Source organism: Actinomadura meridiana, assembly GCF_039537545.1.
Lineage (GTDB): Bacteria > Actinomycetota > Actinomycetes > Streptosporangiales > Streptosporangiaceae > Spirillospora > Spirillospora meridiana.
In genome coordinates this window covers 56,730-110,857 of record NZ_BAABAS010000021.1, presented here as the reverse complement: position 1 = coordinate 110,857, position 54,128 = coordinate 56,730, and the positions used below count along the sequence as shown (strand labels likewise).

At 68.7% G+C, this 54,128-nt stretch carries 61 protein-coding genes and 2 pseudogenes (2 of these 63 cut by a window edge); 30 read left to right on the top strand and 33 right to left on the bottom strand.

From position 1 onward, the window contains the following. Positions 1 to 848 carry the 5' end (the start) of a CRISPR-associated helicase Cas3' gene (gene cas3, locus ABD808_RS30345; protein WP_344903905.1) on the bottom strand. Its footprint begins 2,086 nt before the window's first position, so only the first 848 of its 2,934 coding nucleotides appear in the window; the start codon lies at positions 846 to 848; its stop codon lies beyond the left edge, outside the window. 294 nt (positions 849 to 1,142) lie between these two features. Here cas3 and ABD808_RS30340 point away from each other — a divergent pair, with 294 nt between their 5' ends. Continuing rightward, on the top strand, positions 1,143 to 1,589 hold the full coding sequence (locus tag ABD808_RS30340) for a peptidase inhibitor family I36 protein (protein WP_344903903.1): 447 nt from the start codon (positions 1,143 to 1,145) through the stop codon (positions 1,587 to 1,589). 44 nt (positions 1,590 to 1,633) lie between these two features. Here ABD808_RS30340 and ABD808_RS30335 read toward each other — a convergent pair whose 3' ends face one another. Next, entirely contained in the window at positions 1,634 to 2,608 is a 975-nt protein-coding gene (locus ABD808_RS30335) for a LysR family transcriptional regulator (RefSeq protein ID WP_344903900.1), read from the bottom strand. Between the two features lie 393 nt (positions 2,609 to 3,001). Here ABD808_RS30335 and ABD808_RS30330 point away from each other — a divergent pair, with 393 nt between their 5' ends. Both ABD808_RS30330 and ABD808_RS30325 read left to right on the top strand, forming a co-directional pair. Then, positions 3,002 to 6,571, top strand: a complete 3,570-nt coding sequence (locus ABD808_RS30330) for a M28 family peptidase (RefSeq protein WP_344903897.1) — start codon at positions 3,002 to 3,004, stop codon at positions 6,569 to 6,571. Positions 6,572 to 6,748: 177 nt separating this feature from the next. Further along, complete coding sequence (locus ABD808_RS30325) at positions 6,749 to 8,038, top strand: trypsin-like serine peptidase (RefSeq protein WP_344903893.1); 1,290 nt, start codon at positions 6,749 to 6,751, stop codon at positions 8,036 to 8,038. A gap of 172 nt (positions 8,039 to 8,210) precedes the next feature. On the opposite strand, the gene ABD808_RS30320 is transcribed toward ABD808_RS30325, so the two are convergent. From ABD808_RS30320 to ABD808_RS30305, 4 genes are all read right to left on the bottom strand, one after another. Then, on the bottom strand, positions 8,211 to 8,648 hold the full coding sequence (locus tag ABD808_RS30320; protein WP_344903890.1) for a protein-tyrosine phosphatase family protein: 438 nt from the start codon (positions 8,646 to 8,648) through the stop codon (positions 8,211 to 8,213). A 60-nt stretch (positions 8,649 to 8,708) separates the two neighbouring features. Beyond that, positions 8,709 to 9,146, bottom strand: coding sequence for a hypothetical protein (locus ABD808_RS30315; RefSeq protein WP_344903887.1), 438 nt, complete (start codon positions 9,144 to 9,146; stop codon positions 8,709 to 8,711). A gap of 60 nt (positions 9,147 to 9,206) precedes the next feature. Then, entirely contained in the window at positions 9,207 to 9,662 is a 456-nt protein-coding gene (locus ABD808_RS30310; RefSeq protein WP_344903884.1) for a glycine-rich domain-containing protein, read from the bottom strand. Positions 9,663 to 9,982: 320 nt separating this feature from the next. Then, positions 9,983 to 10,258, bottom strand: a complete 276-nt coding sequence (locus tag ABD808_RS30305; RefSeq protein ID WP_344903881.1) for a hypothetical protein — start codon at positions 10,256 to 10,258, stop codon at positions 9,983 to 9,985. Between the two features lie 276 nt (positions 10,259 to 10,534). Here ABD808_RS30305 and ABD808_RS30300 point away from each other — a divergent pair, with 276 nt between their 5' ends. Continuing rightward, positions 10,535 to 11,773: an XRE family transcriptional regulator gene (locus ABD808_RS30300; RefSeq protein WP_344903879.1), complete on the top strand. Its 1,239-nt coding sequence runs from the start codon at positions 10,535 to 10,537 to the stop codon at positions 11,771 to 11,773. Positions 11,774 to 11,832: 59 nt separating this feature from the next. Here the strand turns inward: ABD808_RS30300 and ABD808_RS30295 are convergent, their stop codons facing one another. The 6 genes from ABD808_RS30295 to ABD808_RS30270 all read right to left on the bottom strand — a co-directional run bounded on the left by ABD808_RS30295 (position 11,833) and on the right by ABD808_RS30270 (position 18,622). Next, positions 11,833 to 14,349, bottom strand: coding sequence for an ATP-dependent Clp protease ATP-binding subunit (locus ABD808_RS30295; protein ID WP_344903877.1), 2,517 nt, complete (start codon positions 14,347 to 14,349; stop codon positions 11,833 to 11,835). Positions 14,350 to 14,449: 100 nt separating this feature from the next. Further along, complete coding sequence (locus ABD808_RS30290; RefSeq protein WP_344903875.1) at positions 14,450 to 14,989, bottom strand: potassium channel family protein; 540 nt, start codon at positions 14,987 to 14,989, stop codon at positions 14,450 to 14,452. Positions 14,990 to 15,096: 107 nt separating this feature from the next. After that, a complete protein-coding gene (gene gdhA / locus ABD808_RS30285) occupies positions 15,097 to 16,473 on the bottom strand; it encodes an NADP-specific glutamate dehydrogenase (protein ID WP_344903873.1) in 1,377 nt (458 codons plus the stop codon). A 152-nt stretch (positions 16,474 to 16,625) separates the two neighbouring features. Continuing rightward, positions 16,626 to 17,273, bottom strand: a complete 648-nt coding sequence (locus ABD808_RS30280; protein ID WP_344903871.1) for a DUF4360 domain-containing protein — start codon at positions 17,271 to 17,273, stop codon at positions 16,626 to 16,628. A gap of 14 nt (positions 17,274 to 17,287) precedes the next feature. Then, complete coding sequence (locus tag ABD808_RS30275) at positions 17,288 to 17,944, bottom strand: DUF4360 domain-containing protein (protein WP_344903868.1); 657 nt, start codon at positions 17,942 to 17,944, stop codon at positions 17,288 to 17,290. Between the two features lie 321 nt (positions 17,945 to 18,265). After that, positions 18,266 to 18,622 (bottom strand): DUF488 domain-containing protein, encoded by a 357-nt coding sequence (locus ABD808_RS30270; RefSeq protein WP_344903865.1) that lies wholly within the window; start codon positions 18,620 to 18,622, stop codon positions 18,266 to 18,268. A gap of 61 nt (positions 18,623 to 18,683) precedes the next feature. Between ABD808_RS30270 and ABD808_RS30265 the strand changes: the two genes are divergently transcribed. Next, positions 18,684 to 19,880, top strand: a complete 1,197-nt coding sequence (locus ABD808_RS30265) for an MFS transporter (RefSeq protein WP_344903862.1) — start codon at positions 18,684 to 18,686, stop codon at positions 19,878 to 19,880. Here ABD808_RS30265 and ABD808_RS30260 read toward each other — a convergent pair. Then, a complete protein-coding gene (locus tag ABD808_RS30260) occupies positions 19,849 to 20,112 on the bottom strand; it encodes a hypothetical protein (RefSeq protein WP_344903859.1) in 264 nt (87 codons plus the stop codon). The genes ABD808_RS30265 and ABD808_RS30260 overlap by 32 nt on opposite strands. A gap of 193 nt (positions 20,113 to 20,305) precedes the next feature. Between ABD808_RS30260 and ABD808_RS30255 the strand changes: the two genes are divergently transcribed. Further along, positions 20,306 to 20,485 (top strand): hypothetical protein, encoded by a 180-nt coding sequence (locus ABD808_RS30255; protein WP_344903856.1) that lies wholly within the window; start codon positions 20,306 to 20,308, stop codon positions 20,483 to 20,485. 157 nt (positions 20,486 to 20,642) lie between these two features. Here ABD808_RS30255 and ABD808_RS30250 read toward each other — a convergent pair whose 3' ends face one another. Together ABD808_RS30250 and ABD808_RS30245 are read right to left on the bottom strand one after the other, a co-directional pair. Then, positions 20,643 to 21,440: a hypothetical protein gene (locus tag ABD808_RS30250; RefSeq protein WP_344903853.1), complete on the bottom strand. Its 798-nt coding sequence runs from the start codon at positions 21,438 to 21,440 to the stop codon at positions 20,643 to 20,645. Positions 21,441 to 21,449: 9 nt separating this feature from the next. Further along, positions 21,450 to 21,698 carry a hypothetical protein gene (locus tag ABD808_RS30245; RefSeq protein ID WP_344903850.1) on the bottom strand — a complete coding sequence of 83 codons (249 nt, stop codon included), beginning with the start codon at positions 21,696 to 21,698 and terminating at the stop codon, positions 21,450 to 21,452. A gap of 685 nt (positions 21,699 to 22,383) precedes the next feature. Here ABD808_RS30245 and ABD808_RS30240 point away from each other — a divergent pair. Beyond that, entirely contained in the window at positions 22,384 to 22,629 is a 246-nt protein-coding gene (locus ABD808_RS30240; protein WP_344903847.1) for a hypothetical protein, read from the top strand. On the opposite strand, the gene ABD808_RS30235 is transcribed toward ABD808_RS30240, so the two are convergent. From ABD808_RS30235 to ABD808_RS30215, 5 genes are all read right to left on the bottom strand, one after another. Then, on the bottom strand, positions 22,613 to 23,056 hold the full coding sequence (locus tag ABD808_RS30235) for an ATP-binding protein (protein ID WP_344903844.1): 444 nt from the start codon (positions 23,054 to 23,056) through the stop codon (positions 22,613 to 22,615). The genes ABD808_RS30240 and ABD808_RS30235 overlap by 17 nt on opposite strands. A gap of 243 nt (positions 23,057 to 23,299) precedes the next feature. Continuing rightward, positions 23,300 to 24,028 (bottom strand): hypothetical protein, encoded by a 729-nt coding sequence (locus ABD808_RS30230; protein WP_344903841.1) that lies wholly within the window; start codon positions 24,026 to 24,028, stop codon positions 23,300 to 23,302. 21 nt (positions 24,029 to 24,049) lie between these two features. Continuing rightward, positions 24,050 to 24,454: a PadR family transcriptional regulator gene (locus ABD808_RS30225; RefSeq protein ID WP_344903838.1), complete on the bottom strand. Its 405-nt coding sequence runs from the start codon at positions 24,452 to 24,454 to the stop codon at positions 24,050 to 24,052. 270 nt (positions 24,455 to 24,724) lie between these two features. Continuing rightward, positions 24,725 to 25,381 (bottom strand): response regulator transcription factor, encoded by a 657-nt coding sequence (locus ABD808_RS30220; RefSeq protein WP_344903835.1) that lies wholly within the window; start codon positions 25,379 to 25,381, stop codon positions 24,725 to 24,727. Further along, complete coding sequence (locus tag ABD808_RS30215; protein WP_344903832.1) at positions 25,369 to 26,703, bottom strand: sensor histidine kinase; 1,335 nt, start codon at positions 26,701 to 26,703, stop codon at positions 25,369 to 25,371. The genes ABD808_RS30220 and ABD808_RS30215 overlap by 13 nt, the downstream gene beginning before the upstream one ends. A 368-nt stretch (positions 26,704 to 27,071) precedes the next feature. Between ABD808_RS30215 and ABD808_RS30210 the strand changes: the two genes are divergently transcribed. The 7 genes from ABD808_RS30210 to ABD808_RS30180 all read left to right on the top strand — a co-directional run bounded on the left by ABD808_RS30210 (position 27,072) and on the right by ABD808_RS30180 (position 32,483). Then, positions 27,072 to 27,656, top strand: coding sequence for a hypothetical protein (locus ABD808_RS30210; RefSeq protein WP_344903829.1), 585 nt, complete (start codon positions 27,072 to 27,074; stop codon positions 27,654 to 27,656). A gap of 105 nt (positions 27,657 to 27,761) precedes the next feature. Next, entirely contained in the window at positions 27,762 to 28,331 is a 570-nt protein-coding gene (locus ABD808_RS30205; RefSeq protein ID WP_344903826.1) for a hypothetical protein, read from the top strand. A gap of 93 nt (positions 28,332 to 28,424) precedes the next feature. Then, the gene (locus ABD808_RS30200; protein ID WP_344903823.1) at positions 28,425 to 29,846 is read left to right on the top strand and encodes a sensor histidine kinase; all 1,422 of its coding nucleotides are present in this window, start codon (positions 28,425 to 28,427) and stop codon (positions 29,844 to 29,846) included. A gap of 63 nt (positions 29,847 to 29,909) precedes the next feature. After that, complete coding sequence (locus ABD808_RS30195) at positions 29,910 to 30,797, top strand: arylamine N-acetyltransferase family protein (protein WP_344903820.1); 888 nt, start codon at positions 29,910 to 29,912, stop codon at positions 30,795 to 30,797. Between the two features lie 50 nt (positions 30,798 to 30,847). Continuing rightward, positions 30,848 to 31,396, top strand: coding sequence for a hemerythrin domain-containing protein (locus tag ABD808_RS30190; protein ID WP_344903817.1), 549 nt, complete (start codon positions 30,848 to 30,850; stop codon positions 31,394 to 31,396). Further along, the gene (locus ABD808_RS30185; RefSeq protein ID WP_344903814.1) at positions 31,396 to 31,584 is read left to right on the top strand and encodes a hypothetical protein; all 189 of its coding nucleotides are present in this window, start codon (positions 31,396 to 31,398) and stop codon (positions 31,582 to 31,584) included. Before ABD808_RS30190 ends, ABD808_RS30185 begins: the two co-directional genes overlap by 1 nt. Before the next feature lie 65 nt (positions 31,585 to 31,649). Further along, a complete protein-coding gene (locus ABD808_RS30180) occupies positions 31,650 to 32,483 on the top strand; it encodes a phosphoribosylaminoimidazolesuccinocarboxamide synthase (protein ID WP_344903811.1) in 834 nt (277 codons plus the stop codon). A gap of 22 nt (positions 32,484 to 32,505) precedes the next feature. Here ABD808_RS30180 and ABD808_RS30175 read toward each other — a convergent pair whose 3' ends face one another. Then, positions 32,506 to 32,799, bottom strand: coding sequence for an ATP-binding protein (locus tag ABD808_RS30175; protein ID WP_344903808.1), 294 nt, complete (start codon positions 32,797 to 32,799; stop codon positions 32,506 to 32,508). 16 nt (positions 32,800 to 32,815) lie between these two features. Between ABD808_RS30175 and ABD808_RS38685 the strand changes: the two are divergent. From ABD808_RS38685 to ABD808_RS30165, 3 genes and pseudogenes are all read left to right on the top strand, one after another. Further along, positions 32,816 to 32,971 (top strand): annotated as a pseudogene (locus ABD808_RS38685) (Scr1 family TA system antitoxin-like transcriptional regulator); the annotation flags it as partial. Continuing rightward, positions 32,962 to 33,147: a DUF397 domain-containing protein gene (locus tag ABD808_RS30170; protein ID WP_344903805.1), complete on the top strand. Its 186-nt coding sequence runs from the start codon at positions 32,962 to 32,964 to the stop codon at positions 33,145 to 33,147. The pseudogene ABD808_RS38685 and the gene ABD808_RS30170, both read left to right, overlap by 10 nt. A 4-nt stretch (positions 33,148 to 33,151) precedes the next feature. Next, entirely contained in the window at positions 33,152 to 33,349 is a 198-nt protein-coding gene (locus tag ABD808_RS30165; protein ID WP_344903802.1) for a DUF397 domain-containing protein, read from the top strand. A gap of 8 nt (positions 33,350 to 33,357) precedes the next feature. Here the strand turns inward: ABD808_RS30165 and ABD808_RS30160 are convergent, their stop codons facing one another. The 5 genes from ABD808_RS30160 to ABD808_RS30140 all read right to left on the bottom strand — a co-directional run bounded on the left by ABD808_RS30160 (position 33,358) and on the right by ABD808_RS30140 (position 40,685). Further along, the gene (locus tag ABD808_RS30160) at positions 33,358 to 36,297 is read right to left on the bottom strand and encodes a tetratricopeptide repeat protein (RefSeq protein ID WP_344903800.1); all 2,940 of its coding nucleotides are present in this window, start codon (positions 36,295 to 36,297) and stop codon (positions 33,358 to 33,360) included. A 95-nt stretch (positions 36,298 to 36,392) separates the two neighbouring features. Then, positions 36,393 to 38,339, bottom strand: coding sequence for a WD40 repeat domain-containing serine/threonine protein kinase (locus tag ABD808_RS30155; RefSeq protein WP_344903797.1), 1,947 nt, complete (start codon positions 38,337 to 38,339; stop codon positions 36,393 to 36,395). Positions 38,340 to 38,520: 181 nt separating this feature from the next. Further along, a complete protein-coding gene (gene trxA, locus ABD808_RS30150) occupies positions 38,521 to 38,799 on the bottom strand; it encodes a thioredoxin (RefSeq protein WP_344903793.1) in 279 nt (92 codons plus the stop codon). Next, complete coding sequence (locus ABD808_RS30145) at positions 38,714 to 39,211, bottom strand: MerR family transcriptional regulator (RefSeq protein WP_344903790.1); 498 nt, start codon at positions 39,209 to 39,211, stop codon at positions 38,714 to 38,716. The genes trxA and ABD808_RS30145 overlap by 86 nt, the downstream gene beginning before the upstream one ends. Positions 39,212 to 39,314: 103 nt before the next feature. After that, a complete protein-coding gene (locus tag ABD808_RS30140) occupies positions 39,315 to 40,685 on the bottom strand; it encodes a glycosyl hydrolase family 18 protein (RefSeq protein WP_344903787.1) in 1,371 nt (456 codons plus the stop codon). 296 nt (positions 40,686 to 40,981) lie between these two features. Between ABD808_RS30140 and ABD808_RS30135 the strand changes: the two genes are divergently transcribed. The 3 genes from ABD808_RS30135 (at position 40,982) to ABD808_RS30125 (ending at position 42,865) form a co-directional block, all read left to right on the top strand. Continuing rightward, positions 40,982 to 41,335 (top strand): winged helix-turn-helix transcriptional regulator, encoded by a 354-nt coding sequence (locus ABD808_RS30135; RefSeq protein ID WP_344903784.1) that lies wholly within the window; start codon positions 40,982 to 40,984, stop codon positions 41,333 to 41,335. Positions 41,336 to 41,469: 134 nt separating this feature from the next. Then, on the top strand, positions 41,470 to 42,651 hold the full coding sequence (locus tag ABD808_RS30130) for an MFS transporter (protein WP_344903781.1): 1,182 nt from the start codon (positions 41,470 to 41,472) through the stop codon (positions 42,649 to 42,651). A 58-nt stretch (positions 42,652 to 42,709) separates the two neighbouring features. After that, positions 42,710 to 42,865, top strand: a complete 156-nt coding sequence (locus tag ABD808_RS30125) for a hypothetical protein (protein WP_344903778.1) — start codon at positions 42,710 to 42,712, stop codon at positions 42,863 to 42,865. A gap of 31 nt (positions 42,866 to 42,896) precedes the next feature. Here the strand turns inward: ABD808_RS30125 and ABD808_RS30120 are convergent, their stop codons facing one another. Beyond that, positions 42,897 to 43,055, bottom strand: coding sequence for a hypothetical protein (locus ABD808_RS30120; protein WP_344903775.1), 159 nt, complete (start codon positions 43,053 to 43,055; stop codon positions 42,897 to 42,899). Here ABD808_RS30120 and ABD808_RS30115 point away from each other — a divergent pair. Further along, positions 43,035 to 43,514, top strand: coding sequence for an RNA ligase family protein (locus ABD808_RS30115; RefSeq protein WP_344903772.1), 480 nt, complete (start codon positions 43,035 to 43,037; stop codon positions 43,512 to 43,514). The two genes, ABD808_RS30120 and ABD808_RS30115, sit on opposite strands and share 21 nt — an antisense overlap. Positions 43,515 to 43,709: 195 nt before the next feature. Here the strand turns inward: ABD808_RS30115 and ABD808_RS30110 are convergent, their stop codons facing one another. Then, entirely contained in the window at positions 43,710 to 44,177 is a 468-nt protein-coding gene (locus ABD808_RS30110; protein ID WP_344903769.1) for a hypothetical protein, read from the bottom strand. A 214-nt stretch (positions 44,178 to 44,391) separates the two neighbouring features. Then, entirely contained in the window at positions 44,392 to 45,366 is a 975-nt protein-coding gene (locus tag ABD808_RS30105) for a helix-turn-helix transcriptional regulator (RefSeq protein WP_344903766.1), read from the bottom strand. A gap of 95 nt (positions 45,367 to 45,461) precedes the next feature. Here ABD808_RS30105 and ABD808_RS30100 point away from each other — a divergent pair, with 95 nt between their 5' ends. Together ABD808_RS30100 and ABD808_RS30095 are read left to right on the top strand one after the other, a co-directional pair. Next, positions 45,462 to 45,857, top strand: coding sequence for a RidA family protein (locus ABD808_RS30100; protein ID WP_344903763.1), 396 nt, complete (start codon positions 45,462 to 45,464; stop codon positions 45,855 to 45,857). Beyond that, positions 45,857 to 46,342: a DUF488 domain-containing protein gene (locus ABD808_RS30095; RefSeq protein WP_344903760.1), complete on the top strand. Its 486-nt coding sequence runs from the start codon at positions 45,857 to 45,859 to the stop codon at positions 46,340 to 46,342. The genes ABD808_RS30100 and ABD808_RS30095 overlap by 1 nt, the downstream gene beginning before the upstream one ends. Here ABD808_RS30095 and ABD808_RS30090 read toward each other — a convergent pair. Next, positions 46,330 to 46,581: a hypothetical protein gene (locus ABD808_RS30090; RefSeq protein ID WP_344903757.1), complete on the bottom strand. Its 252-nt coding sequence runs from the start codon at positions 46,579 to 46,581 to the stop codon at positions 46,330 to 46,332. The two genes, ABD808_RS30095 and ABD808_RS30090, sit on opposite strands and share 13 nt — an antisense overlap. 831 nt (positions 46,582 to 47,412) lie before the next feature. Here ABD808_RS30090 and ABD808_RS30085 point away from each other — a divergent pair. Continuing rightward, positions 47,413 to 48,048, top strand: coding sequence for an ATP-binding protein (locus ABD808_RS30085; RefSeq protein ID WP_344903754.1), 636 nt, complete (start codon positions 47,413 to 47,415; stop codon positions 48,046 to 48,048). Positions 48,049 to 48,086: 38 nt separating this feature from the next. Further along, a complete protein-coding gene (locus ABD808_RS30080; protein WP_344903751.1) occupies positions 48,087 to 48,755 on the top strand; it encodes a pentapeptide repeat-containing protein in 669 nt (222 codons plus the stop codon). Here the strand turns inward: ABD808_RS30080 and ABD808_RS30075 are convergent. After that, positions 48,739 to 50,205, bottom strand: coding sequence for an MDR family MFS transporter (locus tag ABD808_RS30075; RefSeq protein ID WP_344903748.1), 1,467 nt, complete (start codon positions 50,203 to 50,205; stop codon positions 48,739 to 48,741). The genes ABD808_RS30080 and ABD808_RS30075 overlap by 17 nt on opposite strands. An 86-nt stretch (positions 50,206 to 50,291) precedes the next feature. Here ABD808_RS30075 and ABD808_RS30070 point away from each other — a divergent pair, with 86 nt between their 5' ends. After that, the gene (locus ABD808_RS30070) at positions 50,292 to 50,882 is read left to right on the top strand and encodes a TetR/AcrR family transcriptional regulator (protein WP_344903745.1); all 591 of its coding nucleotides are present in this window, start codon (positions 50,292 to 50,294) and stop codon (positions 50,880 to 50,882) included. On the opposite strand, the gene ABD808_RS30065 is transcribed toward ABD808_RS30070, so the two are convergent. Together ABD808_RS30065 and ABD808_RS30060 are read right to left on the bottom strand one after the other, a co-directional pair. Further along, positions 50,856 to 51,485 carry a TetR/AcrR family transcriptional regulator gene (locus ABD808_RS30065; RefSeq protein WP_344903742.1) on the bottom strand — a complete coding sequence of 210 codons (630 nt, stop codon included), beginning with the start codon at positions 51,483 to 51,485 and terminating at the stop codon, positions 50,856 to 50,858. The genes ABD808_RS30070 and ABD808_RS30065 overlap by 27 nt on opposite strands. A gap of 17 nt (positions 51,486 to 51,502) precedes the next feature. Further along, the gene (locus ABD808_RS30060; protein ID WP_344903739.1) at positions 51,503 to 52,237 is read right to left on the bottom strand and encodes an SDR family oxidoreductase; all 735 of its coding nucleotides are present in this window, start codon (positions 52,235 to 52,237) and stop codon (positions 51,503 to 51,505) included. Positions 52,238 to 52,371: 134 nt separating this feature from the next. Between ABD808_RS30060 and ABD808_RS30055 the strand changes: the two genes are divergently transcribed. The 4 genes and pseudogenes from ABD808_RS30055 to ABD808_RS30040 form a co-directional block, all read left to right on the top strand. Further along, the gene (locus ABD808_RS30055; protein WP_344903736.1) at positions 52,372 to 52,638 is read left to right on the top strand and encodes a hypothetical protein; all 267 of its coding nucleotides are present in this window, start codon (positions 52,372 to 52,374) and stop codon (positions 52,636 to 52,638) included. Beyond that, positions 52,596 to 52,835 (top strand): annotated as a pseudogene (locus ABD808_RS30050) (Fe-Mn family superoxide dismutase); the annotation flags it as partial. The gene ABD808_RS30055 and the pseudogene ABD808_RS30050, both read left to right, overlap by 43 nt. Before the next feature lie 117 nt (positions 52,836 to 52,952). Next, positions 52,953 to 53,813, top strand: coding sequence for an ATP-dependent sacrificial sulfur transferase LarE (gene larE / locus ABD808_RS30045; RefSeq protein ID WP_344903733.1), 861 nt, complete (start codon positions 52,953 to 52,955; stop codon positions 53,811 to 53,813). Next, positions 53,810 to 54,128: the 5' end (the start) of an AIR carboxylase family protein gene (locus ABD808_RS30040; RefSeq protein ID WP_344903730.1), read on the top strand. It continues 347 nt past the right edge of the window; 319 of the gene's 666 nt are visible here — the first part of the coding sequence; its start codon is at positions 53,810 to 53,812; the stop codon falls past the right edge of the window. Before larE ends, ABD808_RS30040 begins: the two co-directional genes overlap by 4 nt.

The following is a 54,128-nucleotide window of genomic DNA, read 5'->3' as shown; positions in this document are numbered from 1 at the left end:
TCGCCGACCTTCGGCCGATCCTTGAGCCGCCCCTTGACGAAGAAGTCCTGGCTGACAAGCCAGTCCGCTAGGACCACCAGCCCGCACACCAACCCGGCAACGTCAGCGCTCATACGCTTCGCAGGTGGCCCCGGCTTACCGAGAACAGAATGGAGCGCACCGAAGATAGCGCGGCGCTGCTGCTCCCACTTACCACGTCCCAGCGACGGGACGTACACCAGCGGATCACACACGTCCTGCTTCAACTGGAAGAACCGGCCGTGATGCCCACCCAGAAGCTGAGCGACCATGAACGCCTCGTCACGCACGCCCCGCGCAAGATAGCCGACCTCCCGCAAAGCCAGCCCGAGCCACAGATGCACCGCTTGGTCGTGACTGATCCGCTCCCCGGGAACGTCCATGTACCCCGTTAACCCGGAGAAGGCGTCATCCGCCTGAGACTGGAACGTGAAGGTGACCTTGCCGACGTCGTGAAGCGCCGCCCAGAACATCAAAATCCGCCGGGCCTGCTCGTCACCGACACCGAGCCCAGCAGCGATGTGTCGTCGTCCGCCGGGACTGACGTAGAGGTCCCACAACACACCCATAGCCGCAGCCGCGTCCAGAAGATGACACACCACCGGATAGGGCCCAGGCAGACCACGATGCTTGCCCCACAGCGCCAGATCGACACCAGGCCCCTCGGACGAATTCCCCGTCATGATCTCGTTCCCCAGGTAGTCCGTGACCCACGATGAACCGACCGTAACGACGAGGACTGACAATCTGGCACGACCACCCGAGAGTAGGCTCAACCCATGCGACGGCAGTCGGCGACGGAACTCTACGACGCCAAGCAAAAACTCCATGCGCACTTGTGAACCAGCAGGTCACAAAGTGTGCTCCCCACGCCCGTGGGGGTGGTCCGCCGAGCACGGCCACGACGGTCATTCCCGCCGCGTGCTCCCCACGCCCGTGGGGGTGGTCCGCTGGCGCCGTGCCTCGTGGGTCGCTTCATGCTGCATAGCGAACGCCTCTCCGTGTCGGACGAGCCGCCCTGCTTCGGCCGTACGGGCAGGCCAGGGTCTTGTTTCTTGGCGTTGGGGAAGCGCGCCCGGGGCCGGGTAGCGCCTTGACTCGCCGACGCTACTCTCCGTGTAAGGATGATTGCTCAACGTCATGGTGGCGTTGAGGAATGGAGAGCGATGGTTGTGGCGAAGTCTCGTCTGCTTGTTGCGGGGGTTCTGGCCGTGGGGGGCGCTGTGGTGGGGCCGGGGGTGTCCGCGCAGGCCGTGGCGTTGCCGCCTGGGGTTGTGCAGCTTCGTGATTCGGAGGTGTGTCCGATGAATTCGCTGTGCCTCTATCGGGACTACGGGCGGCGGGGGCCCGCCTACGCGGTTGGGGCCGGGTACTCCGTCTCGCTCAAGGATCTGCCGGTGGGGGCGGGGACCGCCGCCAACAACGTGTCCTCGTGGGTGAACAACACCAACTCCATGGCCGTGCTCGTTGATGAGCAGGCCGCGCAGGCTCGGGGGCTCGGGGCTCATGTGTCGTTGGAGGAGCCAGCGGCGAGCAACGACACCGTCGATCTGATCCAGTGGGCCGTCTGATCCGTGACGTCCGGCCGGGCCCGAGGGGTCCGGCCGGACGGGTTTCAGGTGGTGGGAATGTCTAGGGTTTGGGGGCGGGCGTCGGGGTTTTCGGAGAGCCAGGGGAGGATTGTGGTGTTGCGGTCGACTATGGGTTTGTAGAGGTCGTGGTAGGTGCGGTGGAGGGTGTCTATTTCGCTGGTGGGCATGGTGGTGGTGCGCCAGCGGAGGACGCGGTAGGAGTCGGTGTCGCGGCCGCTTAGGGCTACGACGGTTATGCCCTCGGACGGGACCCAGGTCGGGGAGGCCAGGGCTATGGCGAAGCCCGCGGCCACGAAGCCGACCATGCTGTTGAAGTCGACCTCCGCGTAGCGGAAGCGGGGGGTGAAACCGGCGGATTCGCAGGCGGTGCGGAGCATGGCCGTGCCGCCGTCGTCGCCGCCCTGTGGGGGGATCCAGGTTTCGCCTGCCAGGTCTGTGAGGCTTATGCGGCTTCGGGAGGCCAGGGGGTGGGCTGAAGCCAGGGCTATGCCGCAGGGTTCGATCGTGATTATGCGTTCGGTGGTGCCGGGCGGGCAGGGCGGGGCGTGGTGGTCAGCTACTCGGCCCATGAAGACTACGTCTACGTGGTCGTTTGCCAGGAGGTGCGTTAGGACGGCGCCGGAGTAGTCGAGGCTGGTGCTGACGGTTCGGTGTGGGAGGGCGGTTTCCAGGCTGCGGAGCCATTCGCCCAGGAGGATGTGCGGGTGCGTGCCTAGGCGGATGCCGCTGGTGGTTCCGTTTCCGGGGACGGTGGCGAGCAGGTCGTCCATGTCGGCGAGGACGCCGCGGGCGCGGGCCAGGACATAGCGTCCGAGCGACGTCGGTGTTATGCCCTGCGGGCCGCGGACGAAGAGGGGTCCGCCGAACGCCTTCTCGATGCGGCGGAGCTGGTTGCTGAGCGTGGGCTGGGAAACTCCCAGGCTGGCGGCGGCGCGCGTGATGCTGCCGGTCTCGGCCAGCTGGCACAACACTCGTAAATGCCGCAGTTCCACCTGCATAGCCGTGAAGCTATGCCCAAGTGGCAGGGCCCGCAAGCGAATCGCAGATGTCACCCTCATTTTCGCAAGGCACGACAAACCGTCCATCCGCCCAGCGCCCCGCCCCCTGAAATCTCCTGCCCCCCTGCCCGTTCGCTCCCTGCCCCCTACTGAGTGTCGGGCTGCCCCAAGCAGGCGTGCCCCCGCCGCGGTGTACATCGTCGTGCCCTGCGGCCGCCCCGTCCCCCCGCGGGGCGGTTCCACCCCCCTCAGTGGAGGCATGCGGAAGTGAAACGCAAACCCCTCTTGGTGACCCTTTTGGTCACCGCGCTCGTGGCGAGCGGTCTTGTACCGCTCGTTCTCAGAGCGGCGCCCAGCGCGCGCGGGTCCAGTCCGGATCCGAAGACCGCCGCTGTGGTCTCGGCGGAAAGGCTGGTAGCCGGACGGGTCTCCGAGCTGTACCCCAGCAAGGGCGACAAGTACGTCCGGACCCAGGTCGTGGGCACACCGTTCAACCTGAACTACGTCGCCTACGAGCGGACGTACCGTGACCTGCCGGTCGTCGGTGGAGACTTCGTGGTCGCCACGGACGACCAGGGTCACGTGCGCACGCTGTCGGTGGCGCAGAAGCAGGCCATCAAGGTCGGCGTCACGCCGAAGGTCAGTGCGGCCGCTGCCGCGAAGGCCTCGCGCAAGGCGCTGACAAAGCCGGACGGCAAGAAGCTGAAGCCCCGTCTGGTGGTGCACGCGCTGCCCAAGCCGCGACTGGCTTGGGAGACGACCGTTTCGGGGCGTGACGGCAAGCAGCCGAGCCTGAAGAAGGTCTATGTCGATGCGTTGACCGGCAAGCGGTTCGACGAGAAGGAACTCGTCCTCGCGGGCACCGGCAACGGTATCTGGGAAGGGTCCAACCTTCAGATCGGAACGACCCAATCCGGTGGCCAGTACACGATGCAGGACCCGCAGCGGCCCGGCATCCAGTGCGCCAACTACAGCGGCAGGCAGGTCTACTCCGGGCCGGACGACGTGTGGGGCAGCACGTCCGCGACAGACCGGGAAGCTGGCTGCGTCGACGTCATGTACGCCGCCGCGGGCGAGTGGGATCTGCTGAAGTCGTTCGGACGCACCGGTCTGAGCAACGGCAGGTGGGTCTCGGCGTACGTCGGGCTGAACGACGTCAACGCCTACTGGATCAACGGCGAGACGCAGTTCGGGTACAACACCCGCAACCAGTGGATCACCGCGACCGACGTCGTGGCGCACGAGTTCGGCCACGCACTGGACAACTTCACCCCCGGTGGAATGTCCGGCGGCGGGACGCAGGAGTTCGTCGGCGACGTGTGGGGGGCCTCGACCGAGGCGTTCCTCAACAATCCGGCGGACACCCCCGACTACACCGTCGGTGAGGAGATCAACCTGACCGGCTCCGGGCCGATCCGCTCCATGTACCAGCCGTCGAACGTGTCGGGTCACCCGAACTGCTACTCGTCGTCGGTGCCGAACATGGAGGTGCACGCGGCGGCCGGGCCGGGGAACCACTGGTTCTACCTGCTCGCCGAGGGCAGCAACCCGGGCGGCGGCAAGCCGTCCAGCCCGATCTGCTCGGGCGGTCCCTCCTCGGTGACGGGGATCGGCGTCATGAACGCGGCGAAGATCTTCTACAACGCGATGATGCTGAAGACGTCCAGCACCAGCTACGCCCGGTACCGGGTGCTGACGCTCCAGTCCGCGAAGAACCTGGACCCGTCATGCAACTGGTACAAGACGGTGAAGGACGCCTGGAGCGCGGTGTCGATGCCGGCGCAGTCCGGTGAGCCGACCTGCACACCGACCGGCAACGACTTCTCCATGTCGGTGTCGCCGTCGACGGGTTCGGTGAAGGCGGGCGCTTCGGTGCAGGCGACGGTCTCGACGACCGTTTCGGGTGGTTCCTCGGAGCCGGTCGACCTGTCCGCGTCGGTGTCCCCGTCCAACAGTGGGCTGAGCGCCAGCTTCAACCCGGCGCGGGTCCAGTCGGGCAACACCTCGACCCTCACGGTCACGGCGAACGACACGGCGAAGACCGGGGCGTTCACGGTGACTGTGACCGGGAAGGGCGCGACGAAGACCCACACCGCGACCTACACGGTCAACGTCGATGGCAACGGCAACCCCGGTGGTAACGAACCACCAGACGTCAACGTCGAGAACGTCAAGGCGCACCTCCAGCAGCTTCAGAGCATCGCGCAGCAGAACGGCGGTACCCGTTACGCCACGGGTGGCGGTTACACCGCGTCGGTCTCCTACTTGGAGCAGAAGCTGAAGGACGCCGGGTTCACCGTGACCCGGCAGGCGTGCACGTCGGGCTGCACGGCGGGTTCGGGTCCCAACCTGATCGCCGACTGGCCGGGCGGTGACGCGGGCAGCGTCTACATGTTCGGCGCCCACCTCGACAGCGTCCGGGCCGGGCCCGGCATCAACGACAACGGCAGCGGCTCGGCCGCGCTGCTGGAGACCGCGCTCACGCTCGCGCAGAAGAAGCCCACGATGACGAACCACGTCCGGTTCGGGTGGTGGACGGACGAAGAGGCGGGCCTGCACGGCTCCCAGTTCTACGTCAACAACCTGTCCCAGACCGAGCGGTCGAAGATCAAGGGCTACTTCAACTTCGACATGGTCGGCTCGCCGAACGCGGGCTACTTCATCGACGGCGTCAACTCGCAGCTGTCGACCAACCTGAAGGGATACTTCGACTCCATCGGCATCGCGCCGGACGAGATGAGCGAGTGCTGTAGCGACGACGGTCCGTTCCGGAACGCCGGGATCAGCACGTCGTTCCTGTCCACCGGCGCCTCGGCGATCATGACGTCGACGCAGGCGCAGAAGTGGGGCGGCCAGGCCGGAGTGGCCTACGACCGCTGCTACCACTCGTCCTGCGACAGCTACCCGAGCAACATCAACACGACGGCCCTGGACCGCAGCACGGACGCCATCGCGTACGCGCTGTGGAAGACCTCCGTCGGGCAGTCGACGCCCACGGACGACTTCTCCATCACCGCCAACCCGGCGAACGGGAGCGTCCAACCCGGGCAGTCGGCCACGGCGACCATCGGGACGAATGTGACCGCGGGCGCCGCCCAGTCCGTCGACCTGACGGCGACGGTGACGCCTGGTGGGCCGAAGGTCACCTTCTCTCCCGCGTCCGTCCAGGCCGGGAGCACGTCCACGATGACGGTCGCCACGACGGCCGACACCGCGCCCGGCGACTACGCCGTGACGGTCACCGGTTCCGGGAAGTCCGCCACGCACACCGCGAACTACGTTCTGCGGGTGCAAGGCTCCGGTACCGACGACTTCTCGGTGTCGGTGGACCCGAACAACGGGACCGTCGAGGCCGGCAAGTCGGCGCAGGCCACCGTCCGCACCGCCCTCACCCAGGGGACGGCGCAGCAGGTGGCCCTGTCGGCGACGGTGTCACCGGGTGGCGTGACCGCCACCATCAACCCGGGTGAGGTGAAGACGGGCGGCTCGGCCACCCTGACGCTGGCCACCACCGGCAGCACGCCCGAGGGCAGCTACACGGTGACGGTCACCGGCAAGGGCTCGGTCAGCCGGACGGCGACCTACACCCTGTCGGTCACCAAGACCGACGACGGCCACACGGCCAGCAGCGACACCCCCTACCCGATCCGCGACTACACCTGGACGGTCAGCCCGATCCAGGTCTCCATCGAGGGTCAGGCGGCCAGCTCCGTCTCGGTGTCGGTCGACGCGCAGCACACCTGCTCGGAGGACGTGCAGGTCTGGCTCGTCGCACCGTCCGGGCAGCAGTTCGTCATCAAGCCGAAGGGAGTCGGCCAGTACCAGTGCACGCCGTGGAACGGCCCGCGGACGTTCCAGGTCCCGGGTGTCTACTCCTCGGCGGCAGGCAACTGGTCGCTGTACATGTACGACTACGGCCCCGGTGACATCGGGACCCTCAACGGATGGAGCATCACTCTCTAACCGGTCACTCTGACGTGCCCGGCCCGGCCCCGCTCCCAGGGGGTCGGGCCGGACGCACCCCGTTCGTCCCCGCCCCCGCCTTTTCCCGACTTCCGCTCCCCGCTCCCCCAGCTCCCCCGCCATTTCCGTCCCCCCGCCCATTGCAAGCGCAGCTCAACCCCCCAGAGGTGGTGCGCAATGTCCAGACGGTCACGCATCCTGTCGGCGGCTATCCCGCTGGCCGTCGCCCTGATCCTGCCCGCCGCGACGGCGTCGGCGGCTCCGGCACGGCCCGAGCCGCGGACCCACGCCAAGGCACAGGCCGAAACGCAGGCCAAGGCCCAGGCGCAGGCCCGTCCCGATGCTGATTCCCGTCCTAAGCCCGATGTGGCTGGTGAGCGCCAGGCCGAGAACGCCGCGCTCCGGTACGCCGCTGACAGCCGAACCTCCCGGCTGACGATCAGCGAGCCCGGTTCCAGCTACATCAAGGTGCACTTCGCGTCCGTGAGGCTGCTCCCCAGCGACCGCGTCACGGTCGCCAGTCCTTCCGGACGCGAAGTGCACACCTACTACGGCGATCCCACGGTCGCCAAGCATTCCGGCGACTCTCTTTACACCGTCCATGGCGGGACGGGTTTCGCCTCCATGTCGATCGACGGAGACACCGCCGTCGTCACGCTGCACTCGTCCGCGAAGCGAAGCGATGCCGCCGCCCTTACCCGGCAGGGTTATGGGGCTCGGATCGACTACTACTTCCGTGGTTTCAGTAAGGCCGAGTACGCGGCCGCCAATCCGCGCGCGTTCAGCGTGTGCGGAACCGACGCTCGACGTGACGTCACCTGCTACAAGGAAAGCCATCCGACTGAGTACGCCAAGTCCCGCGCGGTCGCCCGGCAGCTTCTGAACGGTCTCGGGCACTGCACCGCCTGGCGGGTCGGCGACACCAACCGCATGCTCACCAACCAGCACTGCGTGGAGAACGCGACCGACCTGCGCGGTAGCGAGTTCCAGTTCGACTATGAGTGCGCTACCTGCGGAGGCAACAACCCGAGGCCGGGTACGAAGGTCAGTGGGGCCGAGCTGCTCAAGTTGAGCCCGCTGGCCGATCTGGACTACGCGCTGGTCTCGGTGAACAACTTCGAGAGCATCCAGCAGTACGGGACGCTCTACCTGGAGACCCGCGAACCCACCGCCAACGAGCGCATCTACATCCCCGGACACGGCGACGCCCAGCCGAAGCGCCTCTCCCTCTACGAGGAGGGCGACACCTACTGCAAGATCAGTGTGGCGTCGTCCGGGGTGAACACCGGATATCTGTGCGACACGTCCGGAGGAAGCTCGGGGTCGCCGGTGCTGGCCGCGTCCTCACACAAGGTCATCGCCCTGCACCATCTCGGCGGCTGCCCCAACTGGGGAACCCGGATCAGCCTCGTCTACAAGGAGATCTCCGGCCTGATCGACAACGACCCGGGCACCGCGCGGGTCTGAGTCGCGATCGTCCTCCGTCCGGGACGGCTCTCCTCCCGTGGGTCCCGGACGGGGGCGCGGTCCGGCGACTCTCGGCGGGGAGGACCGCCGGACCCCTCCGGTGCCGCACCGGCCGTGACCCCTGGCCCACGCGCCGGTGCGGTACCGCGACGGCCGTTTCAGCGAAGGCCGTTCAGCGGGGGAAGGCGGTTACCCAGCGGCGTTGCCACGGTGTTTCCACGGCCCGGGGGTGGTGGTGCTCGCGCGTCCACGCGACGGCGTCGGACGGATCCACCCCGGACAGCACGGCCAGACACGCGATGACGGTTCCGGTGCGGCCAACCCCGCCGCCGCAGGCGACCTCGACGGCGGCGCCGGAACGGGCGCGGGAATGCAGGTCGCGGATGAGGTGGACGGCCTCGTCCCGGTCGCGGGGCAGCAGGAAGTCGGGCCAGTCGATCCAGGCGAAGTCCCAGCTCAGCACAGGTTCGTGACGGCGGCGAAGGCGGCCTGATCCCAGGTAGAGGCCGAAGTCGGGGGCGGCCCCCTCCGGCGTCGGACGGCGCAGCCCCCGCCCCCGGACCGAGGTGCCGTCCGGTAGCTCGATCGCGCCGGTGAGCATGACCGTCATCGCGTCGCCTCCCGGCGTCGGGCTCGGTGGTTGGCCAGGTGGGCAGATTTTCCGGCGTGCTCAGTGGCAGTGCTCGGACGTCCCTATGATGCCCCACGACACCATAGACGGGCCTTTGACCCACAGGCCCTTCGCCAGGTCGTTGCCGCTCCGCAGGTCGTGGAGCGCCATGCGTTCCTGGCTCTCGTCGGTGATCCAGTCCGGGACGGGTGTGAGTGCCTCTGCTCGGGCCCGCGTCCACTCCTGCATGGACCAGGCCGCCGCCTCCTCTGGGGTCGAACAGGTCAGGCGGATCAGCCGCGGGTTCTTCCGCAGCCACCCCCGCACCATCGACGGGGTGATGTCGGCTTGGTCGTCGTGACGAAGCTTGTCGTCTCCCCAATCCTTGCCGTTACCGCGCCAGGAGTAGCAGTGCCAGTGCAGGCCCTTCTCCCTCCACACGGTCGGCTCTTTGGCGTACATGGCTTCATAGTCGAAGGGAGGCACGGTGACGGTCATGCGCGCATCTTTCCACGGGATGGGCCCCGTCCGAAGCCGGACGGGGCCCACAGATCCGGATCAGGATGGGACCTTGTTGTCGCACCCACCGCAAGCGTTCTCGCAGTTGGTGGCCTCGATCATCGCCCACAGTTCTTCGTCGATCTCGTACCCGAGGTCGCGGAGTGCGGCGGCCGACGCGCGGACGTTCGCGCCACCATCGGTGGCACCGTCGGCAGGGGTGTGGTGAAGGTAGTGCCCGGCGAGCCGGTCGCACAGCGCGATGTAGTCGGCGGTGTGCAGGATCAGCATGTGCCATGTCACATCGATCACCCTGGGTGGGTAGATCGTCGTTCCCCGGTGAGTCGCGATCGCGTGGAGCATCGTGAGGGACTGTGTCAGGGACCGCTCCGCCATTTCGGCAGGCATGGAGTGTTCGACGGCGGCGCGGGAGGCAACGCGGTCGAACAGTTCGGGCGAGATCAGTTCTCGCAACGCGGGGACGGGTGGCGCCGTCCGATCGGTCGTGACGGTCATCTGTACCTCCTGGCGCGCAGAGGGGGGCGCCGCAGCTTGGGCGCGCGCCGTCAACCCAGGCTGCGGAGTCTCAGTGCCGATTCAGAGAGGGGTTTCCTCCGGAGCGGGGGGATGGTGGAGTTGTGTCCGTCGTCGACATACCCGGCGGGCCACTGGGTCTAGCCGGAATGGGCGAGGTGGCGCGACGGGCGGGAGTTGATCTATTGGGGGCACCCACCCGCCGCGCCTGCGTACAGCCGTGCGACATCGGTCGCTGCCGGTCATACGCTCAGGGGTGGACGTGGCGGACCTGCCAGAAACAGCGCCATGCCCACGTTTGGTCATTGGTCGCCTTCGCCCGCCTCGCGAAGCGCAGCGCGCAACTGGTCAGGGGTGTCGGCGTCGAAGTCGCTCGGCACCGGCTTGAAACGCCGTCCGAAGTCGTCGCGTTGGACGTCCCGCATCGCCCACCAGCGGCGCTTGTCAGTATGGATGAACGACCAGCCGGGGAATTCGTCGCGCAGGGCGGCCTTGATCTCCTGCGAGCCGGAGAGCCGCTCCAGTTCTCGCCCGGCGGACTGCTGGCCGGCGCTGTGGCAGGCATCCGCCGGGCTCACTGTGCGCACCTCCCACCTTTCTCGCGGAGGCCGGTGGCCGCCTCGGCGTCGAGGTAGGTCTCCATCCGGGTAGGAGCGTGCATCGTGGGCTCCCTTGCTCGTGGCGTTTAGGTCACGGTCAGTCAAGTCCCGTGTGAGCGGACGCTTGTAGGCGGATACTGCGGAATGAAGCCGGAGCCTTCGATCTCTGGCCGAGCGGATGGGGTGCACCGTGATCGACGAAGAGGACCGTCCCATCTGGGCGATCCGACTGAAACGTGAACGAGAGTCCCGTGGATGGTCCAAACCGAGGACGGCCCACGCCTTATGGGAAGCCTCTGGGGTGCGTTACCCAGTAAGACGCAGGTGTGTTCCCTAGCGCGCCAGATCCGCTCGTACGAAAAGGGCGGCCATTTCCCGCGTGACTGGGCAGATGCGTATGCGGAGGCGTTCGGGAAGTCTCCGGCCGAACTGTTCCACACGATCGGGGCAAATGTCGACAATGTGGGTATCGTGGAAGGCGAAGCCACTTCCAACTTCGGAGATGATGAGGTGAAACGACGCGCGGCACTGCAACTCATCACCGCCCTCACAGCGGGGGCCGCGATCCCACCTGGCAGCCTGGAGCACGCGCTTTCCGGCATCGACGCCGCACTCGGCAACCCTCTCGACCTCGATGAATGGGACCGCACCGTCCACGAGTACGGGCAACGGTTCGGTACCACTCCACCAGGGACCTTCACCGCAGCCCTGACCGCCGACATCGTGGCCGTCGGGGACCTGCTGAACCGGCGCCTTCCCGACAGTGATCGGGCTGGGCTGCTCCGTGTCGCGGCCGGACTGTCCGGCCTCCTGGCGATCGACCTGGGAGACACCGGAGACTGGCGTGCCGCCCGCATCACGTGGGCCACCGCGCGCCGCGCCGCCGATGGTTCTGGCGACCAAGCCCTGCGCGTGTGGGTCCGAGGTCGCGCCGCTCAGGACGCCTTCTGGGCCGGACGTCCGGTATCCGTCACCGACGACCTCGCAGGCGAGGCTCTCGCGATCAACGGTGGCGCGCTGTTCCCGGGCGCCGCATGCGCCTTGGCCGCACGCGCCTATGCGGCCGCGGATCAGGGCGACACCGCCACGGCGGACGATGCTCTCTCCGAGTTGGAGGCGCTGTGCGAGGGGTTGCCTTCGGCCGTTGGGCGCTCGGTGCTGGGATTCCGTGAGCCGCAACTACGCTGGGCCGAATCGTACGTCCGCACCTGCACCCAAGATGTCCGAGCGGCTACCGCGGTTGGCCGGGCGCTCGCGCTGTACCCGTCTCAGTCGCGCGGCGCGGTGGGGAACCTGAAGCTCATGCAGGCATCCGTGCTAGTAGAGCAACGCGAGGTCAACGTGGGCTTGGAGCAGGCGATCACGGCGTTCCACGCTTCACCCGCGACCACGTTCCGATCGTCACTGGCCGGTCGGATACTGCGGACGCTGCCAGGCGAGGCGAGGGCGCTACCGGCCGCTCGGGAACTCCGTGCGATCACGGCAGGTGTGTGACCCGAGCACGTGATCCGGTACCCCGCGAGCCGTGGCGCCTGTCCTGTTTCCGAGCGGGATCACGCGAACTCGGGTGTGCTGGGACGAAACTCGAGGCCGCCGTTCAGCGCGGACACCTCCACGCGGCTACCGTGCCGCAGTTCGCCGGACAGCAGCAGGTCGGAGAGCGGGTCGTCCACCTCCCGCTGGATCGTGCGGCGCAGCGGCCGCGCCCCGAACTCGGGCTGGTAGCCGCGCTCGGCGATCCAGTCGACCGCCTCGGTGGTGAAGGTGACGTCCACGTCCTGCGCGTGCAGGCGGCGGCGCGTCTCGTCCAGCAGCAGGTCGGTGATCTGGCGGAGCTGATCCGCCGCCAGCCGCTGGAACACGATGATCTCGTCGATCCGGTTGAGGAACTCGGGCCGGAACGACTCGCGCAGCCGCCGCATGATCCGGTCGCTGAGCGCGGAGTTCTCGCCCTCCCCCGGCGTCCCGAAACCGACCTCGGTCCGGCCGGTGATCAGCTCGGAGCCGAGGTTGCTCGTCATGATCACGACGGTGTTGCGGAAGTCGACGGTGCGGCCCTGCGCGTCGGTGAGGCGTCCGTCGTCCAGGAGCTGGAGCAGGACGTTGAAGACGTCCTGGTGCGCCTTCTCGATCTCGTCCAGCAGGATCACCGAGTACGGACGGCGCCGGACCGCGTCGGTGAGTTGCCCCGCCTCCTCGTATCCGACGTATCCGGGCGGCGCGCCCATCAGCCGGCTCACCGTGTGCCGCTCCTGGAACTCGCTCATGTCGAACCTGATCAGCCGGTCGCGGCTGCCGAACAGCGCCTCCGCGAGCGCCTTGGCCAGCTCGGTCTTCCCGACGCCGGTCGGGCCGAGGAACAGGAACCCGCCGATCGGACGGTCCGGGTCGCCGAGCCCCGCGCGGGATCGCCGGACGGCCCGCGCCACCGCCGCCACCGCGTCCTCCTGCCCGATCACGCGCCCGTGCAACTGCTCTTCGAGACGGGTCAGCCGTTCCCGTTCGGCTTGCGTGAGCTGCGTGACGGGGACGCCGGAGATCCGCGAGACGACCTCCGCGATGTCCTCCGTGGTGACCTCGGGAACCGTGGTCGGGCCGTCGTCCTCGCGGGTCTCCGCGAGATCCCGTTCCAGGCCGCCGATCTCGTCGCGCAGCCGGGACGCCTTCTCGTAGTCCTCGTCCGCGACGGCCTGGTCCTTCTCCCTGTGCCGCCGGTCGAGCCGACGCTCCAACTCACGGCGGCCGCCGTCGCGCGTCCCGAAGCGGAGCCTGACCCGCGCGCCCGCCTGGTCGATCAGGTCGATCGCCTTGTCGGGCAGGAACCGGTCGGTCAGGTAGCGGCTCGACAGGTCCACGGCCGCGATCAGCGCCTCGTCGGTGAACCGCACCTGGTGGTGCGCCTCGTAGCGGTCCCGCAGGCCGCGCAGGATCTCGATGCTGTCGTCCGTGCTCGGCTCCGGCACCAGGATCGGCTGGAAACGGCGTTCCAGCGCGGCGTCCTTCTCGATGTTGCGGCGGTACTCGTCGATGGTCGTCGCGCCGACGACGTGCAGTTCCCCGCGTGACAGCGGCGGTTTCAGCATGTTTCCCGCCGTCACCGAGCCTTCCGCGCCGCCCGCGCCGACGATCGTGTGGATCTCGTCGATGAACACCACCAGCTCGTCGCTGTGCTCGCGGATCTCGTCGACGACCTTCTTCATCCGTTCCTCGAAGTCGCCCCGGTAGCGCGTTCCGGCGACGACACCGCCGAGGTCGAGCTGGACGATCCGTTTCCCGCGCAGCGTCTCCGGCACGTCGTCGTCCACGATCCGCTGCGCGAGCCCCTCGGCGATCGCGGTCTTCCCGACCCCCGGGTCGCCGATCAGCACCGGATTGTTCTTGGTGCGCCGCGACAGCACCTCGATGGTCTCCTCGATGACGTCCTCGCGGCCGATGACCGGGTCGATCCGGCCCTCCCTGGCGAGGGCGGTCAGGTCGCGGCCGAACTCGTCCAGCGTCGGCGTCCCGGACGGCTGCCCGCCACCCGGACCACCGCCGGGCGGCTGCTGCCCGCCACCGCCCGCCGCCTGCTGCAACGAGTCCGGCGTGACGTGCTCGTGGTCGAGGATCCGGCCCGCGATGGACTCGCGGTCCAGCGCCAGCGCGAACAGCAGATGCTCGGGCCCGATATAGGACGATCCGAGCGCGCGCGACACCTGGTGCGAGTCGAGCAGCGCCCGCTTCGCCGACGGCGTCAGCTCCGGCGGGGTGTCCCGCGGATCGCCCCGGTGCGCGTGCTCCTCGATCTCACCCCTGATCTTGTCGGGGTCGGCGCCCGCGCGGGCCATCCACTGGCGCGTCCCCTGCTGCCGCGTCGCCGCCCACAGCAGATGGTCGGTGTCCAGGTCGACGCTGCCCCACTGCGCGGCCTGCGCGGCGGCGTCCCGCACCAGCTCCCGCGCGGGCTCGCTCATCAGCCGCGCGATGCTGATCCGCTCCACCGGACGACGCTGCGCCCGCGCCCCGAAGAACCGGGCGAGCATCTCTTCGAACGGGTCCATGCCGCCGGATCCGTGCCAATCCGAGGTCATCTTCGATCCTCCTGCCCCCGTTGAAGACACCGTGATGGCAATGGTCTGGGACGTGCCCGTGGGACGACTGGGAAAACCCGGCGCCGCCCCACCTCAGAGCTCAGGGGTTCTGGTCGCCGCCGCGGGGCCGATGCTCGACGCCGCGGCGCATGGCCCCCACCAACACCTTCACGACGAGGCCCAGGACGAGCAGGTCGGCGATCATCTGCGTCGTCGTCAGGACCCGGGCGGGCTGGGACAGCGGGACGATGTCGCCGAAGCCGACCGACGCGAAGACCGTCACGGTGAAGTACAGGGCGTCGACATGCGTCAACGGCTCGGAGAACCCGCCCGGGGAGTCGTTGGCGAGCAGGCAGTAGGCCGTCGCGAACAGCAGCAGGAAGAACGGGACGGCCGTCGCCAGCGCCTCGATGGTGCGCAGCATCGGGAGCGGCGACCGACTGATCGCGCGGGCCTGCCATCCGACGAACACGCCCAGCGCCGCCAGGGCCGCGACCAGGGTCAGGGCGGACGTAGTGGTGAACGACCTGTTCAGCGGTGCCGCGAAGTACGCGGCCAGCATGCACGCCGAGGTCAGGGCCGTGCGCGCGGTGATCCAGAGCGCATGCCTCCGGCGCACCGGACGCGGGCGGGTGTCCACGCCCCGGTCATGCCCACCGACCCGCCCCTCAGTCGGCAGCCAGCCCGACAGCCACCCGGCGCTGGCCCGCTCGCCCCGTCTGCCACCCGCCGGGCGGGGGTGGTGTGTCAGATCAGGCCCTGGGCCATCATGGCGTCGGCGACCCGCTCGAAACCGGCGATGTTGGCGCCGACCACGTAGTCGCCCGGGGCGCCGCGGCGTTCGGCGGTCTCGTAGCAGGTGTCGTGGATGTTCGACATGATCGCGGCGAGCTCCTCCTCGACGCGGGCGAACGTCCAGGACGCGCGGCCCGCGTTCTGCCGCATCTCCAGCGCGCTGACCGCGACGCCGCCCGCGTTGGCGGCCTTGCCGGGGCCGAACGCGACACCCGCCTGCTGGAACAGGTGGACGGCGTCGGGCGTCGCGGGCATGTTCGCGCCCTCCGAGACGGCCTTGACGCCGTTGCGGATGAGGAGCGCCGCCGCGTCGGCGTCCAACTCGTTCTGCGTCGCGGACGGCAGCGCGATGTCGGCGGGAACGTCCCAGACGCGCCCACCGGGGACGAACCTGGCCGAGGCGCCGCGCAGGTGGGCGTAGTCGGACACCCGGCCCCGGTCGACCTCCTTGACGTGCTTGAGGAGATCGAGGTCGATGCCCTTCTCGTCCACGACATAGCCGCCCGAGTCGGACACGGTGATCACGTTCGCGCCGAGCTGCTGCGCCTTCTCGATCGTGTAGATCGCGACGTTGCCGGAGCCGGACACGACGATCTGCTGGCCGTCCAGGTCCTCGCCGCGGCGCCGGAGCATCTCGGCGGTGAACAGCACGTTCCCGTAGCCGGTGGCCTCCGTCCGGCCCGCGGAGCCGCCCCACAGCTGGCCCTTGCCGGTGAGGACGCCCGCCTCCCACCGGTTGGTGACGCGCCGGTACTGGCCGAACAGGTAGCCGATCTCGCGGGCGCCGACGCCGATGTCACCGGCCGGGACGTCGGTGTGCTCGCCGACGTGCCGGTACAGCTCCGTCATGAACGACTGGCAGAACCGCATGACCTCCTCGTCGGAGCGGCCGTGCGGGTCGAAGTCGCTGCCGCCCTTGCCGCCGCCGATGCCGAGGCCCGTCAGCGCGTTCTTGAAGATCTGCTCGAAGCCCAGGAACTTCACGATGCCGAGGTTGACGCTGGGATGGAAACGCAGGCCGCCCTTGTACGGGCCGAGCGCGCCGTTGAACTCGACGCGGAACCCGCGGTTGACGTGGACCCGTCCCTCGTCGTCCTGCCACGGCACCCGGAACATGATCTGCCGCTCGGGCTCGATCAGCCGCTCGACCAGCCGGGCCGAGGCGAGGCCGGGTCGCGCGGCCAGCACCGGGCCGAGGGACTCCAGTACCTCGTGGACGGCCTGGTGGAACTCGGCCTCGCCGGGGTCTCGCCGCAGGACCCGCTCGTAGGACTCTTCCAGGACGGCCAGAATCTCGGGCGGGGCCGGTAGGCGGGGGGCCAACGGCATGGTGAAGATCCCTTCCTCGAAGACCCCTCCACTCTAAAACGTCTTCCTGACCGCCTTTGACCGGCCCGGGTACGGTGGCGAGCCAAGATCTGCAAAAGGGGACCGGACCGCCCCCTCCCTGGGTGAAGGGGCGGTCCGGCGAGGTGGGGACGTCAGACTTCGGAGCACTTCTTCCACGCGAAGTGGTAGGTCGTCTGGACGCCACCGTCGGTGGAGTCGAAGGCCATGAAGCTCGTGTCCTTCGAGCTGCCCTTGTAGACACGGAGCTCGGTGTTGATGTTGAAGTTGCGGTCCTCGCCGCACGGCTTCCAGACCAGTTCGGTCATCTCCGTGCGGTCGGAGAACTGCCAGTTGTCGGAGTACGAGCCGTCCACCGTGTGGCTCACCGGGGTGGTCTGAGCCTGGCCCTGGTGGTAGTAGCTCGCCCGCTCCAGTCCGGAGGCGCCGTCGGCCAGGTACGCGAAGCCGCGGTAGTCGGCACCGGCGATCGCGTACGTGAAGCCCTGGGGCACGTGCACACGGAGCGCCAGCTGGCAGTTCTTGCGGAAGTCGACGGGGCTGGACTTGCCGCCGGCCTGCGCGAGGTAGTCACTGTAGGTCACGGTGAAGGCGGTGTTGTCACTCGCCGTCGCGACCGCCGCCGTGCCCGGCTTGCAGCCGGAGCCGTTGACGGTGAGGACGTCGACGAGGACGTGGTCGTCCGGGGGCGGGTCGCTGGCCTCGGCTGATGCGACCGGCGCGGAGAGCGCCAGCGCAAGGGCGGGGAGAACGGCCGCTGCTGCGGTCAGTCCTTTGCGCATCGTTCCTTCTCCTTTTACCACGGGGGGCATTCCATCCACTCGAAGTGGTAGATGGTCTTGATGCTTCCGTCGGTGGAGTCCATCGACATGAAGCTCGTTTGCGACGGGTCCTTCCCCTTACCCATCACGCGCAGCTCGGTGTTGACGTTGAAGTTGCGCTCCTCGCCACAGGGCTTCCAGACGAGCTGCCCGACGTCGTTGGTGTCGGTGAACTGGAAGTTGTCGACGTACTCGCCCTTGATGGTGTGCTGCTTGGCCGCGGTCTGCGACTGGCCCTGGAAGTAGTAGCTGGCCTTCTGCACACCGGTGACGCCGGGCTGGAGGTAGGCGAACCCTCGGTAGTCGGTGGACGAGATCGCGTAGGTGAAGCCCTGGGGGACATGCACCTTCATGCTGATCTGGCAGTTCTTGCGGAGGTCGGTCGGCGTCGAGTCGCCGCCGGTCTGCACGAGGTAGTCACTGTAGGTGACCGTGAACGCCTCCTTGTCCTCGGAGACGGCCACCGCGGCCGTGTCCTTCGGGCAGCCGGAGCCGTTGATGGTGGCGATTTCGATTGTCACGCCGTCCGGGCCGGGGACGAGGTACGAACCGGGGGCCGCGATGGCCGGTGTCGCCGTTGCCGCGGCCAGCGCCATTGCTGCCGCTGCGGAAAAAACGATCCCTTTACGCATGCGATTCCTCCTTGCTGGAGCCTGCGCAAAGGGAGCGTAAAGCCCGCTGATCAGAGCGGTCAATCACCAACTTTCAACACGCGAAAAGATGGGTTTGACCTCGGCACCCCCAGCTTGATCAGCAAGAATGGATTGTCCAACGGCCCGCGTACCGAAAGGACCGTTCCATCAAGACTTCAAACAGAAATAAAGGAGCCATTCAGATGAGATAGAAACCGGCCTGTGACCCCGTCGGACACGCCTTGGACGGGCGCCCGCATCGTTCCAGGCGCCCACACCTTTCACGCGGCGGCACCGTTCCACACGCCGCGTTGTCGGAGGCTAGCCGCCGTCCCGCAGCAGGGACGCGAGGACCGCCGCCTGGCTGATGTCGATGTCCATGGTGGCCGTGAGCAGGGTGACCGTCCCCTCCCCGGCCAGGTCCCGCAGATGCCGCAGGGCCGCCGCGCGGTCGGGCTCGTCGAGTTCGGCCTCGTACCGCCTGGTGAACTCGTCGAACCGCTCGGGGCTGTGCCCGTACCACTTGCGGAGTTCGGTGGACGGGGCGACGTCCTTCTCCCACTCGTCCAGGCGGGCCTTCTCCTTGGACAGGCCCCTCGGCCACACGCGGTCGACCAGGATCCGCTTACCGTCACCGGACGTCACCGGCTCGTACACTCTGCGCAGCCTTACCTCCATGTCCCTTCTATACCCGACCAGACGGCCTGGAACGTCGGTGGCGCCCGCTACGGTCCGACCTGTGTCGGCCACGGAGAAGGGACGGGCTCCGCTGTGGCGGCTGAGCCCGGCGCAGCGCCTGCTCGAAGGCGGCGCGTTGCTGAACTCGCTCGCCTTCTTCGCGGCCATGCCGTTCGCGCCCCTGTACCTGAGCGAGCGCACCGGCCTCGGCAAGCCCGCCGTCGGCGCGGTCGTCGGCGGCGTCGCGCTCACCGCCGCGTTCGGCGGCCTGCTCGGCGGCATGATCGTCGACCGGCTGGGCGCCGTCCCGCTCATGCGGGTGGGGCTGGTGCTCCATGTCGTCGTGTACGCGCTGCTGGCCACGACCGGCGCCGCCGCCGCGATCGTCGTCCTGTTCCTGCTGCTGGGCGTGGCACGGCTGCTGGTGGAGCCGGGCGCGAAGAAGCTGCTGTCCCAGGTGGCCGACGACGAGGGCCGCGTGTTCCGCGTGCGCTATATGACGTTGTGCGCGGGGGCGATCGCCGGGCCCGCGATCGGCGGGGTGCTCTACCACGTCGGCGCGGTGGCGTTCTTCGCGGTGCCCGCCGCCTTCTACGCGGCCTATTTGGTACTGGTCGTGTGGCGCGACGCCGACCTGGTCGCCCTCGGAACGTTCTCCGGGCAGGACGACGTCTCGTCCCGTGGCTCGGTCGCGGCGACGTTACGCGACCGGCGGCTGCTCACCGTCGTCACCGGCGGGATCGTGGTCTTCTTCGTCTTCTCCCAGATGGAGTCCATGATCCCGCTCTATATGAAGGGCCGGTACGGCGATCGCACAGAGGAGTACTTCGCCGCGCTGTTCATCACCAACGCGGTCCTCGCGCTGGCCTTCCAACTGCCCATCGACCGGGTGTCCGGCAGGCTCGGCCGCAACGTCATGACCGTCGTCGGCGCCGCGAACTTCACTGTGGCGTTCGGGTGTTTCTGGGCGAGCCCGTCCGGCCTGGGCTGGCTGTACGTCGGGATCGTGTTCTGGACGATCGGCGAGGGCATCCTGCTGCCGATGCCCGACATGGTCGTCCACGAGATCGCGGACGACGCGAACAGGGGCGCCTACTTCGGGCTGTCGGAGGTGCGGCAGCTCGGGTTCTTCCTCGGGCCCTTCGCCGGAGGCTTCCTGCTGGACGCCGGGACCATGCCGTACTTCGTCGTCATGGCGACGGCCATCTTTCTCTGTGTGCCCCTGCTCATCCGTCGTCCGGCCCCCGCCGCGGTCTGAGCCGCGGCGCGGTGCGGTCGGCGAACTCGGTGGCGGCCGTGCGGCGGGCGAACTCCCCGGCGAGGGCGCGGCCGAGGACGTCGTCGTCCGGACGGTGCCGTTCGAGGTAGTGCAGCGCCTCGGCGAGTTCCCCGGCGGTCAGCCGGCGCACCGGCTTCGCCGCCCAGCCCGGGAGCGCGGGGCCCGGACGTCCGGCGCCCGCGCCCGGCGCGGCTCGCGGTTCGGTAGTCATGGGTCACACCCCTTCCCTTCTCGGTTTCCGGACCGTGCGGCGTTTCTGGACTGTGCGGCGTTTCTGGACTGTGCGGCGTTTCTGGACTGTGCGGCGTTTCTGGACCGTGTGGCGTTTCTGGACCGTGTGGCGTTTCCGGGACGTGCGGCGTGGCGGCCGGGGGCCCGTTCGCCGTCTCGAATAGGATCGCGGCGTGCATTGGTGGAGCCAGCAGGCCTGTGACGCCGCCGCGGAGGCGCAGGCCGCCGATCCCTCGCCGGGGAATCTGATGGCGGCCGCCCAGGTACAGGCGCTGATCTCGCTGGCCGAGGCGCTGCACCGCGTCGCGTCCCTCCTGGAGGAACGGGACGACGCCGAGACCGCCCTGCGCTGACCGTCCCGCGCTGCCGCCCTGCGCTGACTGCCCCGCGCTGACTGCCCCGCGCTGGCCGTCCGCCGCGAACCGGCACGTCCGGAACCGATCGCCGACCCGTCCGGGGACAGCGAAATACCGGTGCGCCCGGCCGGGCGCACCGGTATCTCACCGGGTCTCAGACATCGCCGAAGGGTTTGCGCTCCGACCTGCCGTTCGTGCTCGCGGCCAGGCGGGACGCCTTCGCGATGGGCGGACGCACCGGGGCGGTCTCCATCGCGTACTCGGGTTCGACCGCCGGGGCGGCCGGTTCCTCGGGCGCGGGAGGCGTCGGCTCGGCGCGCGGCCGGTCGCGCAGCCGCCGGGCCGCCTGCCGGAGGGCGCGCTCACCGACCAGCCGGGTCAGTTCGAGCCCCCAGCAGTCCAGCTTGTCGGCGTCGGTGAGGTCGTCGCGGTCGCTGAGCTCGGCGGCGAGCCCGCCGAGCCGCTGCGCTTCCGCCAGGTCGAACTCGCGCATCAGGTGGCAGCACAGTTCGGCGAGGGCGGCGTGGTCGCGTTCGAAGGACAGCCCCGCCAGGTCGTTGTGCGACAGCCTGCTGAGCGCCCGTTTGCGTTCCAGCTCGCTGTCGGCGATCCGGAGGACGCCGTTGAGCAGCACGATCGGGCCGGTGCCCATCGCCCTGCCGTGGGCGGGGGCGAACGACATGCGCAGCACGGCCGCGGCCCCGATCCCGGCGACGATCACCCGGATGACCAGCAGGCTGGACGTCGGCGTCGCCGGGGGCAGCCCGAACGTCCACCCGGAGGCGGTCACCGCGATCAGCGCGACGACCGACGCGCAGGCGTTGACGAAGACGTACAGGAGCCCCGCCGGGGACAGCAGCGCGGCGACGGGCTTGTCGCGGTACCGCGCGACCAGTTCGGCGAGGCCGATCGAGCCGCCGACCACGGCGGCGAGGAACATCTCGACGGTCATGGCCCTCCTCTACGCGCTGCGGGCGGTCAGTCGGCCGAACGGGGACTGCTCGGGACTCTCGCGCGGCGCCGGTACCGCGGCGGGACGCCGCCGCGCCTCCAGCTCGGCGCGCTCGACCTCCAGGAAGACCAGGAGCCACTCCCCGGGGCCCGCCGCCAGCCCGTAGTGGGTGCGCAGCGACTGTTCGCGCGCGCGGAGAAAGGCCAGCAGCCATCCGATGGGTCCGGACGCCCCGCCGGTTCGGATTCGTGAATACATGGGGGAGACCATTGCGCAGCCGCGCCCGGAAGTCGACTTCCGCCGGGTCAAGTTTCCGCACGCTACTCGTGGACGGGGTCGTTTTCGGCGCGCTCGCCCTTACGTCCGGAACGTCCGATCCATTGGCTGATCTTCTTGCCATTGGCACGACGCGGGAATTCCTTGACGAATAATTGCGGAATCCTCGCCATGAAGTCGTGCTGTGAAGCTGTGCCGTGAAGCCTCGCCATGGGGGCCGCGAACGGGCGGAGGGGTCACTTCGACGAAGTGACCCCTCTCCCCCCGTGCCGCCGAGTCGGTCCGGACGCGCACACAGGACCCACCGCTCCCCCCGAAGCGGTTCGCACCGGCCGACCGGCGGACGAGTAGAAAGTAGCGAGCCGCGGCCGCACGAATCGAGAGTTCAAACCGTCGCGTCGCCGAACGGGCGACTGTGTGCGACGAACGGAACACACCTCGTGTTGGTGCCGTCGTGTCGTCCTCCTGCTCGCGGACCGGCGCCGAGGCCCTGCCGACCTCCCCCTGGGAGGCGATGTGCACGTGCTCACATTTTAATGGGTTGACAGCTCACAGACGGCTATGGCTAAATCGTATGCATGGAGCTGTGATTACTTCACCCGGTTGAGCCGCCCGTCGATGTCGCGGGTCCGCTCCCATCCATCTCTCGGCACTACCGTCCGAACCCATGTCGTTCGGCGGTGTCCTGTGCCGTCGTCATGAACTCCTTTTGTCGGCCCCGCTGTGGCCGAATTCATCTGTGCTTGGAGGTCTGCTTTTCATGCGCGCTGTTCACCATTCGGAAGTCGATCCGTTCGCCAAGGCGAAGAAGAAGCCCAAGCGAAAGAACCCCGACGTGAGGTCGGCGAATTTCGCGAACAACCGGCGTGGCGCCCGGCCGCTGCCGACGCGGCAGTTCAACCGGGGTCGCTGAACGGGTCCCGGCCCCGGTCCTCCCCGGCCGGGGCCGGGAACTCCGCCCACACCACGGTCCTGTCGCCGTCCAGGCGGAATCCCCAGCGGGACGCCAGCGCGTCCACGATCCGCATGCCCCGCCCGGTCTCGGCGCCGGGATCCACCTTGACGTGGGGGTTCGCGCCCGCGCCGCCGCAGTCGGCGACCTCCAGCCGGTACCCGCCGTCCTCGGCGGTGAGGACGATCTCGACCCGTCCGCCCTCGTCCCCGGACGCCGTGTGCGTGACGGCGTTCGCGACCAGCTCGCTGACCACCAGGACCATGTCGTCCACCGCGGGCAGGTCGGGCGCCGCGTCGCGGACGAAGCGCCGCGCGACCCCGACGGACCGCCGCACCCCCGGCACCGTGATCTCGCCGATCACGACGCGCTCCCGGGCGTCCCCCACCGCACCGCCTCCCCGTGGCAAGGCATGACCGTCCGCGGGGCCCGCGTGTCCAGCATCGGCCCGGCCGGCGGCTCGCAATGCTTCCATGACGGCCCCCTTCACTCTGGAAGTCGCCCGTCACCCTCGTTGTACGACCAGGGACCCGCTCCGCGTTCATGTCTCACACGAACGTTCACCCAGATACACCCGCCAATTAACACGCAGAGGGAGGGCTCCGTTACGGAGCCCTCCCTCTGTAGGCGGTCAGGGTCGGCTGTGGTCGTTCTCGTGAGTGGCCAGTCGCGTCCGTATGGCGAGGAGCCGTTCGGACTGCCACCGCATCGCCATCGCAGGAGCCGTATAGAAGGACGCGCCCAGCAGCGCGTACGCGAGACCCTCACCGCCTATCAGGTAACCGAGGAATGTGGTGGCGCTCATGGCCGGGAGGGCGAACAGGATGACGGCGGTCGGTTTGGAGCGTGCCGCGAAGTCCAGGAGCCCGGCGCCGACCCGGCAGGGGACGGCGTAGCGGCGCCGGAGTGACTCCATGATCCGTTCGGATCCCAGGATCTTGAACGACCCGATGACGTTGCCGAGGGCGTCCAGCAGCAGTTCGGCGGGCAACCGGCCGAGGCGCCTGCCGTCCCGCAGGTCGGACGCCCACTGCGCGCGCAGGTCCCTACCGAGGGAGCCACCGACGATCGCGGCGCCGAGCGCGTTGAGGAACACCGCGAGGCGTTCGCAGTGCGACGGCTTGACGCGATGCCACCAGGCCCGCACGACCAGGCGTTTCAGGACCGGTCCAGGCGTGTCGTCCACGTGCTCGCGGATGGCCGCGCCGATCTCGGGCCGGTCGGACGTCGCGGACTCGATCTTGCGGAGCGTCCGGCCGAGCCGGACACCGGAGGAGGCTCCCAGCAGGGCGGCGAATGCCAGTCCCAGGACGAACAGGAGCGGGTAACTCCCGTCGGCCAGGCTGCCGTAGGCGTTCATCGGGCGGTGTTCCCCTTCTGGTCATCGCCCGAAGACCGAACTGGGAGGCAGCGCCACGGGGAACGGCATCCCGGCCTTGGCCAGTGCCTCCCTGCGTGCGTTGACAGCGGCTCGCGCCCGTTCTCGGCCCTCGGACGTCAGTTTGTAGTACTTCCGCGGCGCGCCCGAGTCGCGAACTTCGCTCGGATCGTCCCGGTCCTCCCAGCGGCTCGTCACCCAGCCGGCCCGCTCGAAGCGGACCAGGATCGGGTAGACGGTGCCGGTGCGGAGGGCGGTCGCCGCGGCGACGCGCTGCCCGTACTGCCCCTTCTCGTCGTCGCTCCTGAGGAGGACGGACAGCACGGCCAGCATCTGGTCGGTCATGCGCGTGATCGGGCGGACGTCGGCGTCGCCGGTCTGCCCGTGCTTCTTCGGAGGGGGGCGCATCACGACACACCCCTCTCCGGCTGGGTGTCGGCTGAAGGCGCCGCCCCCGCGAAGGGCGCCTTCTGGGGGATGCTCGTGGACGGCACGACCCCGTTGTGCCAGTTGAGTCCCACTCGGACTTCCTCCCCTATCCATTGGACGGGTGCCGAGCCACCACCCCCGCGGACCCCCCGCGATCAGTGCTCGGACGCTGCTACGTGAGACCGACGATACCTGTTCTCGATATATAGAGATAGACCCTTGAGACGTCGCGTCCCGGTGGCGGGACGGTCAGTCCCGGGTCTCCTGGAGGTAGCGCAGGACGGCGGCGACCCGCCGGTCCGCGCGGTCGGCGGGAGCGAGGCCGAGCTTGGCGAAGATGTTGCGGATGTGCTTGTGGACGGCGCCCTCCGTGACCACCAGCCGTTCGGCGATGGCCGCGTTGCCGAGGCCCTCGGCCATCGCGGCGAGGACGTCCCCCTCCCGGGGGCTCAGCCGGGACAGGGTGCTGTCGGGACGGCGGGTCCGGGTCAGGAGCTGCGTGACGACGTCGGGGTCGACGGCCGTACCGCCCTCGGCGACGCGGTGCAGCGCGTCCAGGAACTCGGCGACGCGGCCCACCCTGTCCTTGAGGAGGTAGCCGAGCCCGGCGGCGCCGCCGGAGAGCAGTTCGGTGGCGAACGCCTGCTCGACGTAGGCGGACAGCACCAGCACGGCGAGCTCCGGCCTGCGGCGCCTGGCCTCGACGGCGGCGGCGATGCCCTCGTCGGTGTGCGTCGGCGGCATCCGGACGTCGACGATCGCGACGTCGGGCTTGTGGGCGTCGATGGCGGCGAGGAAGGACTCCGGCCCGTCGGTGGTGGCGACGACGTCCAGGTCCTCCTGGCGCAGCAGCAGCGCGAGCCCCTCGCGCAGCAGCGGATCGTCCTCGGCGATCACAATCCGCATGGGAGCTCCACCATGAGGGTCGTCGGCCCGCCCCGGGGGCTGACCATGGAGAAGGTGCCGTCGTGCGCCTCGATCCGGTGCCGGATGCCCGCGATCCCGGTGCCCTGGCTCTCCTCCGCGCCGCCCTTGCCGTCGTCGTGGACGCGCAGCAGCAGCCGGTCGTCGCGGCGGCGGACGATCACGGCGGCGTGCTGGGCCCCGCTGTGCTTGGCGATGTTGGTGAGCGCCTCGGAGATGACGAAGTAGGCGGTGGCCTCGACGGACAGGGCGCAGCGTCCGTCCACGTCCACGTCGATGCGGCAGGGTACGGCGCAGGTCGCGGCGAGCCCGGCGACGGCGGTGGCGAGGCCCCGGTCGGCGAGGACGGGCGGCAGGATGCCCCGCACGACCGTGCGCAACTCGGCCAGCGCCTGCTCGGAGGCGTCCTGGGCGCGTTCGAGCATGGCGTCGGCCCCGGCGGGGTCGCGGGCCAGCGCGCGGCGGGTCGCGCCGAGCATGACGCTGACGGCGACGAGCCTGCTCTGCGTGCCGTCGTGCAGCGACCGTTCGATGCGCCGCAGCTCGGTGGCGTGCGCGTCCAGCGCGGCGGCGCGGGTCGCCGACAGCTGCGCGACCCGCAGGGACAGGTCGGCCTCCGGCGCGGACGACAGCAGCAGGCGGCGGCCCGGCCACGCCTGGAGCCGGGCCATGCCGGGAGCGACGACCATCAGCACGACCGTCCACACGAGGCCCATGGGCATGATGGTGACGGCGTCGGAGAAGTCGTGCACGCCCCAGGGTTCCGGTGACCGTGCCGCGGCGTCCCCGGGGAGGATCCACCAGTACAGCGGGTAGGCGAGGTCGCGCAGGATGTAGAACGGCAGCGTCACCCCGAACAGGCCGATGACCAGCCCGACCGTGGCGTGGACCGAGGCCCAGCCGAGTTCGCGCCGGATGGTGCCGTCCATCGCGGCGCGGCGCACCCGGCCCGGCACCGTGGCGGGTTTCAGAATCTCGTCGTTCACGATCTCCCGGGCGGCGGCCTTGCGGAGCTTGGCGCCGCGGTCGGTGAGCTCCGGGACCCAGCGGACGAGCCGGGCCCGCTCCTGGTTCGCGACGACCCGCAGCGCGCGCAGCATGACGGGCATCACGAGGAGACCGACGCCGACGAGGCACGCCATCGCGACGACGACGAAGGCCAGCAGCGCGAAGAGCGCCAGGATGGCGGTGGCGAGACCGCCGATGAGGTGTTCGAGCGCGTCCAGGGTGCGGCGAGCGCGCACCTCCAGCTTTCGCCGCCCGGTTCGTTTTGCGCTGGACAGCCGCGACCGCGCCGCGCTCACACCCGCCGCCTCACGCCGTCAGATCCGGACATCTGACCCAGCATCCGCCCTCCAAGGCCGGAAACATCAAATAACTCTTAACCGCTGTCAGGCCGATGGTCAACGCCGCGGGCGAACTACGCAGAGTGAGCTCCGCGGTCGATCACGCGTAATGCGTTCCAAGAGGACGAGAGGGGCCTGGCCCGATGCGGCCACGGCGGCTCCATGCCGTCCGACCTGCGGGAAATCAGCGGTGGTGGTGGCAGCTGTACAAGTGCCGTCACGTAGGCGGGATTGAGTAGGAATGGCCTTCTAAAGAGGCTGAGGAGCACGAAAGAACGAATAACCCCGCCATCCGTCCATCCCTTTCCGGTTCTCGGAGGTTGATCATGCGCTCCCTCTCCGCGTACGCCACCACATTCACCGCGGCGGCAGCGATCGGCATCGCCATCGTATCTCCAGCCAGCGCCAGTCCGGCCCCGTCCAGCGGTGCTGGAAGGGCCCCGGCCGGCGGCGACGACTGCGTCGTCCACGTGGCCGACAACGCCCGTGTGAACTGCTTCGACACCTTCACGAAGGCCATCGCGGACGCCACCGGGGGCAGGATCGTCGACGCCCCCCGCGACGGCCGGTCCGCGCTGGCCGACTCCGGCCTCGGGCGGCGGCTGGACGCCCTCCCCGAGGCGGGGCCGGGAATCGTCATCGGCATCGAATACGACAACGCCGAGTACGACGGACAGTACCGGATTTACTCGTCCGGCTCCGGCTGTGACAACGACGACGACGTCGAATGGAAGGTGGACTCCCTCGGGAGTTTCAACGACATGATTACTTCCTTCCGCAACTATGCGGACTGCCAGGCCAACCACTTCGAGCACATCGACTTCGGTGGTGCAAGCACGGGGTGGCTCGACAGTACCAGCAACATCGGCGAAGCCATGAACGACCAGTCGTCCTCGATCCAATGGCGGTGACCCGCTGACCTGCCCGGGCCGGGACGTGGGAATTCCAACCGGCGGCGCCACGTCCGGGGACGCCGCGTTCGGCCCGATTCTCTTTTCCCTTTCGGAGGTTGACCGATGCGTTCCTTCTTCCTGCTCACGGCGACGGTCTCCGCCACGGCCGCGCTCGGCCTCGCCGCCCCGCTCCCCGCCAGCGCCGCCCCCGCCAACGCCGTCACGTCCGCCGAGCACTGTGTGCTCCACACTGCGGCGGGCGGCACCATGAGCTGCTACCGCACCTTCACCGAGGCCATCGCCGACGCCACCGGCGGGAGGGTCGCCAACGCACCGCGCGACGTCGCCGCCGCGATGGCCGACACGGGCCTGGACCGCCGTCTCAACGCCCTTGGCCAGGCCCACCGGGACGCCGTCGTCGGCATCGAGTACGAGGACATGGACTACGGCGGCGCGTCCACCATCGTCGAGGCCGACGGGGGCTGCGACGACGATGACGGCATCGAGGTCTCGGCGCCCTACTTCGAGGAGTTCTGGAACGACCGGATCACGTCGTTCAAGACCTACGTGCAGTGCCAGGCCAACCACTACCAGCACATCGACTACGAGGGAACCCGGACCGGCTGGCTGGAGGACACCGCCAACATCGGTCCCGTGATGAATGACAGGACCTCGTCCATCCAGTGGAGGTGAGGGCTCGCCCGACGACGTGACCCGCCGAGCCGGCCGCCAACTGATCGCTTACCCTGAGTAGCTAAATGCTACGTAGGGTATCGGGGGACGGCAGTGGCGACGGCGAGGCGGGGCACGATCCGCCGGTGGCGCGGCCGGGTGCTCTTCTCCGTGCGGGGCCGCACGACGATCGTCACCGTGACGGTGTCGGCGCTGATCCTCGTCCTGGTGTTCGTCCTGCTCATGCTGCTCACGCAGGACTGGCTGGAGAACCGGGTGTGGCGCAGGTCCGAGCACACCACCGAGCGGGTCGCGGCCGACATCGTCCGCGGCCGCAGCGCCGCGGCGCTCGTCACCGAGCCCGACGAGACGCGCCTGGTCCAGGTCATCACCCCGGAGGCGCGGGTCGTGGCGGCGAGCGAGGCGCTGCGGGACGACCCGCCGCTCGTCTCCGAGGAAACGATCAAGGGAAAGCTGCTGGTCGACCGGCGCTCCTGCCCCGACTTCATGGACGACTGCGTGTGGATCTTCGGCACGCGGCTGCGGACGTCGCCGTGGGGCCCCGGCGTGCTGGTCGTCTCGGCGACGCCGATGCCGACGCTGATCAACGTGTGGCTGCTGCCGGTCGGGGTCTCGCTGATCATGGCGGCGCTGCTCGCGCTCATCGCCTGGTGGACGTGGCACACCATCGGGCGGGCGTTCGTCCCGGTCGACGAGATCCGCGCGGAGATGGTCGACTTCAGGGCGCGGGGCCTCGGCCACCGGGTGCCCGTCCCCCGAGCGGGCGGCGCGATCCAGGGCCTCGCCGAGACCGTCAACGACACGCTCGAACGGCTGGAGGAGGCGACCGACCGGGAACGCCGCTTCATCTCGGACGCCTCGCACGACCTGCGCAACCCGATCGCGGGCCTCCAGACGCGGTTGGAGGCCGCGCTGGGCGAGCCGGACGACTACGAGTGGCGGCCCATGGTCGAGTCGGCGCTGCGCGACGCGCAACGGCTGAACGAGATCGTCGTCGACCTGCTGGAACTGTCCCGGCTCGACTCCCGCGCGCCCGTCCCGGTGGAGCGGCTCGATCTGGCCGCGCTCACCCGCCGCGAGGTCGAACGCCGCCCGGCGGGCGTCCCGATCGCGACGGACCTGGAGCCGGGCGTGCCCGTCCGGGCGAACCCGGTGCGGCTGGCCCGGGTGCTCGGCAACCTGCTGAGCAACGCCGAACGCCACGCCACCGACCGCATTGAGGTGACCGTGGCACGCGACGGCGCCGAGGCGGTCCTGGAGGTGCTGGACGACGGTTCCGGCATCCCACCGGAAGCACGGGAACGGGTTTTCGAACGTTTCGCGCGGCTCCCCGAGTCGCGCAGCCGCGACCCGCAGGGCACCGGGCTCGGCCTGCCCATCGCCCGCGAGATCGCCGAGATCTACGGCGGGACGCTCCGCATCGTCGACAGCCCCGTGGGCGCCCGGTTCGTCCTGCGGCTGCCGATCCCCGACGAGCGGGAGGACCGGTCCGGGAACGGCGAATCGCCTCGCTGACCGGGAGGATCCACGCCACCTCCGGTGTTACCCCCACAAAGTGGGGCGACGTCGGGAGGAAACATGAGCGAGGATCTCGGATACGGATGGCAGGGCGATCTGGTCGACCTGCCCGCCTACCTGAAGCGGATCGGCCACGACGGTGATATCGCTCCGACTGGTGAGACGTTGCGCGCCCTGCATCGCGCGCACACCACGTCCATCCCGTTCGAGAACCTGGAGATCATGCTCGGCCGGGGGGTCGACCTGGCGCTGGACGCCGTCCAGGACAAGATGGTCCGGCGCTCCCGGGGCGGCTACTGCTTCGAGCACAATCGGCTGTTCGCGGCGGTGCTGGAACGTCTCGGCTACGAGGTCACCGCACTGGCCGGCCGTGTGACGCTCGGCGCGCGCAAGCTGCTGCCTGCCACACACGCGCTTCTGCACGTTCGCGCGCCCGGACAACCACACGACGAGCCCGCCTGGCTATGCGACGTGGGTTTCGGCGCCGGGCCACTGGAGCCACTGCCGTTCCGCGACGGTGCGGAGGCTGACCAGGAAGGCTGGGGGTTCCGTATCCAGCAGCGCCGAACCGTCTCCCCGTGGTCTCCCGGCACTGTCAGTTGGGAACTGCTTCAGCGCGGCGTCGACGGCTGGGCGCAACGCCACACGTTCCCCATGAACGAGACGTTCCGCATCGACTTCGATGTGGCCAACCATTTCGTGGCGACGAGTACGCGGTCACCGTTCACGACCCGTCCGTTCGCGCAGAAGTTCACCCTGGACGCACTCCACGTCCTGGACGGGACAGACCTGACGACCACCCGTCCAGATGGTTCGACCGTCTCAAGCAGCTCTCTGACCCCCGAACAAGTCCCCGAGACCCTGGCGGACACCTTCGGCATCGTCCTGGAAGGCGAAGACGTAGCCCGACTCGTCGATTTCGCGCGCACGAACCCCCGCAATGGTTGAAGTCCTCCCGCCGGGTACCGCGCAACCAGGAGCCCAGAAGGAGGACGACCATGACCGACAAGGACAACGCCGTCGATCTGCTGCTCGCACAGCACGATGAGATCCGGCGGCTGGCGTCGACCGTCGAGCACGGTAGCGGGCAGACCCGCAGGACCGCCTTCGACCGGCTGCGCGAACTGCTCGCCGTGCACGAGACCGCCGAGGAGGAGGTCGTCCACCCGTTCGCGCGGCGCTCGATCCGCGACGGCGCCGACATCGTGGACGCCCGGCTGGAGGAGGAGCACGAGGCGAAGGGCACCCTCTCGCAACTGGAGAAGCTCGACCCCGACTCGGCGGACTTCGAGGACATGTTCGCCGACTTCCACCGGGACCTGGAGGCGCACGCCTCGCACGAGGAGAAGGACGAGTTCCCGCGCCTGCGCGAGGAGGCCACGGCCGAGCAGCTGAGGTCCATGGCCAAGATCGTCCGGGCCGCCGAGGCCGTCGCCCCGACCCATCCGCACCAGGGCGTCGAGTCGCCCGCCAAGAACATGGCGCTCGGCCCGATGGCCGCCGTCACCGACCGCGTCCGCGACGCCATCGGCAGGGCGCGCCGCTGATGAGCGAACGAAAGAACGACCAGGACAAACCGCTCGCCGACCGCCGCGCCGAACAGGACGCCCCACAGGAGGACGACCCCGACTTCGCGGACGAGCACACCCCGAGCCCCACGGACCCGCCGATCGCCGAGGACGACACCCCCGGCGGCGAGGACGACGGCTACACCCCCCAGACCGAAGTGTCCTGACCGCCAGGAGATCTCCGAACGCCCCTGTGCCAGACTCCTACCGGCACGACGAGATGAGGAGCGTCATGGAGTTGGTCCACTCGGGCAAGGTCAGAGACGTCTACGCGGACGGGGACGACCTGATCCTCGTCGCGTCCGACCGGGTGAGCGTGTACGACGTCGTCCTGCCGACGCTGATCCCCGACAAGGGGAAGATCCTCACGCAGCTGTCGCTCTGGTGGTTCGAGCAGCTCGCCGACATCGTCCCCAACCACATCGTGTCGGCCACGAACGTGCCGGACGAGTGGGAGGGACGCGCCGTCCGCTGCCGCCGCCTCACCATGCTCCCCGTCGAGTGGATCGCCCGCGGCCACCTGGCCGGGCTGGGCCTCAAGGAGTACGAGAAGAGCGGCGCGGTCTCCGGCGTCCCGCTCCCGGACGGCCTGGTCGAGGGCTCGAAACTCCCCGAACCCATCTTCACCCCCACCACCAAGGCCACGGTGGGACACGACGAGTTCATCACCTATGACGACGTCGTCCGGGAGATCGGCGACGACACCGCCGCCCGCCTGAAGGACGTCACGCTCGCCGTCTACGAGCGCGGCGCGTCCCTGGCGGCCGAGCGCGGCATCATCATCGCGGACACGAAACTGGAATTCGGCCGCGCCGCCGACGGCACCCTCACGCTGGGCGACGAGGTTCTGACGTCTGACTCGTCCCGGTTCTGGCCCGCGGACGAGTGGCGTCCGGGCGGCCCCCAGCACTCCCTGGACAAGCAGTTCGTCCGCGACTGGAGCAGCACCCTCGACTGGGACCGCACCCCACCGGGCCCCGCGATCCCCCAGGACATCGTCGACGCCACCCGCGCCCGCTACATCGACGTCTACGAACGCCTAACAGGCCGTCCCTGGCAATCCTGACAAGCCGCCCCGCCCCGGACGCTCAACGGGCGCACAGGGCCCACACGACCTTCCCCTTCCCTTTGAGCGGCCACACCCCCCAGTCATGGGCGAGCTGCGCCACCAGCACCAGCCCCCGCCCGCACACGGCAGCGTGATCCTCGTCGCGGACGACAGGACGCCCCACGCCCTCGTCCCGCACCGCGATCACGACGAGATCGGCGCGCGCATCCGGAAAGACCCGGACGACAATGCGCCCGAATCCCACATGCTTGTACGCATTCGTAACCAGCTCCGTAACCACGAGCCGCCCGACGTAATCATCGTCGACCCCCAACTCACGAAGCGAGGTAGCCTACCTGGAAACTACCGTTCGCGGCATCACTTCAGACGATCCGGCCGACCTTGCGGAGATTGCGCGAACTCTTGATAAGTTGAGGAGCAGCGCATTGCCCGCGAGCATGTCTCGCGACCTTATCAAGAAAGTGGTGGAGGAAAAATGGACCTGAGCGATGCCGTGTGGCGCAAGGCCCGCAGGAGCACCGAGAACGGCGGCAACTGCATTGAACTCGCTTCTCTGAAGAATACAATCGCCATCCGCGACAGCAAGAACCCCAACGGTCCCAAACTCACCATCACGCGCAAAGACTTCTGCCACCTCACTCACTCCATCAAGAACATCTAGCAGGATGTTGGACGAGATGAACTTGAGCAATGTTATGTGGCACAAGGCCAGCCAGAGTACTTCAAACGGCGGCGAGTGCGTAGAGGTCGCGAGCCTCGCTGAGGTTGTCGCCATCCGCGATAGCAAGAATCCCGATGGCCCCAGGCTTACCATCAACCACGGGGACTTCCGTAGGGTTGTCGAGGTTCTCAAAGGGCTTTAGGCGGCTCGTCAGCTCGGCATGTCCTCAAGCCACTTTTTGACGCGTTGTGACTGGTCGACCTCGGATTGATGGACTCTCGGGCGCGCCTCGGCCAGTCGCCGACGGATCCGCAATGCCTCGGTAATGGCGGCCAGCCCTTCTTCTCTCCTTTCCAGGTTTCCCAGTCGGACGGAGAGGTTGTTCAACGAGCTGGCCAGGTCGGGTAGCAGTGCGTCGGGACGGTCCTCGGCCAACTTGCGGCGAATCCGGACCGCCTCGACGATGGGCTCCAACGCCTCCTCGCCATGTCCCAGGCCCGCCAGCCGATTCGACTGGTTGTTCAATGAGGTCGCCAATGCGGGCAGGAAGGCGTCGGGACGTTCTGCCGCGAGGCCGCGACGAATCTGAACCGCCTCGGTGACGGCCTCCAACGCCTCCTCGCGCCTTCGCAGATCCGACAGGCAGGTGGACTGGTTGTTCAACGCGCTGGCCAGGTCGGGGAGGAAGGCGTCGGGACGGTCCTCCGCCAGCTTGCGGCGAATCCGAACCGCTTCGGTGACAGCCTCCAAGGCCTCTTCTCGTCGTCCCATATCCGACAGGTGGTTCGACTGGTTGTTCAATGAGTTGGCCAGCCCTGGAAGAAAGGCGTCAGGACGGTCCTCAACGAGCCTGCGGTACACCGCGACAGCTTCGATGACGGCCTCCAGCGCCTCCTCATGACGTCCCAGATCCGACAGGCGGTTCGACTGGTTGTTCAATGAGTTGGCCAGGCCTGGAAGAAAGGCGTCGGGGCGGTCCTCCGCCAGCTTGCGGCGAATCCGAACCGCCTCGACGATCGCGTCCAATGCCTCCTCGCGACGCCCCAGGCCCGCCAGCCGATTCGACCGACCGTTCAACGACATCGCCAGGTGGGGCAGGAAAGCATCGGGACGAGTCTCGACGAGGTCGCGGTACGCATCGACAGCTTCGGTAATGGTCTCCAGCGCCTCTTCATGCCGCCCCAGATCCGACAGGCAAATGGACTGGTTGTTCAATGAGCCCGCGAGGTCGGGTAGAAAGGAATTGGAGCGATCCGCGACAAGCCGACGGCGAATCCGAACCGCCTCTTCGATGGCGTCCAACGCCTCCTCACGACGCCCCAGATCCGACAGCCGGTTCGACTGGTTGTTCAACGAGGTCGCCAAATTGGGCAGGAATGCGACAGGACGATCCGCGACAAGCCCGCGGCGAATCCGAACCGCCTCGGTGGCGGCCTCCAATGCCTCCTCCCGCTGCCCCAACTGCGCGAGGGCGGTCGACAGTTGCCCGCTCCAGTGCGCCACGTCCGCAGGTTCCGCGTCTGCCGGCAGAAGGTTCCGGATCCGCCGAGTCACGGCAGGGTCGGCGGCGGCCAGGGCGACCGTGGGATAGGGGATGGCTTTCGCTATGCGCCGGAGTTCTTCGATGCTGACCGGGGCGTCGTCCAGCACTTCGGCCAGCAGGTCGCCCAGCCGGGGTCCGGTCTGCACCGCGACCGTGATCGCGGCGTTGGCGAGGCCCGTCAGATCCTGACGCAATGCCTGCTGGATCAGCCCGGAGGCGTCCGGGTGGTGCGCGCACGCGCGGGTCAGGACCGTCAGGGCTTGGGCCGCTTGATCCGGTTCCAGGCCGGTGAAACAGGTTCGCCGCAACAGTTCGTGCGCGGCGAGTTGGTTGACGGCATGCCGTTCCGCCAGCAGGTCTGGACGCAACAGGTCAACCCGTCCGTCCTGCATTGGGTAGAGCTGCCGCAGCCACCCCGCCACGGCGCCCACTCGCTCCTCGTCAGCCCGCGCCAGGTCGGGGACCCGCCGGATCATCGCCCGCACAGACTCTTCACCGGCGTTCTGCGCGTCGAGCACGAGCACGGCCGCCGCGACGACCTGTTCCAGGACGGGCAACCGCACCGTCAGCGCGGCCCGTCGCGCGGCCTTGTCCCAGAGCCGCCGTTCATGTCCCAACAGCCGGTCCAGCACTCCCAGGTCGGCAGCCGCGCGTCCACCGGACGTGCCCTGCTCGTCGTCGAGCACCGCGACCAGCGCCGCCGCGTGCAACACCAGCACCGGCAGCCGTTCCGACGAGGCCGCCGTGAAGTTCACCTCTGGGACGGGACGGCCCAGCGCCGCCGCGTAGAACGGCAGCGCCGCCTCGATCACCTGGACGTCGTCGCGACGGTCGTCCAGCGCCGCCGCCAGCTCCAACACCGGCGTCCGCGCCGCCAGCTCGCGGGTGGCGTCCGACTCGGTGTCCAGCGACGTCCACCACTCGCCCTCCTGCCTGGCCAGCAACAACACCCGCAACCCGCCCGCGTCCGCCGCCGCCACCTCCGTCAACATCGCCGCCAGGCCAGGACGGGTCTCGGCGTAGTCGACCAGTAGCAGCACCCGTTGCTCCACCAGACCGGCCGCCTTCACCGCCGCGACCTCGTCACCGGGCTTGACCGACTGGCACTCCCATTTCTCGGACGGCAGCGAACCGGCGAGACGCAGGGCCAGCCGGGTCTTGCCCACGCCACCCTTCCCGGTCATCAACCGCACTGGGAAGGCCGTCTCGTCGAGACACCACTCCCGCAGGCGTCCCAGTTCGTCCGCGCGTCCGACGAAATCGACCAGCTCACGTTCCGGGCGCAGCAACCCCGTCACGCTCTGCTCGTCGGACGAGGTCAGTTCACGTGTACCGGCCAGCTCGTCCTGGCGCGCCCCGATCTCCGCTGTGGCGGCCCGGTCCGCTTCCACGGCCTGCCGACGTGCGGCGATCACTTCACTGACATACGTTCCCGCTGCTCCCGCCGCGATCGCCCCCACCACGCCGAGGAGGGCCCGTACCGCCAGCGGCCACGACTGCGGCAGCATCGGGACCACCGCCGCCACCACGCCCGCGACGATCAGCGGCACCCACCAGATCAACCACCTGCGACGCCCACGGGCCATGAACCCAGCATCGCGCGCCATCAGGATTCATCACAGCCGAAACACGGCATCCCGCCGGACCTGACCCGAACCGGTCGATCAAACACCCCGCCCCGTCTGTGGTTTCGTTCGTCCGGTCAGGCTGGTGCTTGTTGGCGGACGGTCGCCGTGTCCCATAGTCGGACGGTGTGGTCACCGCTCGCACTGGCGAGGGTCTTGCCGTCGGGGCTGAAAGCCAGTGCGCTCACGGTGTCGGTGTGGCCGGTGAGCGGACGGGTGAGCGGCTTGCGGGTCGCCACGTCCCACAGGCGTATGGTCTTGTCCTCGGTCGCGGTGGCCAGGACCTTCCCGTCAGGGCTGAACGCCACTGCCGCTACGGAGCCGTCCCGGATTAGGGGCTCGCCGATGGGTTTGCGAGTGCGCGGGTTCCACAGAGCCGTCTCGGAATAGTAAGTCGCTGTGGCCAGGATCTTTCCGTCCGGGCTGTACGCCAACGCGCCGACACCGTAACTGTGGCCCTTCATGGGGCTCCAGAGGGGCGTGCTGAGGGCGAGGTCCCACAGCACTACCTGGGTGCTCGCAGCGGCCAAGGTTTTGCCGTCCGGGCTGAACTCCATCGCCCCGATACCGTTGGAGTGCACGAACGGCTCTTTGCGGTGCTTGCGGGTGCGTGTGTTCCACAGCCAGATGGTCCCGTCGCCGTCCCCAGTGGCCAGCGTCTTGCCGTCAGGGCTGTACGCCACTGCCCATACGTGGTCGTAGTGGTCGCCGAGGGGTTTGCCCAGAGGGGCGCGGGTGGCCACGTCCCAGAGGCGGGCCGTCTTATCGTCGCTTCCTGTAGCCAAGGTCTTGCCGTCAGGGCTGAACGCTAGGGCGCTGACCCGGTCGCTGTGGCCCGCAAGCGGAGGACCGACGGGCTTGCGGGATGCCACGTTCCACAGTCGCACCGTCTTGTCGGCGGCTCCGGTCGCCAGCGTCGTGCCATCGGGGCTGAAGGCCAGCGTCTCGACTCCCCCACTGTGGCCGGTGAGGGGCTGCCCGAGGGAGGACGGGCCGGTGGGGGCCGGGGTGCGATTCCCCCGAGGCTCCTCGTGCTGGTCGTCGCGGGTGAGCACATAGCCCACCGGGACGGCCATCGCGAGGACGGCGACACCCATCGTGGCGGCGAACGCGCGCCGCGAGAACTGCGGGAACGGCGGAGCGACCGGAGGCACCAAGTCCGGTTCGGTGGCGGGCGATGCCGGGGCGGCGGGTGACGGTGGCACGGCAGGCGATGATGGGGCGGCGAGCCCGGCGAGGGTCGCGGCGACGGCCTTGGCGGTGGGACGGCGCCGAGGGTCGCGGCGCAACAGGTCGCGCAGCACCGGCGCCAGCAGACGGGCCCGCTGGACGGGTGCCGGTTGGCCCTGCGCGATGGCCAGCAGCAACGCCGCCATGGTGTTTCCGCTGAACGCGGGACGTCCTTCCACAGCGGCGTACAGGGTGGCACCCAGCGACCAGACGTCGGACGCCGCCGTCGCCTCGCGGTCGTTGACCTGCTCGGGCGACAGGTAGGCGGGCGTGCCCAGGATCGCGCCGGTCGCGGTCAGCGTGGTCTCTCCGGGAACCGCCGCCAGCCCGAAGTCGGACACCACGACCCGCTCGCCCTCCAACAGGATGTTGGCGGGCTTGATGTCGCGATGCACGATCCCCACCTCGTGCGCGACGGCCAGCGCCTCGGCGATCTGCGCCCCGACCCGGGCGGCCTCGGGTTCGGTCAGCGGGCCGTCGTCCCGGATGGCGTCGGCGAGGGAGCGTCCCCGCACCAGTTCCATGACGATCCAGGGCAGGCCGTCGTCGTCGTGGAACTGGTCGTGGACGGTGATGATCCCGGGATGCTTGAGCATCCCGATCGACCGGGCCTCACGCTCCATGCGGGCCACGAGGTGCTCGCGTTCTCCGGCGCTCAGGGTCAGGGGGAGTTTGAGCTGTTTGAGCGCCACGTCCCGGCGCATCCGCTCGTCGTGGGCGCGCCAGACGGCGCCCATCCCGCCCTCGCCCAGCACGCTTACGAGCCGGTACCGGCCGTCCACGACACTTCCCACGTCCTGCACCACACAGGCACGAAATCACACAGGCCGCACGGCCAGGTAACGGCCCCGGCCGATTGTGATCAGATCGGCGGTGACCCGGCGTGGCATTCGGCGATCACCGAGGCGAAGGTGCGGATGAGAATGGTCGCGGTGGCAGTGCGCCACACGGGACCCGGCGGACGGTGACGCTCCGTCAGAAGTGGCCCTGGATGTCGGCGAGGAGGAGGCGTTTGGGCTTGGCGCCGATGATCTGCCGGACGACCTCGCCGTCCCGGTAGAGGTTGAGGGTGGGGAAGCCCATCACGCCGTAGCGGGACACGATCTCCGGGTGGTCGTCGCCATTGAGCTTCGCGACGGTCAGCCGGTCGCCGTGCTCGGCGTCGATCTCATCGAGGATCGGCGCGATCATCTTGCAGGGCGGGCACCAGTCCGCCCAGAACTCGACCAGTACCGGCTTGTCGCCGTGGAGCACGGTGGAGTCGAAGTTCTCTGCCGTCAGGGTGATCATCCGTCTTCTCCTTCGAGAGCACGCAACCGGGGCACGCCCGGACGAGCTGGTCGGCCAGGTCGGCGCGGCGGCGGATCAGGGTGCGGATGTCCGCGTCGATCTCGGCCAGCTTGCGCTGGTAGACCGCGACCGACTCGGGGCACGAGGCGCCGTCCTCATGCCCGGCGCGCAGGCAGTCGACGAACGGACGCGCGTCCGCCAACGTGAACCCGTTGGCCAGCAGCGACCGGATCTCCACGACGAGCCGGACGTCCGACTCCTCGTACTCCCGGTAGCCGTTGGACGCGCGGCCCGCCGGGAGCAGTCCCTGCTGCTCGTAGTAGCGCAGGGTGCGGGTGCTCACCCCCGCCCTCGCCGCGAGTTCCCCGATCCGCATCGGCCCTCCCTGTCCATGGCGACGCTAACCCTTGACACCGGCGTCAATGTCAAGCGAACGGGCCCGGCGGGTAATCCCCGCCGGGCCCGTCAACGGCTGATCGTCAGCGGCCCTGGAGCCTGCGGACGTTGTCGCCGAACGACCAGGACTTCGACCCGTCCCAGTTCATGGACCAGGTCATCAGGCCCTTCAGCTGCCCGTTGAAACTGTTCCACGCCTGCGAGACGAGGCCCGGCGTCATGTAGCCGCCACCGGCGCCCGGCTGCGCGGGCAGTCCCGGGGCCTGCTTGTCGAACGGCACCTTGATGGTGACGCCACCGACGACGAGACCGTCGTTCAGGCACTGCGTCTGCTTGACGAAACCCTCCACGGTCGCGGCGGAGTAGGAGTCGCCATGGCAGCCGTACATGCTGCCGTTGTAGTACTGCATGTTCAGCCACCAGAGGCGGCCGTTGTCCGCGTACTTCTTGACGATCGGCAGGTACGCGCCCCAGATGGAGCCGTACGTGACGCTGCCGCCGGTCACGTACGCGGTCTCCGGCGCCATGGTGAGCCCGAAGTTGGACGGCATCTGGCCGAGCACGCCGTCGATGATGTGGATGAGGTTCTCCTGCGACGTGGACAGCGTGGCGGGGCTGCCCGCGCCGGTGAGCCCGGTCTCGATGTCGATGTCGATGCCGTCGAAGTTGTACTTCTTCAGGATCGGCACGATCGTCGCGATGAACTTGTCGGCGACGCTGCGGGAGCCGAGGTCGATGCCCGCGGTCGCGCCGCCGATCGACATCAGGATGGTGGCCCCGGCGGCCTTCGCCGCGCACATCTGCTCGGGCGTGGCGACCTTCACGGTCGCGTCCATGCCGTCCTCCCACTGGACGGTGCCGTCCGAGAGGATGACGGGGAACGCCGCGTTGTAGACGTTGTACCCGTGCTGCTGGAAGACGGGGTTCTCGATCGGGCTCCAACCGAACGGCGGGTGGACGCCGTTGGACGCGCCGTCCCAGTTCTCCCAGTAACCCTGCAACACCTTGCCCGCGGGCTTGCCCTTCACCGCACAGGTGGGTTCGCCACCCGGCGGGTCCGTCGTCGGGGGATCCGTGGGCGGGTCGGTCGTCGGGGGGTCGGTGGGAGTGGTCGGCGGGTCCGTGGGCGAGTCGTCGCAGGCGCCCAGGTCACGCCACAGGGTCGGGGTGGCCGCGGGGTTCCAGTTCGCCCCCGGGTAGGCGGTGTGGGCGACCATGGCCTGGTATCCGTGGTCGTTGTAGGTGACCTTGGTTCCGGTCGTGTAGTTGCCGCCCTCTCCCCAGGCCGGGAACGTACAGGCCACCAGAGCCGTTGGTTGGGCGGACGAAGGCGCGGACAGCGCGACCACCGCGCCGGCCGACAGCACGAGCGCCGCACCGGCCGAGGCCAGGGCGGCGTAGGCCGCGGACCAGCGTCTGGGCACGCGCTTGACGCGCTTGGGGTGGTGTTTCACGGGACTCCTCGGCTGGACGGGGGTACCTGAGGAGCCGGTGCAGAGCCAAACACAAGCCTCAAAATGAGACTCTCCCAGGCGCATGGCACAAAACCGGCATGGACGCCAGTAGCAGAGTAGCCGCGTCGTTCCGGACCGGGAAGACCTCTATACGGACAGCGCACACCCGAACGGGTTGTCGATCACATACCTCCAGTACCCGTCGTCACCGCGCCGCACGACGTCGGGCCGCTCGGCCAAGGGGCGCATGGTCGTCCTTCCGGTAGACAGTGAGCCGAACGCTAGGAGGCGCCTTCGTGACTCACCAAACGGTTGGCCTGCCCGAAGACCCGTGGGCGGACGTCGCCGAGCCGAGCCCGTCCTGCCCTGTCGAGATCACGCTGAACGCGCTTCGCGGCCGCTGGACGACCCTCGTCGTCCGCGAACTCCTGCGCCGCGACCACTCGTTCAGCGAGCTGCGCGCGGCGTTCCCAGGCCTTTCGGACAAGGTTCTGACCGACCGCCTGGCCCACCTGACCAGCACGGGCGTGGTCGAACGCCGTCGCGTCCCGGGCTGGCCACCGCGCACGCGCTACACCCTGACTTCGCGTGGACGCCGCCTGGGCCCGGTGCTCCAGGCCCTGTGGGACTGGGGCGAGGCGTCTCCGTAACCGTCGCGACGGCGCGGGCGGCGCGAGCGGGCGGCGCGAGCGGCGGTTGCGCGGGGCTCTCTCAACGGAATAAATGTTAACGTTCAGATACTTCATGTTGAGTAGATGTCCGTTGAGCTAATCCGGGAGTGTCGATGACCCGCGTCGAAGAGGCCGAGGCGGTCTCCGAACAGATGTCCCTCAAGCGCTGGCTGGCCGTGGTGGCGGTCGCGGTCGGCACGTTCCTCGTGGTGACCGCCGAACAGTTGCCGGTGGGCCTGCTGACCTCCATCGGTGATGACCTGGGCGTTTCCGAGGGGACGGCGGGTCTGATGGTGACCGTGCCGGGGCTGGTCGCTTCGGCCGGTGCGCTGCTCGTCCCCGTGGGGATCGGACGGCTTGACCGCCGGACCGTCCTGCTGGGCCTGATCAGCTTGATGGCGTTGGCGGGGCTCCTCACCGCCGTCTCGCCGAACTTCCCGGTGTTGCTGGTGTCCCGTTTCCTGGTCGGCATCAGCATCGGCGGGTTCTGGGCGCTCGCGGCTGGGATCGCGGTTCGGCTCGTCCCGTCCAGCTATGTGCCTCGCGCGACTTCGATCGCATTCGGTGGTGCCACGGCCGCGAACGTCCTGGGGGTGCCTGCCGGGACCCTCATCGGTGGGCTCACCGACTGGCGCGTCGCGTTTCTGATCCTTTCGGGGCTTGGGTTGCTGGCTCTCGCGGCGTTGTTCGTCCTTCTGCCGGGTATCCCCGCGACTGGGTCCATTCGTCTTGGCGCTCTGGTCGGGTTGTTCGGCAACCCGTTCGTCCGGGGGGCCACCATTGCGACGTTCCTGCTGGTCAGCGGTCACACGGCGGCGTACACGTTCGTCAGCCCCGTCCTTCAGGACATTTCCGGCATCGACGAGGACTTCATCGGGCCTCTCCTCCTCATCTTCGGGGCCGCCGGGGTCGCGGGCACCTTCCTCGCGGGGGCCGCAGCCGGACGCAACGTCCGTGCGACCATCGCCGCTGTCACCGTGCTGCTGACTGCCGTCCTGGCCCTGTTTCCTCTGCTGGGCACGTCTGCCGCGTCGGGTGCCGCGCTCCTCTTCCTCTGGGGGCTGGCTTTCGGCAGTGTGCCGGTCACCGTCCAGATGTGGATTCTGAAGGCCGCCCCGAACCACGCCGAAGCCGCCACGGCCCTCAACACGGTGGTCTTCAACCTCGCCATCGCGGTCGGGGCGCTCTTCGGGGGGTTGGTGGTCAACGGGGTGTCCACGACCGCCGTCCTGACCTTCGGCGCGGTCCTGGCCGTCCTGACATTCCTGGCCGTCTGGACCACCCGACGCGCCTGACCGGATGTTCCGAACTTTCCAGAGCGGGCAGGCGTTGAGCTGAAAAGGAGGAAGAACAGTGGCTTCCATCGTTGACCGCATCAAGAGACTTCTCCGCAGCCCCCAAGGCCAGAAAGCACGGGCCAGAGCAGAACGCCTGGCCCGCGACCCCCGCACCCAGGCCAAGGCCCGCCGCCTCCTGACCAAGGTTCGAGGCGGCGGCCCCCGCCGCTAGCCGTGGTGACCGGCCGGGCCCCCTCGGCCGGTCACGGATCGTCCTCCTCCCCCGTTTCGCCGACTACTTCATCGGCTCCCGTGAGGAACTCCTCTACGCGCGAGGCGACCGCGTCGGAAATCCCGCCCTGGGTATCGTCGACGCCCTGAAACCGCTGGCCGAACGCCTGATGAACGGCACCGACTTCCACCAGCCCGTCGTCACGCTCTACCTGGAGGTCTACGGCGGGAAGATCGGCGGCCAGGCCAAGCAGTACAGCGCGAACGGCACCGTGGGCTACCGCCTCTTCGACGTCAACTCGGCGGAATCAGAGACCCTGGACTGGGAGCGCTCCCGCATCTCCTCATGGCGCGATGACGGCGGCCAGGAGTTCCTCGACGTGAAAACCCTGCAATCCGTCGCGGAAGATCTGAGCATCCCAACAGTTCCCTACCTGAGCGTCGTCAGCGCCGGGGACCTACCGAAGGACGTGGAGGGAATGTCAGCCTTCCTGACCGAACACGTCCCCGAATCCCGCGCGGGCCTGGACGAAACAGCGGGCCTTCGCGCGGAGGGCATCGTCCTGCGCAACGACGACCGCACAAGGATCGCCAAGGCCCGCTTCCAGGACTACGAACGCACCCTGAAACGCCGCCGCCAACGCCGATAGACCCGCGCGTACGTTGGCCAGGGCGTCCGCCCAGCACATCGGCACCAACCGGCGCCTGGTGGACGGGGCGTCACAAGTTCGGGCACCCGGCGGTCACGACGCGGGGCCGGTGTGCCGGACGCCCGGCCGTGAGAAGGTGACGGCCGGGCGTCCGGGTCGGTGCGGGGCTGGTGCGGGTCAGCGGGCTGGTGCGGGTCAGCGGGCGCAGGCGGGCGGCGGCGGGTCGAGGTCGACGGCGCCGTCGATGACCTCGATCACCTTCCCGGAGGCGTCGAGGTGCTCGGCGTGGGCGGCCATGTGGTTGGGCGACGTGCGTCCGACCGGGTTCGGGTGGACCTCCCGGATCCCCGTCGCCGTGGAGATGTCGTTGTCGTTGCGGAAGAACTCGGTGCCGTTGTCGCTGAAGACCACCGACCAGCGCTGACCGGCCGCCTGGGTCTTGATCTCGAACTCCTCCCCGGCGACCAGTCGGTTGGGCGGCGTGCCGTCGTCGTCGTACTTCGACTTCAGCGTCCAGGCGGTGCCTTTGGTGCCGACACCCGATGTCGACTTGCCCTGCCCACACGGACGCTCCTTGGCCTGCGCCGCAGGGCCAACGGCCACGCTGACCGTCAAGGCCAGCACACCGGCTGACACCGCCCCGGCCAGTACGCGCATCCTCATCGAAATCCCCCCATCGGTTCGTTGGGACCGTCAATGAGTAGATATGCGCGGGGGTTACGCGGCCCGAGGCACACGGACAGCCTTTCGACGGCTTTACCGAGATCGAAACCCGCGTCGAGCCCAGCCCAGACCCCAGCAACGTCGGAGCCCTCATCGTCTGCGGACAGAAGGCATGGCCGCAGCTTCACTTCGCGAACAGGGGCCCGGTGTCCTCTCAGGACGGTGCTTCGTAGCGGGTGGCGATCGCGGTGGCGCGGGTGTGCAGGGAGGAGCGCAGCCACTGCGGGGACAGGGCCTCCGCGCTTGTGGCGAGTTGCCATAGGGCCCATTCGGCGTGGCGGGAATCCTGGAAGGTCACCTCCAGGCGCAGCCAGCCGTCCGCGTCGGCTTCTTCGGTGCGGACGGCCAGCGCGGTGGCGACCAGGTCGTCCCGTCGCGCCGGATGCACCCGGACGAGAACGGCGACCTGGTCGCCACCGGTCCGGAACCGCGTGCTGCGTTCCTGCCAGGCCTGGTCCAGGTCGACGCGGTCTGGTCGCTGTGCGGGTTCGTCGAGCTCCTCGGCGTCCAGCACTCGGGACAGCCGGTAGGTGCGGTCCTCGCCAGCCCTCGTGGCCAGCAGGTAGCCCTGGTCTCGGACGGTGACGAGGCCGATCGGGTCCACCATGCGCCACTTCGGGGCCTGGTCCTTGGCCGCGTAGCGGATGCGCAGCTTGTGTCCTGCGAACACCGCACGTCTGACCTCGGCAACTATGGCGCCCGGCACCTCCTCAGTCTCGGCGCGACGGGCGAGGAGGTCAGTCTCCGGGTCGATGAGCAATCGTTGCGCCGCACCGGCGGCCGTGTCCCGATGGCTTTCGGGTAGCGCGTCGACCACCTTGAGCATGGCCGAGGCAAGGGCCGAGCCGAGACCGAACGCCTGCGCTCCGCGCCGTGATCCGGCCACCAGCAGGGCGAGCGCCTCGTCATGGTTCAGCCCGGTCAGCTCCGTTTGGAAACCGGGCAGCAAAGCGAACCCGCCGTGCCTCCCGCGTTCGGCGTAGACCGGGACGCCAGCAGCGGACAGCGCCTCTATGTCGCGCAGGACGGTGCGGGTCGACACCTCCAACTCGCGAGCCAGCCGGGCCGCCGAGAGCCGACCGTGCTGCCGTAGCAGCAGCACCAGCGAGACCAACCGGTCGGCGCGCACACGAACAATTTTACCGGAATACGTGACACAGGATGTCGTGATTGTTTTGGGAGGCTGGGAGCACAACCTACGAACCGAACGGAGCTGGTGTGGTCATGGAACGAACGACTGTGAACCCGTGGGCGTGGTCGGCGCAGTTGGGATTCAACCAGGGTGAGGTCGTCTCCGGGCAGACCCGGACCCTGTACTGCGCCGGGCAGACCTCGACGGACGGCGACGGCCAGGCCCAGCATGCCGGGAACATGGCGGCGCAGTTGGCGCTGAGCCTGGACAACCTGGAGGCCGTGCTGGCTGAGGGCGGCATGTCCCTCGCGAACCTCGTCCGGCTCAACGTCTACACCACCGACGTCGATCAGCTTTTCGCGCACCACGGAGTGCTGACGTCGCGGCTGGGCGACGCCGGTGTGGCGCCGCCCAGCACGCTGCTCGGGGTCGCGCGGCTGGCGATGCCCGAGCTGATGGTCGAAATTGAGGGGACGGCCGTCGCCTGATGCGACAGATGGTGACGATCGGCGTCTACGGCTTCGACGGCGAGTCTTTTCTGCGACGACTGCGGGATGCGGACGTCCGCCTGCTACTGGACGTCCGCCAGCGACGTGGTGTCCGTGGACCCGAGTACGCCTGGGCGAACTCGCTCCGGCTACAGGCGGCCCTCGCCCAGGCCGGGATCGCCTACGAACACCATCCAGAACTCGCCCCGACCACCGAGCTACGCCAACTCCAATACGCGGAGGATGACAACCAAGGAGTCGGCAAACGCTCGCGCCGCGAACTCGCGGCCGAGTACACCCGCCGCTACACGACGGAAATCCTCGACCAGGCCGACCTCACGCCAATCGTGTCGGCGCTGGAGAGCGGCGGGACGGCGGCATTGCTGTGCGTCGAGGCCGCCCCAGAGGCATGCCACCGCTCATTGGTCGCCGACCGCCTGACCAAGCAGAAAGGAGTCACGATCGAACACCTCTACCCCTCATGACTCGGGTTGGTGGCGTGTCCTGCGCGGTCCAGCAGGTCATGCATGACGTCCAAGGGAAGCGCAGGATTCTTTGCGGCCGCGGCCGCCAGTCGCGTCTCCTCCAACGCCTCCAGCAGAAGCGGTAGCGGCAGCCGCGGGTCGGCTGCCGCACCTCGGTGCAGGTTCGGGTTGTCGTCTTCCAGCAACTCGACGACCGGTTGGGACGAGAGCCGGGGATCACGCAGGGCACACCACCGCACCCACGAATCCTCGTCACGGCTCAGCCTTTCGACGAGTTCCGGCGGCGTTTGCGGTCGTCCAAGGCCAGCGCCCGCATCCGGCGTGCCGCGCGTTCGATCCCTGGCGTTGCTACGCGTCGCCGGGGTCACGCAGGGAAAGCGCCTCGGCCTCACTCAGCCCAGCTCGGGCCCCGGCACGACGGCGAACTCGGACTTGCGCACTGGTCTGTGGCCGGTACGTGGGGTTCCGCCCGCAGCCGCAGGTCTCGAACCCTTCGTAGCGAAGACCCGCCCGCAGAACTGCGGCAACCGCGGCCCACCGACGATCATCGTTCTTACGCGGCGCCGCGAAGTCATGACCCGCGAAGACCATCGGCGCCAAACAGCGAGTGCACAGATGCTCGGCGCCGTCCCAGAGGAACTTCCGACTCTGGCGGCACGGGACACACACGTAATGAACCTTGTAGATGGTCTCCGCGTACCTGCACACAAACCCCAGGCTATCCGCAGACCGAGCCGACCGCGATCTAGTAACAACCCGTCCACGGGCATGAAAGCCGTGGCCCTGAAGAGCAGAGGGCCGCAGCACTGCTCTGCGGACCGAGTCACGATCGAACACCTCAAACCGTCGTGACACGGGCGGAATGAGCGTCCAGCGGCAGGACAGAGCAGCTGCGTTCAGAGGTCGTACGCGCCGCGCTTGATCTCCGACACCATGGCTGCCCACACGGGGAGGTGGAACCGATGGCATGCCAGGGGGTTCAGCGGCTGACGCCCAGTGGGGCTTGTGCGTGGCGGTTGCCGTGGGGAGAACGGGCGCCTGCGGCGGCTCGGCGGTTGCTTCAGGAGACGATGCTCGACCTTGGGGTGGGACGGGACGTCATCGAGGACGGGAAGCTCGCCGCTTCCGAGGTCGTCACCAACGCGCTTCGGCATGCCGCGTCCGGCGGCCGTCTCGCGCCGGAACTGTGGGTCTGGGCGCGGACCGTTCCGGCGCCTCAGCTCGTCGTGTCCGTCTTCGACTGTGCGCGTGAGGTGTTGCCTCGGGCGTCGGGTGCGGGGGTGTTGGACGAGCACGGCAAAGGCCTTGAGCTGGTCGGAGAGTTCACAGCCGAGTGGGGCTGTGCTCTTACACGGTCACGGGTCGCCGATCCCGTTGTCGTGGGCAAGGCGGTGTGGTTCGCGCTGCCGCTTCGGTGTGGTTGGCCGGGGCCGACGCCTGACGTCCACCCTGGGGCGGCCGCGCAGTGCCTGCTGCACTGCGTTACGCGGAGGGGCTTTCCCGGGTTGCGGACCGTCGACGGGAACGGGGTGTCCGTGCTGGTGTTGCCCGGGCTCAACGTGTGGGTGCATCCGCAGCACTTCTGTTGGACGGGTGGGCCGGGACGCTATCTTCAGCGTCCGCTCGTCGACCTTCAGGAGACCGCCGAGCACATCGTCCGGTGGCTGGGCGCCATCCGCGTCCCGGCTCCCGTCCGGACCCTTTGAAGGCCGTCCGGGCAGGGTGTGGCTTGTAGGGTCTGGGCATGTCCAATGGCATCGTGTCGATTCGGGAGCCGAAGGCTCCCAAGATTCCCCAGCAGCTTTCACCGGCGACGGATGCCGAACATGACCTCGTCCACGACGGCGTGTACATGTCGTTGACTTATGGGGCTGGGACGATCACGGGGTCCGGGGCAGAGGGCGTTGAGTTCGAGCGGTGCCGGTTCGACCGCACCGGGTTCGCCGCCGTCACGCTGCATCGAGCGAGTCTGACCGATGTGCACTTCCAGGGGTGCGACCTTGCGAATCTTCGGCTTTTCAGTTCGCGTCTCTTCAACGCTGCCGTGGCCAACTGTCGGATGACCGGGTTCCAGGCTCCGGAAGGTGGGTTGCGGGACGTGGTCGTTGATGGGTGCCGTGCTGATATGGCGAATTTTCGGTTCAGCCAGATGCGGGACGTGGTCTTTCGTGATTGCAATCTCTCTGAGGCCAGCTTCCAGGAGGCCGAGTTGCGCGACGTTCGGTTTGAGCGGTGCAAGCTCGTCGCGACGCAGTTCAGCAAGGTCTCGATGAAGAATGTTCGGTTCAGCGGCTGTGATCTTCAGGGCGTCCGGGGCATTACGAGTTTTGACGGTGCCATCGTGGCCAGTGGCGATGCCATGAGTCTTCTTGGCGCCCTGACGTCGGCTCTGGGGATCAGGATCGAGGATTAGCTGGACGACGTTCGCTGTGATTGCGAGGGCGATCCGGGTGGGTTTGTGGCGCGGTGGTGGCTTGTCTGCTGTGTGGGAGGGCTAGGGCGGGGATGATTGCGGCGGTGGTGATGCCCGTCGCCCACCAGAAGGCGCCTTGGAATGCGTTGGTCGTGCCGTGGTCCAGGAGGGTTTGGAGGGCTACGGCGACTATCGCGGTGCCGAATGAGGCTCCTACCTGTTGGGCTATTCGGGTGTTCATGGTGGCGTGCGGGATGTCCGCCGGGCGGGTGTCCTGGTAGGCGACGGACATTGGTGGGATGAGTACCGTCCCGACTCCCAGGCCACGGATCAGGAGGACGGTTCCCAGCCACCAGACGTTTGTGGTCGGTCCGGCCAGGGCGAAGGGGACGGTGGCGGCGGCGGTGAGGAGGAAACCGGCGATCGTGACCAGAGGGACTCCGAAGCGGTCGACCAATTTGCCCACCATGAATCGGGATGCGAGCGCTCCTATCCCTTGCGGGATCATCAGGAGTCCGGCGTCCAGCACGCTGTCGCCTCGGAGTTGCTGGTAGTAGAGCGGTAGCAGGAACATTCCCGCGTACATCGCCGCGCCTGCGGTGAACAGGACGGCTGAGGCGCTGCCGAGTGATCGCCGGTGCAGGAGTCGGATGTCGACGATCGGGCGGCGCTCGCCGGGGTGGGTGGCTCCGGCGATGAACGCGATCAGGAGTGCCAGCCCGGCCAGCAGTGGTGCCAGTACTCCGGTGTGGACGAGTCCGCCGTCCTTGGACAGTTGCGAGAGGCCCAGGAGAATTCCCGCCAGGGCCGGTGCGAGCAGTGCCAGGCCCGTCCAGTCGAGTCGGGTTCGTTCGGTTGCGGGGGCGGGACGGTCGGCGGGCAGGAAACGCCATGCCATCAGGAGCCCGGCGGCGATCAGCGGGACGTTGATGAGGAACAGCCACCGCCAGCTCAGCCAGTTGAGGATGACCCCGCCGATCACCGGGCCGAGGATGGGGCCGAGCGCGATCGGCAGGCTGACGGCCGCCATCAGTCGGCTGCTGACCTTTCCGCCCGCGGCTCGCACCGCGAGTGTCTGCATCAGGGGGAAGATCAGGCCCGCGCCGAAGCCTTGGAGCGCTCGGAAGGCGATCAGGCTGGTGTCGTTCCAGGATGCCGCGCAGAGCACCGAGGCAAGGACGAACAGCGTCAGCGCGGCCGTCCAGGTTCGTTTGCCGCCCCAGCGGTGTTCCGCCCAGCCGGTGACCGGGATCGCGACGGCCATCGCCAGCAGGAAGCCCGTGGTGACCCACTGGATCGTGTCGGTCGTCGAGTGCAGCTTCACCACCAGCGTGTGGATCGCCAGCGTCACCATCGTCGAGTCGAGGATCGCGGCGATCCCGCCGATGACCAGCGCCAACAGCGCCTTCTTCACCTGCGGCGACAGCGTCGCCTCTGAGGTCTCTGTCATCGTCTCGTCCAAATAAGAGTGGGATCCATCTCTTAGAGAGTATGCACGGGTCGCTAAGGAATGCAAACCTTCCTTATACTGAAGGCATGACCACGCGCTCCCGCCGTCGCGGTCCCGAGCTCGAGGGCGCGTTGCTGGACGCGGCCTGGGACGAGCTGATCGAGGTCGGCTTCACGAAGCTGACCATGGAGTCCGTCGCCGCGCGTGCCGGTACGGGCATTGCCGTGCTGTACCGCCGCTGGGCCAACAAGGACGAACTCGTGCTCGCGGCGCTCGAGCACTACCGGAACAGCCATCCGGTGGACATCCCTGATACGGGCACGCTGCGCGGCGACCTTCTGGCCGCGTTGACCGGGATGGGTGAAGCGCGCGCCGCCTTCTTCGCCGTGACCGCAGCTGCGGCCTTTTCCGGGCTACTGGCCAACAGCGGGCTCACTCCGGCCGAGGCTCGTGACCGGATTCTGGGCGACCAACCGGTCTCGCGTGCTCGCATCATGTATCAGCGCGCCCACGATCGCAGGGAGATCGACCTGGAGCGGGTCCCGTCCGCAGTGCTCGCGATGCCGTTCGACCTGGTGCGTCACGATCTGCTGATGGATCTCAAACCGTTGGAGCCCGCGCGGGTCCGGTCGATCGTCGACGAGCTTTTCCTACCGCTTGTCCACGGCGGACCCTGACCGGGCTATGCCGGTCAGGAGGTTGTCGACCAGGGCGACGATGAAGGCGTCGGTGACGGGTTCGTCGCGGAGGAGTAGGCGGTGGTAGATCGCGCCCCAGAGTTGGTCTACGACGACCTGTGTGTCCACGGTGGTTTCGAGTTGTCCTTGTTCCTGGGCGAGGGTTAGGCGTTCGACCGCTTGGCGTCGTCGTTCCTTGGAGTACAGCTCGCGGAGGGCGACGGACAGGTCGTTGTCGGTTTGGGCCTGGCCGATCAGTTCCGCCAGGACCTTGCCACCAGGGGTTTCGGTCATCAGGTGGACGAAGGCGCGGAGCTGGCTGAGGAGGTCCACTCGGATGTCCCCGGACTCGGGGAAGGTGAGCGTCTCCTCCACGGCATGGAAGTAGCCGTCCAGAGCCAGAGCGCCCTTGGACGGCCACCATTTGTAGAGCGTCGTCTTGCTGACGCCGGACAGTCTCGCCACCCGCTCGAAGGTCAGATCGGACATTCCTTCGGTGAGCAGCAGGTCGCCGACGGTGCGAAGGACGTCCGCTCGGACTTCGTCTGCTGGACGGCGGCCACGTCCGCGTCCGGTGGTGGTTCTTTTCGGCTCTTTCGTCACGGGTCGCTCCGGCGGCGTCAGGCCAGGCCGCCGTTGGAGTAGAGCACCTGGCCGTTGACCCAGCGGGCAGGGCCGGCGAGGAAGGAGACGGTTTCGGCGATGTCGTCGGGTTGGCCGAGGCGTTCCAGCGGGACGGCCCTGGCCAGACCGGCGATGGTTTCCTCGTCCTTACCGTCCAGAAACAGTGGTGTGGCGGTGGGGCCGGGGGCGACGGCGTTGACCGTGATGTCCTTGCCGCGCATTTCGCGGGCCAGGATCAGGGTCATGCCCTCCACTGCGGCCTTGCTCGCGACGTAGGCGCCGTACATCGGAAACTGCGTGCGCACGACGGACGTCGAGAAATTGACGATGGCCCCTCCTGCGCGCACCCTGCGGGCGGCCTGCTGGCTGACGACGAACGTGCCGCGGATGTTGGTGCGGTGCATGCGGTCGAGGTCGTCCAGGTCGAGGGTGGCTATCGGCGCGAGAATCATGATTCCGGCCGTGTTGACGACGACGTCCACACCGCCGAAAGCGGCCTCGGTGGCGTCGAACGCCGCAGCCATCTCGTTCTCGTCGGCGACGTCGCCGCCTACGGCGATGGCGGCGCCACCGGACGCCTCGATCTCGGCGACGGTCTCGTCGGCCCTGGCCTTGTTTCCCGCGTAGTGGACGGCCACGGCCAGACCGTCCTTCGCAAGCCGGACGGCCGTGGCCCTGCCGATGCCGCCCGATCCGCCGGTGACCAGCGCGACGCGACGATCTGTGCTCATGGATGTCTCCCCCGTATGAAGTAAATGAACGCCTCGTACATATAAGCATGAAATGAACAGGGCGTCCACTTGACTCCGCGCGAGACCGTCAGTCCTTCGACGTCGGCTGGCAGTTCCTCCGCCGCTATCCGCTCGTGCTCAACCCGACCCTGACCGGGATCCCGCGCCCCAAGAGCAACGACCCGCACGACGTCGTCCCGCCGCGCCTCGAACGACTCATCCGCCGAGGTCAGGACGCGGGCGACTTCGAGAGATCCCTCCCCGCCGGCTGGCTGGCCGCCGCCGTCATCGGGCTCCAGCACGCCGCCGCGGCCGAGATCGCCGACGGGCGCCTCGCCGCCCACAAGGCCGCGACGCTCTGCCTGGAGAGCACGCTCCGCCTCTGCGCCGACACCACCTGACCACGTTACGAGTTAGACGTAATTGCAAGTCATTTGCAATATTGGCCCGTTCTGGACGACTTGTCGTTGAACAGGTCTACGACCATCACGGCAACGTCGGCATGAACACCACGCCGCTACTCGTTTTCGACGCCTGGGAGCACGCTTACTACCTCAAGGACCGCGACGTGCGACCCGACTACGTGCAGAGGCTCTGGTCGCTCGTGAACAGGGCCGCACGGGTACTGAGGGTCGCTGGTCGGATGACGGATTCGGGGGGGTGGGCGGGGCGGCTAGCCTCAGCGAACGGAGGACGTACGCCGAAGGAGAACCGCATGGCCCACAGCCTCGTTTCACCGGAAGTGACGGCGCAGCCCAAGGTCACGGCGTTGCGCGAGGCGCTCGCCGCGTTGCCTGGGGCGGTCGTCGCCTACTCGGGCGGGGTGGACAGTTCGCTGCTGGCCTACCTCGCGCACCGGGAACTGGGGGAACGGGCGCTCGCGGTCACCGCCGACTCGCCGTCGCTGGCCCGGACGGAGCTGGCCGAGGCCCGCGCCCAGGCCGAGCGGCTCGGGATGCGGCACCGGGTGGTGCACACGCGGGAGCTGGACGACGAGCGGTACGCGGCCAACAGGGCCGACCGCTGCCGGTTCTGCAAGGAGGCGCTCCTGACCGTGCTGACGGCGGTGGCGGCCGAGGCGGGCGAATGGCCCGTGCTGCTGGGCGTCAACACCGATGACCTGGGCGATCACCGGCCGGGGCAGAGCGCGGCGCGCAGACTCGGGGCGAAGTTCCCGATGGTGGACGTGGGGTTGAGCAAGGCGGACGTACGGGACGCGGCCCGCGAGCTGGGTTTGCCGACGTCCGACAAACCGGCGTCGGCGTGCCTGTCGTCGCGGCTCGCCTACGGGGTGCCGGTCACGCTGGAGGCGCTGCGCCGGGTCGAGGACGCCGAGGACGCGCTGCGCGGCGCCGGGTTCGGCGGGCGGCTCCGGGTGCGCGACCAGGGCGGTGACCTGGCGCGGATCGAGGTAGAGGCGGCCGACATCGGGCGGGCCGCCACGCGGGCGGGTGAGATCGTCGCGTTGCTCAAGGGCGCCGGGTTCCGGTACGTGACCCTGGATCTTGAGCCGTACCGGCAGGGCAGTCACAACGCGGTCCTCGGCCTTCCGCGCCTGCGGGCAAGCGCCACATGACCGATGCCGTTGACGAGCTGGGGTTCGCCCGCGTCGACATCGGGCGCGGGCGGCGGCGCGGGCACCCCGAAGCCGTGTACTGCGAGGGCAAGACGGTCGCGGAGGTCGTCGCCATCGCGGAGAGCCTGATCGGGTCGGGTGCGACGAACGTGCTGGCGACGCGGGCGTCGCGGGAAACGCTCGACGCCCTGCGCGCCGCGTTTCCCGGCACGGTGGTGCATGACCGCGCCCGGTTGGCCGTGCTCGCGCCGGTCGCGGTGTCCGGTATGGGACGGGTCGACGTGATCTGCGCACGTCCCGAAGACGAACCGGCCG

What these genes read in the sequence shown, in the direction of transcription:
- ABD808_RS30340 (WP_344903903.1), top strand. Translation starts at nt 1,143, where the DNA reads ATGATTGCTCAACGTCATGGTGGCGTTGAGGAATGGAGAGCGATGGTT.
- ABD808_RS30335 (WP_344903900.1), bottom strand. Translation starts at nt 2,608, where the DNA reads ATGCAGGTGGAACTGCGGCATTTACGAGTGTTGTGCCAGCTGGCCGAG.
- ABD808_RS30325 (WP_344903893.1), top strand. Translation starts at nt 6,749, where the DNA reads ATGTCCAGACGGTCACGCATCCTGTCGGCGGCTATCCCGCTGGCCGTC.
- ABD808_RS30320 (WP_344903890.1), bottom strand. Translation starts at nt 8,648, where the DNA reads ATGACGGTCATGCTCACCGGCGCGATCGAGCTACCGGACGGCACCTCG.
- ABD808_RS30315 (WP_344903887.1), bottom strand. Translation starts at nt 9,146, where the DNA reads ATGACCGTCACCGTGCCTCCCTTCGACTATGAAGCCATGTACGCCAAA.
- ABD808_RS30310 (WP_344903884.1), bottom strand. Translation starts at nt 9,662, where the DNA reads ATGACCGTCACGACCGATCGGACGGCGCCACCCGTCCCCGCGTTGCGA.
- ABD808_RS30300 (WP_344903879.1), top strand. Translation starts at nt 10,535, where the DNA reads ATGGTCCAAACCGAGGACGGCCCACGCCTTATGGGAAGCCTCTGGGGT.
- ABD808_RS30295 (WP_344903877.1), bottom strand. Translation starts at nt 14,349, where the DNA reads ATGACCTCGGATTGGCACGGATCCGGCGGCATGGACCCGTTCGAAGAG.
- gdhA (WP_344903873.1), bottom strand. Translation starts at nt 16,473, where the DNA reads ATGCCGTTGGCCCCCCGCCTACCGGCCCCGCCCGAGATTCTGGCCGTC.
- ABD808_RS30280 (WP_344903871.1), bottom strand. Translation starts at nt 17,273, where the DNA reads ATGCGCAAAGGACTGACCGCAGCAGCGGCCGTTCTCCCCGCCCTTGCG.
- ABD808_RS30275 (WP_344903868.1), bottom strand. Translation starts at nt 17,944, where the DNA reads ATGCGTAAAGGGATCGTTTTTTCCGCAGCGGCAGCAATGGCGCTGGCC.
- ABD808_RS30270 (WP_344903865.1), bottom strand. Translation starts at nt 18,622, where the DNA reads ATGGAGGTAAGGCTGCGCAGAGTGTACGAGCCGGTGACGTCCGGTGAC.
- ABD808_RS30260 (WP_344903859.1), bottom strand. Translation starts at nt 20,112, where the DNA reads ATGACTACCGAACCGCGAGCCGCGCCGGGCGCGGGCGCCGGACGTCCG.
- ABD808_RS30250 (WP_344903853.1), bottom strand. Translation starts at nt 21,440, where the DNA reads ATGACCGTCGAGATGTTCCTCGCCGCCGTGGTCGGCGGCTCGATCGGC.
- ABD808_RS30245 (WP_344903850.1), bottom strand. Translation starts at nt 21,698, where the DNA reads ATGTATTCACGAATCCGAACCGGCGGGGCGTCCGGACCCATCGGATGG.
- ABD808_RS30240 (WP_344903847.1), top strand. Translation starts at nt 22,384, where the DNA reads ATGTCGTTCGGCGGTGTCCTGTGCCGTCGTCATGAACTCCTTTTGTCG.
- ABD808_RS30230 (WP_344903841.1), bottom strand. Translation starts at nt 24,028, where the DNA reads ATGAACGCCTACGGCAGCCTGGCCGACGGGAGTTACCCGCTCCTGTTC.
- ABD808_RS30225 (WP_344903838.1), bottom strand. Translation starts at nt 24,454, where the DNA reads ATGCGCCCCCCTCCGAAGAAGCACGGGCAGACCGGCGACGCCGACGTC.
- ABD808_RS30220 (WP_344903835.1), bottom strand. Translation starts at nt 25,381, where the DNA reads ATGCGGATTGTGATCGCCGAGGACGATCCGCTGCTGCGCGAGGGGCTC.
- ABD808_RS30210 (WP_344903829.1), top strand. Translation starts at nt 27,072, where the DNA reads ATGCGCTCCCTCTCCGCGTACGCCACCACATTCACCGCGGCGGCAGCG.
- ABD808_RS30205 (WP_344903826.1), top strand. Translation starts at nt 27,762, where the DNA reads ATGCGTTCCTTCTTCCTGCTCACGGCGACGGTCTCCGCCACGGCCGCG.
- ABD808_RS30195 (WP_344903820.1), top strand. Translation starts at nt 29,910, where the DNA reads ATGAGCGAGGATCTCGGATACGGATGGCAGGGCGATCTGGTCGACCTG.
- ABD808_RS30190 (WP_344903817.1), top strand. Translation starts at nt 30,848, where the DNA reads ATGACCGACAAGGACAACGCCGTCGATCTGCTGCTCGCACAGCACGAT.
- ABD808_RS30185 (WP_344903814.1), top strand. Translation starts at nt 31,396, where the DNA reads ATGAGCGAACGAAAGAACGACCAGGACAAACCGCTCGCCGACCGCCGC.
- ABD808_RS30180 (WP_344903811.1), top strand. Translation starts at nt 31,650, where the DNA reads ATGGAGTTGGTCCACTCGGGCAAGGTCAGAGACGTCTACGCGGACGGG.
- ABD808_RS30170 (WP_344903805.1), top strand. Translation starts at nt 32,962, where the DNA reads ATGGACCTGAGCGATGCCGTGTGGCGCAAGGCCCGCAGGAGCACCGAG.
- ABD808_RS30165 (WP_344903802.1), top strand. Translation starts at nt 33,152, where the DNA reads ATGTTGGACGAGATGAACTTGAGCAATGTTATGTGGCACAAGGCCAGC.
- ABD808_RS30160 (WP_344903800.1), bottom strand. Translation starts at nt 36,297, where the DNA reads ATGGCGCGCGATGCTGGGTTCATGGCCCGTGGGCGTCGCAGGTGGTTG.
- ABD808_RS30145 (WP_344903790.1), bottom strand. Translation starts at nt 39,211, where the DNA reads ATGCGGATCGGGGAACTCGCGGCGAGGGCGGGGGTGAGCACCCGCACC.
- ABD808_RS30130 (WP_344903781.1), top strand. Translation starts at nt 41,470, where the DNA reads ATGACCCGCGTCGAAGAGGCCGAGGCGGTCTCCGAACAGATGTCCCTC.
- ABD808_RS30115 (WP_344903772.1), top strand. Translation starts at nt 43,035, where the DNA reads ATGAACGGCACCGACTTCCACCAGCCCGTCGTCACGCTCTACCTGGAG.
- ABD808_RS30110 (WP_344903769.1), bottom strand. Translation starts at nt 44,177, where the DNA reads ATGAGGATGCGCGTACTGGCCGGGGCGGTGTCAGCCGGTGTGCTGGCC.
- ABD808_RS30100 (WP_344903763.1), top strand. Translation starts at nt 45,462, where the DNA reads ATGGAACGAACGACTGTGAACCCGTGGGCGTGGTCGGCGCAGTTGGGA.
- ABD808_RS30095 (WP_344903760.1), top strand. Translation starts at nt 45,857, where the DNA reads ATGCGACAGATGGTGACGATCGGCGTCTACGGCTTCGACGGCGAGTCT.
- ABD808_RS30085 (WP_344903754.1), top strand. Translation starts at nt 47,413, where the DNA reads ATGCTCGACCTTGGGGTGGGACGGGACGTCATCGAGGACGGGAAGCTC.
- ABD808_RS30080 (WP_344903751.1), top strand. Translation starts at nt 48,087, where the DNA reads ATGTCCAATGGCATCGTGTCGATTCGGGAGCCGAAGGCTCCCAAGATT.
- ABD808_RS30075 (WP_344903748.1), bottom strand. Translation starts at nt 50,205, where the DNA reads ATGACAGAGACCTCAGAGGCGACGCTGTCGCCGCAGGTGAAGAAGGCG.
- ABD808_RS30070 (WP_344903745.1), top strand. Translation starts at nt 50,292, where the DNA reads ATGACCACGCGCTCCCGCCGTCGCGGTCCCGAGCTCGAGGGCGCGTTG.
- ABD808_RS30060 (WP_344903739.1), bottom strand. Translation starts at nt 52,237, where the DNA reads ATGAGCACAGATCGTCGCGTCGCGCTGGTCACCGGCGGATCGGGCGGC.
- larE (WP_344903733.1), top strand. Translation starts at nt 52,953, where the DNA reads ATGGCCCACAGCCTCGTTTCACCGGAAGTGACGGCGCAGCCCAAGGTC.